We start from the raw sequence: 47142 nt of genomic DNA on the forward strand, positions 1-47142 counted from the left end.
GCTTGCGCGAGCTTTTCGACGACCCGCTTTTTTCCAGAACGCGCGACGGCATGGCCCCCACCTTTTGCGCCATGCGTCTTTACACCTCGTTCCGACAGGCCTTGACGCAGATCGAACAGACCTTGAGCGACGCCCAGCACTTCGATCCCGAGCAGTCGCAACGTCGTTTTCGCCTGGCCCTGACGGACCTGGGAGAAACGACGCTCCTGGCTCCCATCCTGCGCCACATGCGCGATCTGGCGCCCAGGGTCGAGCTGGAAGTCGTGCCACTGGAAATCGACAAGGTCGTGTCATGGTTCGACAACAAGAGTGTCGATGCCGTCATATGCAGCCGGGATATTCAGGCGCCCAGTCTGGGGCGACGGCCCATCATCGAAGAGCGTTATGTCGGCCTTCTTGGCCGACGGCATCCGCGTATCGGACAGACATTGAGCATGGAGGCATTCAGCCGTGAGGATCACGTTCAGGTCTCTCCCACGACAGGGCATGGGCTGGTCGAAGATGTCCTGAAGGAACGGGATATCACGCGCAAGGTCAGTGTCGTGGTGCCGCACTTTTCCGCCTTGCCGCGTCTTTTGGAAAGCACGTCGCTACTGGCGATATTGCCAGAGCAGATCGCTGGCCTTTTTACGCAGCAAGCGGACCTCAAGCAGGTGGAATTGCCGTTCGACATTCCCCCAGTCGAGGTCGCTCTCTACTGGTCACGCCAGGTCGACGATTCAGCGGCGCAGGAGTGGTTCAGGCGCACGCTCATCGAAGCGACAAGCCGTCATCATGACGAGACGGTCCCGCCGGAAACGCCCTAGGCGTCAGGGCGCCTCCGGAAGGATCAGAGCCTCCCTATCAGGCGTCGCAAGACGCCTTGAGGGTCATGACATTGTCGTAGGTCTGCGCGCCCGGCAGGCCCTTGCCCTGTAGATCGCTGACATAACGATTGATCGTATCCTTGAGTACCGGGCCCCAGTCCTCGTTCTCGAGCGGGTTTTCGATGGTGATGATTTCATCCCCCGCATCGAGTGCTTCCTGGCGTCCTTCCTCGATCAGTTCGTCGTAGACGCTGGCCGCCTTCATCGACCATTCCATGCCGCTGTGGTCATCGATGACTTTCTTCAGGTCATCCGGCAGGCTGGCGTAGTCGTCCTTGTTCATCGTCGCGATCAGTGCCAGATCGTACAGCGGCACTTCGGTGTGGTAGTTGACGAGCTCGTTGACCCGGAACGTCTTGGCCCCTTCCCAGTTGATACTCAAGCCATCCATCACGCCGCGCTGCAAGGCGGTGTAGATATCCGGCGCGGGCATGCCCACGGGCTGGGCGCCAAGGTCCGCCATCATGTCGCCCACCAGCGAGGTGGGACGGCGCAGCCGCATGCCTTCCAGGTCGCTGGGCGTTTCGAGAAGCTTTTCCTTAGCGTGCAGGTAACCCGGACCGGTCGTGAACATGAACAGCACGTGCGAGTCCGAATACTCCTGGTCAAGGTCGCCCTGGTCATAGAGCTTCTGCAACACGCAGGAACCTTGCCGGCTGCTGTTGGAGACCCCCGGCACCTCGACGACCTGCGTCAGAGGGAAGCGCCCCGAGGTATAACCCTGCGCCGTGGCGCCGATATCGGCGATCCCGTTGACCACGGCTTCGTAGGTAGCGTCGGACTTGGCGAGCGTCTGACCGGGGAACACCTGCACCTCCAGGCGCCCGTCCGAGGCTTCTTCCACGCTGTCGGCCCAGGCCTGGAAGATTTCCTTGTCGATCTTGGATCCCCCCGGCCAGACGTGTGCCAGACGCAGGGTTTCCGCCTGCGCCAGGCCAGGCATCACGGCCAATCCAAGGGTCAAGCCAGCGGCGTAATAGATTGTTTTCATTGTTGGTACCTCATGATGTGTTGATGGCTAGCGTTTGTGTCCTTTCATACCACTCGCGCGTTCCACTCCTGGAATCAGATGAGAAACAGACTGAGCACGGGAAATGCGATCAATAGCGCCAGGCGTACGAAATCGGCGGCGATGAAGGGCGCGACCCCCTTGAAGATCTCGCCCAACCCCACGTGGGGAGCCATGGCCTTGATGACGAAGACGTTCATTCCCACCGGCGGCGTGATCAAGCCCAGCTCGACGGTCAGTACCGTCACGATGCCGAACCAGACCGGGTCGATGCCCACGCTCTGAATGATCGGAAACACCACCGGCACGGTGATCACCAGCATGGCGATGGAGTCCATGAACATGCCGAGCACGAAGTACAGCAGCAGGATGCACAGCAGCACGACAATCGGAGTGAGATCCAGGCTGAACAGGAAATCGCTGATGGTGAAGGAGATCCGCGATACCGAGATGAAATAGCCCAGCGTCTCGGCCCCGACCAGCATGAAGAAGACGACCGAGGAAAGCGCCAGCGTTTCCTGTACCGACTGCCACAAGCCCCGAGCGCGCATGCCTTTGGCCACGGCATACAGCAAGGTGGCGAAGGCCCCGACGCTTGCCCCCTCGGTGGGCGTGAAGGCACCGAAATAGATCCCCAGGATGAGCAGCAGGAAGACACCGAAGAACGGCACCAGGCCCACCAGGGACTTGACCTTCTCACCCCAGGTGGTGGATTCGCCGGCCACGGCCAACGACGGCTTGAGTCGCATCACCACCGTGATCGCCAGCGAATAGAACAAAAGCCCCATCAGGCCGGGAATGAGCCCCGCCATGAACATGTCGCCCACCGATTGCTCGGTCAGGATGGCGTAGATAAGCAGCGCGATGCTCGGCGGAATCATGATGCCCAGCGTGCCACCGGCGGCCAGCGCCCCTGTCGCCAGGCCACGGTTGTAGCCGTAACGCTCCATTTCCGGAAGCGCGACGCGGGTCATGGTGCTCGCGGTAGCCAGGGAGGAGCCGGAAATCGCCGAAAAGATGCCGCAAGAACCGATCGCCGCGATGGCCAGGCCGCCTTTCCAGCCGCCACAGATGACGCGGGTGGAATTGAACAGCTTCCCGGCCATGCCCGAATGCGCCGCCAGCACGCCCATGAGGATGAACATGGGCACCGCGCTGAAGCTGTAATTGGACAGTACTTCCACGGGCACGGATTTGACCATCGACAGGGCCGCGCCCATGTTGATGACCTGCGAGAAACCCACCACCCCGACGATGAGCATCGTCAGCGCCACCGGCACACGCAGCATCATCAGCACCAGCAGCAAGGCCAGGCCGATGCCGCCAATCATTTCACTCCCCATGAGCGGTTTCCTCCTCTTGGCCGAAGACGCCGCTCAGTAGCACATGCAGCAGGCTACGCAAGCTGAGCAACGCACTCAGGAAGGCGGCAAAAAGATAGATGGGTCCCATGGAAATGCGCAGGTCCTGCGTGACCTCGCCATGCTCGAGCGCGCTCATGCCCGAATCGATCAGCCCCGTACAGAGAATGAACCCCATCACGACGAACCCGATCAGATAAAAGCCATGCAGGCGTGTCTTGAGCGCATCGTTCATGCGATGGGTCAGCGCTTCGACCACCACCTGGCTTTTCTCGACGCTCGCGGCCATGGCCGCGAGCAGGGAGAACAGCAACAGATAGCTGACCAGTTCCACGCTGCCGGAGACGCTCAGCGAGACCGCGCCCCCGGTCAGCCGGCCCAGATAGCGCAGTCCCACGTCGAGGATGGTGACCGACAACAATGCCAGCAGCGCCACGCCGGCAATGAGCCTGCACAGGTAACCCAGCCAGTGGCTGAGCCGAGTGAGCCCTTGCTGCATACCGTTCTCTCCTAGGCCTTATTCGGCTGAGCAGGATTTACGTGCTTCGAGGGCGGCGTAATAGACATCACGCGCTTGATCGAGGCCTCGCGACTCCAGGTCGCCGAGGTATTTATCGATGCCCGCCTTGAGTGGTTTCTGCCACGCGGAATCCTCCAGCGGATTGTCGATGACGCGGATGGTGTGCCCCGCCTCTTCGGCCTCCTTCTTGCCGGCCGCATCGATCGAGGCGAAGACCTCGCCGGCGTTGTCGGCCCACTTCATGCCAGAGTTTTCATCGATGGCCTTTTGCTGCTCGGGTGACAGGCTGTCATAGGTGCTCTGGCTCATGGTGGCCACGAAGATCAGCGTGTAGAACGGCACCTGGGTGTGGTACTCGGCCAGCTCGTTGAGCCGGAACGTCTTCATGCCTTCCCAGGGAAAGCTCAGGCCATCGAGCACACCGCGCTGCATGGAGGTGTAGATCTCCGGGGCCGGCATACCCACCGGCTCGGCGCCCATGTTGTCGAGAATATTGCCCGCCACGGCGGTGGGGCGACGCATGCGCAGGCCTTCGAGATCCGACGGTTTCTGCACGTCCGTCTCGCGGGTATGAATGTACCCTGGCCCGGTGGTGAACATGAACAGCACATGGGTATCGTCGTATTCGCTGGCGATCTGACCATCGTCGTAGAGCGTCTGGAGCACGCAGGCTCCTTCCGGCGCCGACGATGCCACGCCCGGCAGCTCCACGATCTGGCTCAGCGGAAAGCGGCCATTGGTGTAGCCCTGCGCGGTGATTCCGATATCGGCGATCCCGTTGGTGACGGCTTCGTAGGTTTCATCGGCCTGACTCAGGGTCTGCGAGGGATAATTCTCGACCTTGAGTTCACCGTTGGAGTCTTTCTCCACCTGCTCGGCCCAGGCGTCGAAGATCTGCTTGTTGATGGCGGAAGCGCCCGGCCAGAAATGCGACATGCGCAATGTCGTTTCCGCCTGCGCGGTGGAGACGGCAGCCGCCGTCAGGGAGAGGGTGAGCATGCAGGTAAGCGTACGTTTCATGGCGTTGATTCCTCTTGTTATCTCGAAGGAGGCCATGCTGGCCTCCTGATTCCACTGCCGTTCCACGACGACCGGAGCCCGGCCGGGCACGGGTTACAGGCTATTGCCCCAGCCCAGTTTCTTGGCCATCGCGAAGGCATGGTTGGCGGCCGGCACACCGGCATAGATCGCGACATGCATCAGCGCCTGGCGCAGCTGCGCTTCGCTCAGGCCGATGCGCTGCGCCGTCTTCAAGTGCAACTCCAATTCACCGTCGCGCCCAAGCGCCGCCAGCACCGCCAGGGTGATCATGCTGCGCTCGGTACGGCTCAAGTCGTCGTTGCCCCACAGCTCGCCCCAGGCCAGACGCGTGATCATGTTCTGGAAGGGCGCATCGAGCGTGGTGGCGTTCTCGCTGGCGCGCTCGACATGCGCCTCGCCCAGCACCTGCTTGCGCGTTTCCAGACCGGCCGCGTAGCTCACGCCCTCGGCCCCGGCGGGAGCGTCGCCCAGCCAGGTACGCAGTCGCTTGGCAACGGCCTCGGGAACTTCCACGCTCGGCACATGGGCGATGCTTTCGAGCACCTCGAGGCGCGCATCGCCGAACTGAGAGGCCAGCGTCTTCAAGGTATCGGGCGGCGTGGAGAGGTCCTCGCGTCCCCCGAGCAAGCGCACCGGCCCCGCGACCCCGCGCAGTTGTCCGCTGAAGTCGGTGTCGGCCAGCATCTCGCAAAGCCGCGCGTAGGACTCGCCATCGGTACGCGCAAGCTGGGTCTTCCAGCCCGTATAGGTGGCCGTATCGCCTTGCGCGAACGCCTCGGAAAACCAGCGCGGAACGATCTCGTCGGCCATGGCGGCCAGGCCTTCCTGGCGCACGCGCGAGGCCCGTGCATGCCAGTTGTCCGGAGTGCCGATGACAGCGCCGGTGTTGGTCAGCACGACATCGGCGAGACGCTCGGGACACTGGATCAGCAACTGCTGACCAACCACGCCGCCGATCGAGGTGCCCACGAAATGAAAACGCGTCACGTCCAGCGCGTCGGCCAGGGCCAGGGCGTCTTCGGCCAGCGCGCGGGGCGTGACCGCCTCGGTCAGGCCACTGCTGGCGCCATGGCCAGGCAGATCCCAGGTCACGCAGCGGAAACGGCCACGCAAGGCGGTGACCACGTCCTCCCACACGTCCTGGCTCATGCCCAGCGGGTGTGCCAACAGCACCGCCGGCAGCGCGGCTTCACCGCTATCGCGATAGGCGATCGTGCGCTCCGCCACCGTCAAGAAAGCCATGCCGTTCTCCTCAAACGCGTTCGATCAAAGTGGCCACGCCCTGGCCCACGCCGACACACATGGTGCAAAGGGCGTAACGCTTGTTCTGTACGTGCAGCTCGTGCGCCGCGGTCAGCAGCAGCCGCGCCCCGGACATGCCCAGCGGATGCCCCAGTGCGATCGCGCCGCCATTGGGATTGACGCGCGGATCGTCATCGGCCACGCCCAGTTCGCGCAGGCATGCCAGCCCCTGGGCGGCGAAGGCTTCGTTGAGCTCGATGATGTCGACCTCATCGATGCCGATACCCAGACGCTCGAGCAGCTTGCGCGTCGCCGGTACCGGGCCCATGCCCATGATGCGGGGTTCGACGCCGGCGGTGGCCATGCCCAGGATCCGCGCCATCGGGGTGAGACCATGGCGCGCGACGGCGGCGTCGCTGGCGACCAGCATCGCCGCCGCTCCGTCGTTGACGCCCGACGCATTACCCGCGGTCACGCTGCCGCCATCGCGAAACGGCGTGGGCAACTTGGCCAGCTTTTCCAGCGTGGTGCCTGCGCGCGGATGCTCGTCCCGATCGACGATCAGGGGCTCCTGCTTGCGACGCGGCACCTCGACCGGCGTGATCTCCTGCGCCAGACGCCCGGACTGCTGGGCGCGCTCGGTCTTCTGCTGCGAGCGCACGGCGAAGGCATCCTGATCCTCGCGGGACACGTGGAACTGCTCGGCCACGTTCTCGGCGGTCTCGGGCATCGACTCGACGCCGTAGTGGTTCTTCATCAGCGGGTTGACGAAACGCCAGCCGATGGTCGTGTCCTCGATCGCCTGGCTGCGCGAGAATGCCGTCTCGGCCTTGCCCATCACGAAAGGGGCGCGCGACATGGACTCCACGCCCCCCGCCAGCGCCAGCTCGAACTCGCCCGCCTTGATGGCGCGAAATGCCGTCCCCACGGCATCCATGCCCGACCCGCACAGGCGATTCAAGGTGGTGCCGGGCACGCTGGTCGGCAGCCCGGCCAGCAGCGCCGACATGCGCGCGACGTTGCGATTGTCCTCGCCGGCCTGGTTGGCGCAGCCCATGATCACTTCATCGATGGCCGCCGGATCGAGGTCCGGCGCCTGGGCCAGCACGGCCCGGAAAATCGTGGCCGCCAGGTCGTCGGGGCGGACGCTGGCCAGCGAGCCGCCGAAACGTCCCACGGCGGAACGCGTGGGGTGACACAACCAAACATCGCTCATCGAATTCTCCTCATGCCTCGCCGGCATGTTTGCGTTCGGTACGCGCCTTGAGATCCCGCAGCACTTCGAGCTCATTCGCGGAAGGCATCGGCGTGGTGTCGAGCTGCTCGGCGAAACGGATATCCCAGCCGGTCGCGTCCTGCACCTGCTCGACGGTCACGCCCGGATGCAGCGATACCACCACCAGCTCGCGGGTCTCGGGGTCGGGCTTCATCACGCACAGGTCGGTGATCACCCGAGTCGGACCACGGCCGATATTGGGCACCCCGTCACGCGCCTTGCCGTCGCGGCCAAAGCCGAGGGTAGTGATGAAATCCACCTGATCGACAAAGGTCCGCTTGGAATGCTTGAGCGTGATGAAGACTTCGCCTGCACAGGTCGCGATCTCCGGAGCCCCGCCGCCGCCGGGCAAGCGCACCTTGGGCGCCTGATAATCGCCGATCAGCGTGGTGTTGAGGTTGCAGTAGCGATCGATCTGCGCGGTGCCCAGAAAGCCCACATCGATCTTGCCGCCCTGCAACCAGTAGCGGAACATTTCCGGCACCGACACGGTGGTCAGCGCCGACTCGCAAAGTTCGCCGTCGCCGATGGAAAGCGGCAGCACGTCCGGCTTGGTCTGCAGGGTGCCGGACTCATAGATCAGTACCACGTCCGGTGCATGTGTCAGGCGCGCCAGGTTGGCGGCCTCGGACGGCAAGCCGATGCCCACGAAACACGTCATGCCGTTCTCCAGCGCCTTCGCCGCCGTCACGGTCATCATTTCCGCGGAGGTGTACTCGATACTCATTGGGCCTGCCCCCCTGCGTTGAAGACGTTCTCGTCGAGCCATGTCTGGAAGGTGTCACGGTCGCGCGCGATGGTATCCCACTCCTTGTAGAAGCGGTTGTTGCGCGGGTAGTAACCGTGGGCATAGGAGGGATAGGCGCCCTTCTCGGCCACGGCGATGGCGTCGATGGCCCAGCCGGGGATCACGCAGGCATTGGGACCGGCCTCGAGATCGTCGACGATCTCCTCGACGGTGACGATGCTCTTGCCCGCCGCCAGAATCGCCTCCTTCTGCACGCCGATGATGCCCTCCACGAGAACATTGCCCTTGCGATCGGCCTTCTGCGCATGCACCAAGGACACGTCCGGGCGTACTGAAGGCACCGCCGCGAGGCGCTCGCCGGTGAACGGGCACTCGATGAACTTGATCTGATCGTTGACGCTGGGCAGCTCGCTGCCCACATAACCGCGCAGCACCGCCAGCGGCAGGCCCGCCGCGCCGGCCTCGAAGGCACAGGCCATGGCCGCATGACTGTGCTCGAAGATCTCCACCTTGTGCGGCCAGCCTTTCTCCACCGCATCGCGCAGGCGATGCAAGGAGCCCACCCCGGGGTTGCCGCCCCACGAGAAGATCAGCTTCTTGGCGCAGCCGGCGCCGATCAATTGGTCGTAGACCAGGTCCGGCGTCATGCGAATCAGCGTCAGGTCGCGCTTGCGCTGGCGAATGACTTCATGCCCGGCGGCGAAAGGAATCAGGTGGGTGAAGCCTTCCATGGCCACGGTCGCGCCATCCTCGACGTAGCGCGCCACAGCGTCATGCAGGCTAAGAAATTCGGCCATGCGGATTGCCTCGCAAGTTGTTCGCTTAGTGAACACTGGTTTGTGATACGAACAAAATTATCGGGATTACCGCAGGGGGTCAAACGCGCGAGGTGGGCAACGGCATGCCGTCGCCCACCTCGCCAGGTGCCGAAGATCAATTCAAAAACAGGGGGTTACATCGACTCCAGGACCACCAGTGCACGCTGGACCTGCTCCTGGCTACTACCAATGTATAAACCCGGGTCGACACAACGACGTAGCCGCTGTGCCTCGACACGCCCCGCCACCGCCGGGTGGGCGAGCAATACCTCGGCATATTCGCGGCGCTCAAGGCGCGACGTCTCGGCGGCCTCCCTGGCGATGCGCTGCGCCTCGTCAGCCCCCAGGATGTCACCCAGCAGGCGCGCCGCGGGCTCGGCCATGATCGCGCCGCCCATCAGCGTCAGGTTGCGGCGCATCGTCTCGGCATGCACCTCCAGGCCTTCCCAGAGTTCGGCCAGGGATACCAGGGCCCCCTCCATCAGCAGGACCGCATCCAGCATCGGCGCCCACTCGGCATGCCACTCCCCGAGCCCACGCTCGAGGGGTTGCGCGCCGGCATGGCTGAGCGTCGCGGCCTGACCATGAATCTGACGAGCCGCCGCCCGCAGTCGGGCGCAGATCACCGGGTTGCGCTTGTGCGGCATCGACGACGAGCCCCCCGCGCCGGGGACCGCCGGCTCGCTGACCTCGGCCACCTCGGACTGGGTCAGCAGGGAGACATCCAGGGCGACTTTCTCGACCCCCACCGCCACCGCATCGACGGCACCGGACAAGGCCAGGATCGGCTGGCGATTGGTATGCCAGGGCAGCAACGGCGACGCCAGCCCAAGCCGCTCGGCCACGCGATCCATCACCTCCAGCCCCTGGGCATCCAGTCCCGAGTGAACGCCCACCGCGCCACCGAATTGCAGATAGAGCCCGGTCTCGGTCACGTCTCTCAGTCGTCGTTCGGCCTGCGCCAGGTTCTCCGCCCATTGCGCGACCTTGACCCCGAAGGTGATCGGCAACGCCTGCTGCATCAGCGTACGCCCGACCATGGGCGTGCCGGCGTGTCGACGCATGAGCGCACAACCGGCCTTGCGACTACGTTTCATGAGAGCGAGGCATGCCTCGAGGCGCGGCTTGAGCAGCAACATCAAGGCGGTGTCGAGAATATCCTGGCTGGTCGCGCCACGGTGGAAATGTGCCTTGAGCTCGTCGGGCAGGGCCGCCTTGGCCTGCTTGACGAAGGGAATCGCCGCATTGCCGCCCAGCACGGTACCGTGCGCCATCGCGTCCATGTCGAAGACATGCTCCGCGAGCACTCGCTCGATCTCGGCCGCGACTCCGCCCGGCAGGATGCCCAGTCTCTCCTGCTCGGTGGCCAGCGCGACCTCGACGGTACACATGGCAGCGACCAGATCCTGGGCTTGCGTCGCTGCGCGCCCCTCGTCACTCATGAAAGGATGGCGAAGCAGGGTGTCGTACATACGAATCTCCAACGGCGATTTATCGAACAAATGTTCGCATTTCGAACTTTTATGATAGATTGCCCCTACGTACCCCACAATCGACAACGAGGCAATACGCGACATGGCATCACAAGACGGAGCGCTTACCCCGGATGACAGGGATTTCGTGGCCGCATTGGCAAGCGGCCTTGAGGTCATCATGGCCTTCGATCAAGCCAACCCTCGCATGACCTTGAGCGAAGTGGCCGCGAAGACCCAGATGAATCGAGCCAAGGCCCGGCGCTTTTTATTGACGCTGCATGCGCTGGGGTACGTACGCAAGCAGGAGCGATATTTCGAACTGTCGCCCAAGGCTCTCCAGTTGGGATATGCCTTTCTCTCGGCGAACAATTACCACAACGCCATCCAAAAGTATCTGGAAGACGTCACGCTGGAAACGGGCGAGTCCTCGTCTCTCGGTGTGCTCGATGGCAAGGACGTGATCTACGTGGCGCGCTCCGCCGCCAAGCATCGCCTGATGGCCATCACCCTGGCAGTGGGCACCCGCCTGCCCACGATCTACACCTCGATGGGCAGAATGCTGCTGAGCACATTGGATATCGAAGAGCGTCGACGCATCCTTTCAGAAAGCGATCTCGTCGCGCATACCTCACACAGCATCACCGATATTCATCAGCTCGAAGAGGCAATCGATACGGCAGGAAAGCAGGGATATTGCATCGTCGACCAGGAGCTGGACTCCGGCTTGCGGTCGCTTGCCGTCCCCATTTTCAGCGGAGGCGGGCGCTTGATCGGTGCGATGAACGTCTCGACCAACTCCGCTCGGGTCCCCCTCGAACGGCTCACCGACCACATCCTTCCCTGCCTTCAGCAAAAGGCCCTGGAAATTAAAGAAACATTGATTTAATCGCCGAAAACACTGCCACAACCAAAGTATAAGCGTGTAAAAACCGCTTCAATACAAAGCGTTACCTTCTCTCCACCAATTGCACGGCCCTTCCGCATTGACAGGAAGGGCTTTTTTTTTCAGCTTTCATGTACGCAAGACGAATCAAGGTTCGTATTGCGAACAAAACATAACGAATAAATCATTAGCCGGGGAATAAAGATGGCAATCAAGCAAGCATGGCTGGCCTCTCTCGCCCTCTCTCTTTCACGGGCCAATTCAGCGGGAGGTCATTAAAACGTCATCAGAAAAATGCATGGGGAGGCGATGAAAAATTAATTTTCCCCACGCCTGAGAACCGCATACTCGTTCATGCGCAAACCGCTCATAACTTCCTACAAAGGGCAGCTCACAAATGCGATCCGAAATAACAAAATTCAAGATGACCAAACTCGCGCTCTGCGTGTCACTCGTGTCAGGCATGGCGGCCGTGACGACCGCTCCCGCTCACGCCTTTGACGTCGTCGAAGCAGGACAACCCATTGTCACCGGCGAACCTAGCCGTGTAGGCCCGCCGTGGAATCATCGGTCGACCATCAACATCCCGGGCACCGAGACCGACATCGCTTTCGGTGGCTACGTCAAGCTCGATATGCTCTACGATTTCGACTATGACCTCGGCAAGGCCACCGATCCCTATGCGATCATGGACCCGTCGAATCGTACTGATGGGCGTAGCGATTTCACCGCCTATGAGTCGCGGCTCAACTTCCGTACGCACACCATGACCGATTACGGTCGTTTGACGACCTATTTCGAAGGGCATTTCATCCCCGATGGGAAATTCAATCTGCGTCATGCCTACGGCGAACTCAACGGCTTCCTCGCCGGGCGTACCTGGACGAACTTCATGAGTTTCGTGGGCGGGACGCGCACCCTGGCATTGGGTGATCCCAAGGGCTATGCCTTCGAGCGCCAGGCGCAGTTGCGCTATACCCAGCCGGTGGGCGCGGGCAACCTGTCATTCGCCGTGGAGGACCCGGATACGGTGATCGCGCGTGACGACGCCGGCGTCGCCGACGGTGAGAGCCAGTTGCCCGATTTGACGGTACGCTACGAATACAAGCGCCTGTTCGCTCTTTCCGGGGTGGCACGCAAGCTCTCCACCAACAACATCACCAATACCGTGGATGACGAGACCACCGGCTACGGGGTGCAGGCACAGTTCAACCTGCCCTTTACCCCCATGACGAGCCTGCGTGGTAGTGCCGCCTACGGCGAAGGCATCGGCAATTACATGGGCAACCCCGGCAATACCGGGCACCGCAATGCTCCCGATGTCTACGTCAATGACGACAACGAACTCGAGGCCGTCGAGACGCGTGCCTTCGGTGTTTCCCTGAACCATAACTGGACCGATGACTGGTTCAGCTCCGTCGGCTTTTCCCGGCTCGATCAGGACATGCCCGAAAACTACGGCAGCCAGTTCGAGACCATCGACTACGCCTTTGCCAACGTCATCTGGGATGTCACCCAGCGCCTTACCGTGGGTCTCGAGTATCAGAATGCCGAGGTCGAGCAGATCAACGGCAATTCCGATGACGCAAGCCGCCTGCAGGCAAGCGCCATCTTCCAGTTCTAGTGATACGGCAATGATCGATCGTGATTTCGGCTGGCGTTTCGCCAGCCTTTTTCATTTCAGGAGAGGGGAAAGACAATAGAAAGCAGAAGGTTTACACCATGTGATGGGAGAGCTTATCGAGAATCCGCATGGTAGGAAGGCAGGAAGAAAACGAAGCTTCCGGGGCACGCTCCTCAATGATAGCCGTCACGAACTCGGCATCCTGGGCGTGAAATCCAGGTGTCGACAGCGGCACGACATTTCCCTCGTGGTCCTTGAGTTCGTCACGATACGCCAGCAAGGTATTTTCCTCGCCAATGTAGCGATAAAACCCGCCAAAGGGACCGTGATTGTTGAAGGAAAGCGCCAGCGTGGCCAGCGTACCGTCGGTCGCCCGCAGGCCGATGTTCATGTCCATGGCGATGCCAAGTTCCGAATGCAGTGGCCCTTGACTTCCCCACCCGCTGAGCTCGTCATCGTCCAGCAACCAGGCGAAGAGATCCACGCTATGGCAGGCATGGTGCCATAACAGATGATCCGTCCAGCCGCGCGGTTCGCCTTGCATGTTGAGGTTTTCGCGACGCAGGAAATACGTCTCGCTCACCAGATGCTGAAGATGGAACTCCCCCGCCCGAAGACGGCGCTTCATTTCGCGATGCGGTGCATTGAAGCGACGTGTGTGGGCTACCATGGCGACGGTGCTTGCCTCGCGGGCTCGCGCCGTCATGCGCTCGGCATCCGCCAGGTTCAGGCTCATGGGAATTTCGCAGAGGACATGTTTACCGGCATCGATCGCCTGCTCTGCCTGGCGGGCATGCAACGGGCTCGGCGTCGCCAGGATCACGGCATCGACTCCGGATGCCTCCAGTGCATGCGCATAATCGGTGAAGACACGTTCAATGCCCCAGGTCTCGGCAAAGCGACGCGTATTGTGCTCATCGCCACCGGCGACGGCCACGACACGGGCGGCGGGAACATGGCCCAGGGCCTGCATGTGAATCGCGGCAATGGCCCCTTCACCGACCATCAGGATGCGTACAGGGGATTTCATCGTCACGTCTCGACCGTTTCATCCATTTCGATTGGAGAGTGGTGACACAACGGTCGCGTGGAGGCAAGGCGGAAACGTCACGACACCGACGAATCCGGCAGGATCACGCGCGCATCCCCAGGCGGCTCGGCATACAGGCACTCGGCGAGTTCCGTATAACGCTCGCGCACCAGCCGCTGATTGACAGAGCCCTTGTCGGTCAGCTCGCCACGGTCGACGGACAGCGGCCGATCCAGCAGCAACAGGCGCTCCAGGCGCATGGAGCTCGACTGCCCCTGGCGATGCGTCGCCAGACGCTGGGCGAACCATTGATGCAGGGTGTCGTCGTGCGCCAATTCGCCCAGCGATGACGGTGCCGCATCGCCCAGGTGCTGCCGGCATGCCGGCACGTTCAGCACCACGAAACCGGCCAGGGCATCACGCCCCTCGCCGACCACCACCACGTCCTGCACCAGTGGAGCGAAGTGCTCGATGAGACGCAGACGCAGAATGCCGACATTGACCCAGGTGCCCGTCACGAGCTTGAAGTTCTCGCTCAACCGACCGTCGAAGATCAGCCCCCGCTCGGGGCGGTCGGGATCGACGAAACGCATCGCGTCCCCGGTGCAATAGTAGCCTTCGTCGTCGAACGCCTCGGCGCTGCGCGTCTCATCACGCCAGTAGCCCGGCGTGACATTGAGCCCCTTGAGACGGGCCTCCCACTTGTCGTCCGTGGCCACCAGCTTGAGCGACATGCCCGGCACGGGCCGACCGATCAGCCCCGGCGTGTCGCTGGCCTCCTCGGTGCAGAACGCCAGGCACGCCTCGGTGGAGCCCAGGCCCGTCAGCATGGGCACGGGATGCCCGAGCGAACGCTCGCCGAAGGCATCCAGCGCATCGCGTACATGCACCGGCAGCACGGCGCCGCCGAAGTGCATCATCTCGAGGTCGCGGAAGAAAGACGTGCGCAATGCGTCATCGTCGCGCAGATGCTCGACCAGGGCCTCGAACCCCTTGGGCACGTTGCAATAGAAGGTCGGCGATATCTCGCGCAGGTTGGCCACCGTGCGCCGTACCCCCTCGGCGGTGGGATTGCCGTCGTCGATGTACAGCGAACCGCCGTTGTGGATGGTCATGCCCAGGATCGTGTTACCGCCGAAGGTATGGTGCCAGGGCAACCAGTCCACCAGCACGGGCTTGCGCCGCGACAAGAACGCCAGGCGTTGCGCGAGCATGGCCTGATTGCTGCACAGCATGCGGTGCGTGTTGATCACCGCCTTGGGCATCCCCGTCGACCCCGACGTAAACAGCAGCTTGGCGATGCTATCCGCTGTCACGCCGGCATGGGCGTCGTCGACCGCGCCGCTCGCCGGCGTTTCCGCCAGTGCCTCCAGCGCCAGTGCCCGCTGGCTCGGACGTACCGCCACGCAGGCCGTGCCGGGCTCGCAAACCGCCGCCAGTGCCGTCTCGAAACGCGCCTCGTCGTCGACGAAGATCATCCCCGGCGTCACCAGGTCAACGACGTGACGCAACTTGGCGAAGTCCTCCGACAACAGCGCATACGAGGGCGATACCGGTACATAGGGGATGCCCACGTGCATCGCGGCGCAGGCCAGCAACGCATGATCGATGCCATTGCCCGAGAGCACCATCAGCGGTCGCTCGACCGACAGGCCATGGTCCAGCAGGGCCTGTGCCAGACGCGCCACGCGCGGCATCGCCTCACCGAAGGTCAGCGTCCGCCAGGCACGATGCGTCCCCTCGCGCTCGGCCAGGAACGTGCGCGACGGCGTCTCGCTGGCCCAGTGCACGAGGCGCTGGGTCACGCAACGGGGATACTCCGAGACCTCGCCACCGAAGAGCCAATGCGTCTGCGGGGACGCATCGTTCACGGAACGTGACTCGTCTGGCCGGTTGCCGGAAGGGGACGACATGAAAGGGGCTCCATTAGTCTGTGATGTCTCTTGTTATTGAGCGATTCGTTCTTTCATCAACGACGCAATGGATATAGTTATAATGGGTAACTATTTTTTTGACTAGATACGCTACATGAGACTTTAGATGCACAAGAAGGCCAAACTCCCCGCGATGTTGCCTATCCTTGGCGATATCGGAAACAATGCACCCACCAGATGATTCTCATATTAACTATACCGCCGGATAAGGAAGCTTCATGACGACATCCAAGAAACCCACTTCCCCGGAGCGACCTTCTCTCGAGGAAGCCTACCCCACCACCGTCGAAGGGCTGGTGCTCGAGGAACGTCTCGGCTATGCACTACGACGCGCCCAGCTCAAGGTTTTCAAGCACTTCGACGAGGCCATGCGCGAGCACGACATCCGCCCGGCGCAGTTCTCGTCGTTGGTCGTCATCGAGGGCTATCCGGGCGTGACGCAATCCAGCCTGGCCCAGACGCTGAGCATCGACCCCCCGCGAGTCGTTAGTCTGATCAACAGTCTCGAGGAGCGCGGCCTGGCGATGCGAGTGCGCTGCAAGCGCGACCGTCGCTCGCACGGCATCTTCCTGACCAAGACCGGCGAAGCGCTGGTAGGGCGCCTGAAAGACTTGGCCGAACAAAGCGATTTGGAGGCGACTCAATCACTTAGTGAAATAGAGCGGCGTCAGTTACTGACCTTGCTGCGCAAGGTCTATGCATCGGAAGAAGGTGGCGACTAATCCTTTAGGCGCAATTCCCGGCAAATTGCGACGGCATGACTTGCACACCGGCTCACGGACAATTAATTATACAAAGCAACTAAAAAGCCATTCGTCATCTCGCGCCCTGGCCGACCCACACAACCTATAAAAGACATCATCATGAGCAGCCTAGCGACGACTTCCCACGCCAGTATTACCTGCCTGCGCCGCAGTCTCGAGACCACCTGCCGGCTCGCCGCCATCGTCGGCGGCCTGATCGTCGCGATGCTGTCGCTGATGACCGTGGCCAGCATCGCCGGGCGCTGGGTCTCCAGCCTGCCGTTGATCAGCGACATGGCGATGTTCGGCTGGATCGGTCCCGTCACGGGCGATTACGAAATGGTCGAGATGGGGACCGCCATCGCGGTGTTCCTGTTCCTGCCCTACTGTCATCTGCGCGGCGGCCACGTCACGGTGGACCTTCTGGTCATGCGCGCGCCGCGAAGCGTGCAGCGTCTCCTGGCCTTCGTCGCGGAAGTGCTGTTTCTGGTCGTGGCGGGCGTGATGACCTGGCGTCTTTACCACGGCCTGCTCGACAAGCAGCGCTACATGGAGACCAGCATGCTGCTGGACATCCCACTGTGGTGGGGATACGTCGGCGGCATCCTCGGTTTCGCCCTGCTGACACTGGTCTGCCTCTATCGCGCCTGCATGTCGGTGTCGCGCGATACTCAGCATCACACACCGGCTCAGGGAGACGCATGATGTCACCGATCACACTGGGCACGGGCGGTTTCGTTCTGCTGCTGATCATGATGGCGGCCAGGATCCCCATCGGGCTGTCGATGCTGGTCGTCGGCGCCGCCGGTTCGATGTTGATCACTGGACCGATGGGCATTCTGAATGGCTTGAAGACGCTCCCCTACGAGCATTTCTCGAGCCATACGCTGTCGATCATTCCTCTCTTCCTGCTGATGGGCCAGTTCGCCGCGCGAGCCGGACTCTCGCGGGCCATGTTCCAGGCCGCCAACGACTGGCTGGGCCATCGGCGCGGCGGGCTCGCCATGTCGACGATCGGCGCCTGCGGTGCCTTCGGTGCCATCTGCGGGTCGTCGCTGGCCACCGCCGCCACCATGACGCAAGTGGCACTGCCGGAAATGGAGCGCCAGGGCTATCGCGGGAGCCTGGCCACCGGCGCGCTCGCGGCGGGCGGCACGCTGGGCATTCTGATTCCTCCCTCGGTGGTACTGGTCATCTACGCCATCCTGGCGGAACAGAATATCAACGAGATGTTCGCCGCCGCCCTGGTACCGGGCCTGTTCGCGGCCTTCAGCTACATGCTGGCGATTTCCCTGTACGTGCGCTTCTTTCCCGCCAGCGCGCCGAACAAGGACAAGGCATCGCGCGGCGAACGCTGGCGCTCGCTGTGGGAAGTCTGGCCCGGCGCGGCGATCTTCATCATCGTGATCGGCGGCATCTACACCGGCATCTTCACGCCGACCGAGGCCGCCGCCGTCGGCGCGGCGGCCACCGGGGTCCTGGCGATCACCCGGGGCGGACTGCGCTGGAACGGTCTGCGCGACTGCCTGCTCGAGACGGCCGTCACCTCGGCGATGATCTTCTTCATCGTTCTCGGGGCCAGCGTGTTCAACAGCTTTCTTGCCCTGACCCAGTTGCCGCAAATCACGGCCGGCTGGATCGTGGGCCTGGAGATCAGCCCCTGGGTCGTGCTGGCCGGCATCCTGCTGTGCTACCTGATCCTCGGCTGCTTCATGGACAGCCTGTCGATGATTCTGCTGACGGTGCCCATCTTCCTGCCTATCGTCACGGGCATGGACTTCGGCATGCCCGCCGCAGACGTGGCGATCTGGTTCGGCATCCTGGCTCTGGTGGTGGTCGAGGTCGGCATGATCACGCCACCCGTGGGGCTGAATATCTTCATCATTCACTCCATGGCGCCCCACGTGCCGCTGACCGAGACCTTCAAGGGCATCCTGCCGTTCCTGGCCGCCGACGTCATCCGCATCGTGATGCTGGTGGCCTTCCCGGCCATTACGCTCGGCTTCGTCTACCTGCTTTATTGATGACCGATGCCACGATGACCGACGCTACCGACCGAGGTGACTCATCATGACCCGTGATCCGCTGCCGCCCCCGCCGACATCGACCTTCATCGCGCGCCTGGCGATTCACGTCGACCCGCCCCTGGAGCTCGGCGAGGATGCCCGGGGCAAGCGACGCTTCATCGCCATCACCGGTGGCCGGGTCAGCGGGGAGCGGCTCGACGGCGTGGTACTGCCCGGGGGCGGCGACTGGCAGACCGTACGCCCCGACGGCGTCGCCGACCTGCATGCGCGCTATTTCCTGGAAACCGACTCGGGCGATCGCATCGAAGTCGAGAATGTCGGGTTCCGGCACGGCCCGGCGGATGTCATGCAACGCCTGCAGCGCGGGGAGCCGGTCGCGCCCGAGTCCTATTACTTTCTCACCACGCCGCGTTTCTTCACCACCAGCCCGGCCTACGCCTGGCTGATGCGCACGATCTTTCTGGGCAAGGCCGAACGCACGCGCGACAGCGTGCTCATCGACCTCTACGCGGTGGGCTGACGCCACCGCCACATGGACAACCGCGACACATCGCACGACGACAACAACCACAACGAGGAACACGCCATGAGTCATCACGCCACGCTTGCTTGCCGCCGCTTCCTGCTGGCCGCCGCCGCAGCGCTACCGCTCGCCTGGGGCGCCGGCCAGGCCCATGCCCAGGAGGCCGAGTACACCCTGCGACTGCACCACTTCTTCCCGGCGTCGGCCCCCGTGCATCAGGAATACTTCCTGCCCTGGAAGGAGGCCATCGAGAAAGAGTCCGACGGGCGCCTGGCGGTCGAGCTCTACCCCTCCATGCAGCTCGGTGGCACACCGCCCTCGCTCTACGACCAGGCCAAGGATGGCCAGGTGGACATCATCTGGACCGTGCTGGGCTACAATTCCGGCCGCTTCCCCCGGGCCGAGGTCTTCGACCTGCCCTTCCTGCCGACCTCGGGCGCCGCGACCAGCCAGGCCGCGCACGAATACGCCATGACGCACATGCAGGACGAACTCGAGGGCGTTTACCCCATCGCCGTGCACACCCACAGCCCGGGAGCGCTGCATACCAAGGAGACGCGCATCGAAGCGCTCGAGGACATCGAGGGCCTCAAGATGCGCGGCCCCAGCCGGCTGGTGAACCGTTATCTCGCCAAGCTCGGCGCCGAGCCCATCGGCATGCCGGTGGCGCAGGCCCTGGAAGCGCTGTCACGCGGGGTTCTCGACGGCACGGTGATTCCCTTCGAGGCCATCACCGCCATGGGGCTGGCCGACATCACCACCGAACACACCATCTTCAGCGGTGACAGAGCGCTGTACACCACGATGATGATCGTGGCCATGGATCAGGATAAGTACGACGCCCTGCCCGAAGACCTGCAGGCCATCATCGATGCTCACGCCGGCGGCCGCGAGGCATACCGGATCGGTCAGATCATGGATCAGGCGGACCATCGCCAGATTCTGGCCATTCAGAGCGGCGAGCAACCGGGCACGATCACCCGCCTGGGCAGCGAGGAAACCGCGCGCTGGCAGGCAGTCGGTCAGGAGGTCGTCGACGAGTGGATCGCCGAGGCCGAGGAGAAGGGGCTCGACGGGCAGATGCTGTACGACGATGCCACACGACTCGTCGAGCGCTATACACGTTGAGGAGGATGCCAGGTCCGGCGCCCGCGTCGCCTGGCACGCTCACTCAGTCGGTATCCACCAGTCCCGCACCCAGTGACTTGAGGGAGGATTTGAGATGACGCTGAAACGCTCCCCGCTGCGCCTCGCTCAGGCTCTCCAGCATGTGGCCCTCGAGCGCCATGACCGTGCGATCGCACTCGGCCAGCGTGCGTCGTCCGGCCTCGGTCATGCGGATCTGGATGATGCGTCCATGGTGCGGGTCGGGGCGACGCTCGACGAGCCCCTTGGTCTCCATGGCCTTGACCATCTCGTTGGCCGCCTGCGGCGACACCAGCGACTTCTCGGCCAGTTGCGAATTGGACTGGGGGCTGCGTCGTGCCAGCACGGAAAGCGCCGTGTACTGCTGCATGGTCACGCCCAGAGGCTGCACGGCCTCGCTGATATGGCGGCGCAGGGCGCGGTCGAGCCGGCCGATCAAATACGCGACGCGCACCGCCTCGGGGGCGTCGTCGGCGTCGCCGTGCCGCGACTCGGCGGAGGCCTGTGATTCCACTTTGGTCATAAGCGTTTCCTCTTTGCAAACGCAGGATAGCGCACTATGATTGGCAGGGTAAATATCAACTTACTTGATACTATTTTGACAGGAAATTGACATGAGCGATTACACGAACCGCTGGCAAACCGTGAAGGTCGACGTCGAGGACGGCATCGCCTGGGTCACCCTGAACCGGCCCGAGAAGCGCAACGCCATGAGTCCCACGCTCAACCGTGAAATGATCGATGTGCTCGAGACCATCGAGCTCGACCAGGACGCCCATGTGCTCGTGCTGACCGGCGAGGGCGAGTCCTTCTCCGCCGGCATGGACCTCAAGGAGTACTTCCGCGAGATCGACGCCAGCCCCGAAATCGTTCAGCTCAAGGTACGCCGCGACGCCTCCACCTGGCAGTGGAAACTGCTGCGTCACTACGCCAAGCCGACCATCGCCATGGTCAACGGCTGGTGCTTCGGCGGCGCCTTCTCGCCGCTGGTCGCCTGCGACCTGGCCATCGCCGCCGACGAGTCGGTGTTCGGGCTGTCCGAAATCAACTGGGGCATCCCCCCGGGCAACCTGGTCAGCAAGGCCATGGCCGACACCGTGGGACATCGCCAGGCGCTGTACTACATCATGACCGGGGAAACCTTCACCGGCCCGCAGGCCGCCGACATGGGGCTGGTCAACCAGAGCGTGCCCCGCGCCGAGCTGCGCGAGACCACCCACAAGCTGGCCGCCACCCTGCGCGACAAGAACCCCGTCGTCCTGCGCGCCGCCAAGACCGGCTTCAAGATGTGCCGCGAGCTGACCTGGGAACAGAACGAGGAATACCTCTACGCCAAGCTCGACCAGGCCCAGCAGCTCGACCCCGAGCACGGTCGCGAGCAAGGTCTCAAGCAGTTCCTCGACGACAAGAGCATCAAGCCGGGCCTGGAAAGCTATCGTCGCTGAACGGCCCGCGACCCCGGGCGTGCGTCGGACGGCGGACGCCCACCTCACAACAATCACATAGTTAAGCACGGGGGTACGATATGGATCTCAGCCTATTGATCGGCGGTGACACCCACGCCGCCCAGCAAGACGCGACCTTCACGCGGCACAATCCGCTCAGCGGCGAGGCCGTGACCCGGGCCGCGGCGGCCTCAGCCGGCGATGCCCGCGCCGCTGCCGAGGCCGCTTCCCGGGCCTTTTCCGCCTGGTCGGCGACCGGCCCCGGCGAGCGCCGCGCCAAGCTGCTCGCCGCCGCCGACGCCATGGAGGCGCGCCAGGCCGACTTCATCGCGCGCATGGTCGATGAAACCGGCGCCACGCCGGGCTGGGCCGGGTTCAACGTCATGGTGGCCGCCAACATGCTGCGCGAGGCCGCCTCGCTGACCACCCAGGTCGGCGGCGACGTGATCCCCTCCAACGTGCCCGACAGCCTGGCCATGGGCGTGCGCGCTCCCTGTGGCGTGGTGGTCGGCATCGCCCCCTGGAACGCCCCCATCATCCTCGGCACGCGGGCCATCGCCACGCCGCTGGCATGCGGCAACACGGTGATCCTCAAGGCCTCGGAGCAATGTCCCGCCACCCATCACCTGATCGGCGAAGTACTCGTCGAGGCGGGCCTGGGCGACGGCATCGTCAATGTCGTGACCAACGCGCCCCCTCAGGCCGCCGAGGTGGTCGAGGCGTTGATCGAGCATCCCGCCGTGCGGCGCATCAACTTCACCGGCTCCACCCAGGTGGGCCGCATCATCGCCGAGAAAGCCGCGCATCATCTCAAGCCGGTATTGCTGGAACTGGGCGGCAAGGCACCGTTCGTGGTCCTCGAGGACGCCGATCTGGATGCCGCCGTGGAAGCCGCCGCCTTCGGGGCCTTCTTCAACCAGGGCCAGATCTGCATGTCCACCGAGCGCCTGATCGTCGTCGACGCCGTGGCCGACGCCTTCGTCGAGAAGCTGGCCCGCAAGGCCGAGACGCTGCGCGCCGGCGATCCTCGCGACGAGGGCAACGCCCTGGGCACGCTGATCACCCGCGAGGCCGGCGAAAAGCTCAACGCGCTGCTCGATGACGCCCAGCAGCACGGTGCGCGACTGGCCTGCGGCGGCAAGGCCGAGGGCGTGATCATGCAGCCCACCGTGGTCGATGGCGTCACCTCGTCGATGCGCCTGTACGGCGAGGAATCGTTCGGCCCGGTGGTGGCGATGATGCGCGTCAAGGACGAAGAAGACGCCCTGCGCGTCGCCAACGACAGCGAATACGGCCTCTCCGCGGCGGTCTTCAGCCGCGACACGGCACGTGCCATGCGCGTCGCGCAACGTATCGAGTCGGGCATCTGCCACATCAACGCCCCCACCGTGCACGACGAACCGCAGATGCCGTTCGGCGGCGTCAAATCCAGCGGTTACGGGCGCTTCGGCGGCAAGGCCGGTATCGAGGAATTCACCGAACTGCGCTGGATGACCATGCAGCTTGGCCCCCGGCACTATCCGATCTAACAGTCACACCGCTGGCCCCTCTGACGGCCAGGACCCTGGACATCGCGTCATGGCACGCCACCTTTCCATGGAGCTCAAGATGATGACAACAAAACATACGCTCGCCGGCCTCGCGCTTCTCGGCGGTATCACCCTGGCCGGCACCGGCCAGGCTCAAGACACCGTGACGTTGCGCCTGCACCATTTCGCCGCCCCGACCACCCCGGTGCAGACGCAATACCTGGAACCCTGGGCAGAGCGCATCGAGGAACAGTCCGATGGCGCCATTCAGGTCGAGATCTTCCCGGCCATGCAGTTGGGCGGCTCGGCCTCGTCACTCTACGACCAGGCCAAGGACGGCGTGGTGGATATCGCCTGGACGCTGTTGAGCTACACGCCCAACCGCTTCCCCGAGTCCGAAGCGTTCGACCAGCCCTTTTTGCCGACCACGGGCGAAGCCACCAGCATGGCGGCCCATGAGTTCGCCATGGATCACATGCAGGACGACTTCGAGGGCGTGCACCCCATCGCCGTGTTCGCCCATTCGCCCGGCAAGATTCACACCAAGGATGTCAGCGTGCACGACATCGGCGATATCGACGGCCTCGCCATCCGCGCCCCCTCGAAGACCATGAACCGCTATTTCGCCCAGCTCGGCGCCAAGACCGTGGGCATGCCCATGCCGCAGATCCCCGAAGCGATCTCGCGCGGTGTGATCGACGGCCTGACGCTGCCGTTCGAGAGCGCCTCCGCCCTTGGCGTGCTCGACGTGGCGCAGAACCATACCTTCTTCGACGGCTCCCACGGGCTGTATACGGCCATGATGGTGCTGGCGATGAACCAGTCGACGTACGATGACCTGTCGCCCGAGCTGCAAAAGGTCATCGACGACAACGCCGGCCTTCAGGAAGCGCAGCGCATCGGACAGGTCATGGATACAGCGGAGCAAGCCGCCATCGACGACATCGCTGCACGCGGCGAGGGGCAGATGATCCACATCGCCGAAGCGGACCAGTCGGCATGGCGCGAGGCCGCCGAGACCACCATCCAGCAGTGGATCGACGACATGGACGGCGCCGGCTTCGACGGCCAGGCCCTTTACGACGACGCCAGCCGCCTCGTCGAGAAATACACCCAGCAGACGCAGTAGCCTCTCCCTCTCCGGCTGCGCGCCGTGAGCGCCCGGGACTTTCCCGGGCGCTCTTTTCTTTACGCCGGGCCCGAGACGCCCGGCGCACACGCGACCGGCGTCCCCAGGGCCGGCGTTTCCAAGACCGGTGTCTTCACGACCAAAGTCTAGCGCGTCTCGATTGTCGCTCAACGCGGGGCTACCTATGATGGGAACGGTTCCATCACAGGTAGCCTCATGACCCGATCGCCCACTCCCACCATCCTCGAAGTCGCCCGTGAAGCCGGGGTCTCGAAGACCAGCGTGTCGCGCTACCTGGGCGGCGAACGCGACCGTCTTTCGCCCTCCATGCAGACGCGCATCGCCACGGCGATCACGTCATTGGGCTATCGCCCCAACTGGATGGCGCGCGGCTTGAAGGGTGGGCAGTCGCGCTTGCTGGGCATGCTGGTGGCCGACATTCGCAACCCCTTTTCGACGGCGGTGCTGCACGGCGCCGAGCAGGCATGTCGCGCCCACGGCTTGTCGCTGCTGGTATGCAATACCGACAACGACGCCGTGCTCGAACGCCGTCATCTCGACATGCTGGCTGCCTACCGGGTCGAAGGCATGATCATCAATGCCGCCGGCGACCCCGGCCCGGCATTGCGCCGTTTCGCCGACCCGCGCACGCCGGTCGTCCTGCTCGACCGCCAGGTGAGCGACCTCGATGCGGACATCGTGGGGCTGGACAACGCCCTGGCCATCGACCAGGCCTTCGCGCACCTGCACGCACAGGGATACCGCCGCTTGCTGTACGTCAGCGAGCCGGTGACCGAGGCCAGCTCACGCCAGGCACGTCTGGCCCGGGTCGAGGCCTGCCTCGCGCGGCACCCCGAGTGGCGCGGCGAGACGCTCGGCGTGGCGCTGGAGGCGCCCGGCGATGCCCTGGCGACGAAGCTGCGCCGCTTCGTGGACAGCCGCGACCCTGCGCCAGGGGCGATACTCTGCGCCAATGGCCAGGTCACGCTGGCGGTCGCGCAGTGGCTGCGCGAGGCCGGCGTCACGCTCGGCCCCGTCGGCCTGATGGGCATCGACGAACTGGACTGGTGCGCACTGGTCGGCCCCGGCATCACCACGCTCGCCCAGCCCACGGCCACGCTCGGGGCCAGCGCCGTGGACTGCCTCGTCACGCGCTTTTCCCCGGAAGGCCGACAACGTCCGCCACGGCGCCTCGATTACGCCGGCACCTTGATTCCACGCGGCTCGACCCGTCGCGATTCGGCGGCCGCACCCACGACTGATTTCAGGAGCCTGTCATGCCCCTCTCTCCGGACATTCTGACCTTCGGCGAGGCGATGTCGCTGTTCATTGCCGAGACGCCCGGCGATCTGGCCGAGGTCGAACGCTTCCAGCGCCGTATCGCCGGCGCCGACACCAACGTCGCCATCGGCCTGGCGCGCCTGGCGTTTCAGGTCGCCTGGATCAGCCGTGTCGGCGATGACAGCTTCGGCCGTTTCATCCGCCGCACCCTCGAAGGCGAAGGCCTCGACTGCCGCCATCTGCGCACCGACCCCGACCACCCTACCGGGCTGGTATTCAAGGAACGCGCCGAACACGGCGAGGACCCCAAGGTCGAGTACCTTCGTCGTGGCAGCGCCGCCAGTCACCTGGGCCTCGACGACGTGCGCGACCTGACGTTCCAGGGCGTGCGCCACCTGCATGCCACCGGCCTGCCGCCGGCCTTGTCGCCGAGCACGCGCGAGCTCGCCTTTCACATGCTCGAGCAGGCGCGCCGGGCGGGACTCACCATTACCTTCGACCCCAATCTGCGCCCCACGCTGTGGGACAGCGAGACCGACATGCGCGACACCCTCAATGCGCTGGCCGCCCGCGCCGACTGGGTCTTGCCGGGGCTCGCCGAGGGACAGCGCCTGACCGGGCTCGACAGTCCCCACGACATCGCCGGCCATTACCTGGACCAGGGCGCCACGGGGGTCATCATCAAGCTCGGCCCCGAAGGCAGCTACGTGCGCACGCAGCAGGACGCGGGCACGGTCAGCGGGGTCAGCGTTGCCCGCGTCGTCGACACCGTGGGCGCCGGCGATGGCTTCGCGGTAGGCGTGATCAGCGCACTGCTCGATGGCTTCTCGCCGCGCCATGCCGCGCATCGCGGCAACCTGATCGGCGCCGAGCAAGTCCAGGTCGTCGGCGACATGGAAGGTCTGCCCGATCGTGCCCGCCTGCGCGACCTCGAAGCCGCTCACCCCTTGGCGTGACGGCACATTCCCGCTTCATCCATGACCAGGAGCCACGCATGACCAAACGCATCGTTGCCTTTCGGCGGCTCAAGCCGCATCACCTCGAGCAGTTGCGCAACCACTTCCACGTCGATTACTTCGATACGCTGGAGGGCCCCGACGATCCAGCATTTCGCGAAGCGCTGCGCAACGCCCACGGCCTGCTGGGCGCCAGCCTGCCGATCACGCCCGAGCTGCTCGACGACGCGCCCCACCTGGAGGCCATTTCGAGCATCTCGGTGGGGGTCGACAACTACCCGGTGGAGGAGCTCACCCGGCGCAACATCCTGCTCTGCCACACGCCGGACGTGCTCACCGAAACCACCGCGGACACCGGCTTCCTGCTGATCATGGCCAGCGCCCGCCGCGCGGTGGAACTGGCCAACATGGTCAAGCAAGGTCAATGGACGAGCGGTATCGGCGAGTCCCACTTCGGCACCGACGTCCACGGCAAGACGCTGGGCATGGTCGGCTTCGGGCGCATCGGGCAGGCCATCGCGCGGCGCGGCGCCCTGGGGTTCGGCATGTCGGTGCTCTACACCCACGCCTCGCGCAAGCCGGCGCTGGAAGCGGAACTGGGTGCGACGCACTGCGAGTTCGAGACCCTGCTCGAGCAGGCCGATTTCGTCTGCGTCAACGTTCCCCTCACCGCCGAGACCACCGGCCTGATGGACGCCGCCGTCTTCAAGCGCATGAAGTCCTCGGCGATTCTGATCAATATCGCGCGCGGCAAGGTGGTCGACGAGGAAGCCCTGATCGAGGCGCTCTCCAGCGGCGAGATCCACGCCGCCGGGCTCGATGTCTTCGCTCAGGAACCGCTGCCCGGCGACTCGCCGCTCACCCGGATGGACAACGTCGTGACCCTGCCGCACATCGGCTCGGCGACGCATGAAACGCGCGAGGCCATGGCCCAGCGCGCCATCGACAACGTCATCGCCGCCCTCGAGGGCCGCCGTCCCCCCAGTCCCTACAACGACGTCACACCGCGCGGCTGACGTCTTTCCCGTCCGCCCACGCCACAGCGTGGGCGTTTCAGATCCATTGCGCTGTGCCTCTACGACTCTGGTCGTAGTTGGACCAAAGGCGAATGGGGCCGAGACGGCGACTCTTCTAGGCTGACCTCAGATTTGGATCAATCCAAAAACGAGGCACGCCAGCATGGCCGAATCCCCCGAGACCCCGTCGTCCCCACGCGAGAGCGCGCGTCACAGCGTCACGCTGCAGGACATCGCCGCGCATGCCGGCGTGTCGCGGTCGACGGTCTCGCTGGTACTGCGTGGCAGCTCCCTGGTGGCGGACACCACCCGCACACGTGTGCAGGCTTCCATCAAGGCCCTCGGCTACGTCTACAACCGTGGCGCAGCAGCGCTGCGCGCCAGCCGCACCTTCACCCTCGGCGTGGTGGTCTACGACATCGCCAACCCGTTCTTCGGCGCCATGGTGGCGGGCATCGACTCGGTGCTGCACCGCGAGAACTATGTCTCGTTCCTGGCCAACAGCGAAGACTCTCCCCAGCGTCAGCAGCGCTTCCTGGAACGCATGCGCGAACAGCGCGTGGATGGCTTGCTGCTCTGCCCCGCCGAGGGCACCGATCCCGCGCTGGTCTCCCGGCTCGCCGACTGGAACCTGCCCTGCGTGCAGGTGCTGCGCCATGTCGGCGAGCCCCCGTTCGATTACGCGGGCACCGATTTCGAACTCGGGGTGCGCCAGGCCGTGGACCATCTCGTGACATGCGGCCACCGGCGGATCGTCTTCCTGGGCGGCGACGCCGAGCATTCCGCCACGCAGGCCCGCCACCGGGGCTACCACGAGGCCATGCGGGCCCACGGTCTCGACGATGTGCACCGCGTGATACGCGGCCCGGTCACGCGGCGCGCCGGCTTCGACGCCGTGCAGCGCCTGATGCAGGAAAGCCCGCGTCCCACGGCGGTGATTTGCCACAACGACCTGATGGCCCTGGGGGCCATGCTGGGCTTGCAGCGCCTGGGCCTGACGCCCGGCCAGGACTGCGCGGTCATCGGCACCGACGACATCGAGGAAGCGGCCTTGAGCCTGCCGGCGCTGAGCAGCGTCGCCACCCATCCCTATGCCATCGGCGAGGAGGCGGCGCGTCTCGCCATGCGACGCATCGCCGACCCCGACGGTACCCGCGAGCAGGTGATCCTGACCCCACGCCTGCACGTCCGCGACTCGTGCGGTCCCTGCACCGCCGACGCGACACCACCGCGACGATGCACCGACGTCGTCGACATCTGACACCATCCCTGCGCCAGCCGCCACCGGCGGACACAACAATCAACGAGGTGACATCATGACTCAGAACTGGATCGATCCAAACGCATCCCGCCGCCCCTTCGCCAAGCGCGCGCTCGGCGCTGTCGCGCTGACGCTCGGCATGACGCTGGCCGGCGGCGCCCAGGCCGTGGACCTGCGCTTCGGCCATGGCGGCACCGAGGACACCGCCTATCAGCTCGGGGCCGAACGCTTCAAGGAACTGGTCGAAGACAAGACCGACGGCGATGTCTCCGTCACCATCCTCGGCAACTCCGTGCTCGGCCACGAAACCGAGATGTTCGAACAGCAGATGGCCGGCGCGCTGGACATGTCGATCATCAACCCCGGCTTGATCACGGATTTCTCGCAGACCGCCAACGTGTTCTCGATTCCGTTCATGTATCGCGACGAGGCCCACTGGCGCCACGTGCTCGATGGCGAGGTCGGGCGCGACATCGCGGATCGCATCGAGGACGACACCGGCGTCAAGGTGCTGGCCTTCTTCGGTGGCGGCAAGCGTCAGATCGTCAGCACGCGGCCGCTGGAAAGCCTCGACGACCTGGAAGGCATGAAGCTGCGCACCAACCCGACCGAGCCGTTGATCGCCGCCTGGAAAGCCCTGGGCACCGAGCCCACCGTCATGGCCTGGAAAGAGATCTACACCGGGCTGCAGCTGGGCGCCATCGACGGCCTGCTCAACGAGGCCGAGTGGATTCATCGCATGCGCTTCCACGAAGTGGCCCCGCACATCGGGCTCTCCGAGCATGACATCACCGTGCGCCTGCTGACCCTCTCGCAAATGACCTGGGATCGCCTCGACGACGCCCAGCGCGAGGCGGTCATGGCCGCCGCCCAGGAAGCCGCGAGCTATGCCCGCAAGGTGCAGCTCGAACAGGACGCCGAAGCACTCGAGACGCTCGAGGAGGAAGGCGCCACGCTCTACCCGATGGATCGCGAGCGCATGAAGGAGATCGTCGCCGAGCCGCTGCAGAAAGTGATCGACGACATGGGCCTCACCGAGCTGCATGACCGGATCGTCAACGTCGAGTAATCTCCCGGCCGGGATGGATGCCCCATCCCGGCCCTTGTCGCCGAGGGTTTCGCCATGCCCACCCTGCTCGCCGGACTCGCCCGGCTCAATCGAGCGCTCGAGCGTCTGCTCGGCGCTGTCCTGTTGCTGCTGCTGGCGGCCTTCATCGTGTTCATCGTCTATCAGATCGTCAGCCGCAACCTCCCCATGCTGCCGCGTCTGTACTGGACCGAGGAGTTCAGTCGCTTCGCCTTTCAGTGGATGATCATGCTGGGCACCGCCATCGGCGTGCTGCATGCCGATCACTTCGTCCTCGAAGCCTTTCCCCGCGGCTCCCGGCTCGACCGGGCGACGCGCCTGATCCGTGATCTGGCCTGCCTGGCGGTCGGCGTCGTGTTCGTCTATTACGGCAAGGACTTCGCGCTCTCCGGGCTTCGCCGCAGCGCCACGGCCTCCAGGCTGCCGATGATCGCGGTGTACGTCACGTTCAGCGTGTGCGGCGTCCTGATCATCCTGTTCGCCGCGCAACGGCTCCTGCATGCGGCCCTGCATGGCCAGTCGGCCATGGAGCAGACGCTGGACACGCCCTCCGAACTCGACGAGGCCCTGGCCGATACCGCCGAGACGCCCCCCGATTCGCTCAGCGCCTCCGAGCATCGCACCGGCGGCAAGGAGTCTTCCCGATGATGCCGATGGACTGGATGTTCCTGCTGCCCTGGCTGTTGTTCGCCGTGCTGGGGATCCTGATCGTTGCCGGCGTGCCGATCGCCATGTCGCTGGTGCTCACCTCCTTCGCGGTGATCATGCTCGACCCGCGCCTGACGCCCTGGATCATGTTTCAGCGCATGTACAACGGCATGGACTCGTTCGTGCTGCTGGCCGTGCCCCTGTTCCTGCTCGCCGGCAACCTCATGAACGCCGCGCGCATCACCGACCGGCTGATCACGCTGTGTCTGCATCTGGTGGGGCATTTCAAGGGCGCCCTGGCCCACGTCAACGTCATGGTCAGCATGCTGTTCGCCGGCGTCTCCGGCTCCTCGACGGCGGACAGCGCCGGCGTCGGCACGGTGCTGATCCCGGCCATGAAACGGGAAGGCTACCCCGCGCATTTCGCGGTGGCGGTCACGGCCGCGTCGTCGGTCATGGGCATCGTCATCCCGCCGTCGATCAACATGATCGTGTGGGGCGCGTTGACCAACACTTCGATCGCCGGCCTGTTCCTGGGCGGCATCCTGCCCGGGGTGATGATCGGCATCGCGCAGCTCTTGCTCAACCTGGGCTACGTGCGCCGCTACCAGGTGCCCGTGCGCCAGCGGGCCTCGCTCGCGCAGTTGATGCACTCGGGCAAGGACGGCCTGCTCGCGGCGGGCATTCCGGTGCTGATCATCGGCGGCATCACGCTGGGCATCGTCACCCCCACCGAAGCGGCGGTGATGGCGGTGCTGTATGCCCTGGCGCTGGGCTTTCTCGTCTACCGCGAGCTGACGTTCAAGAGCGTCATGGCGGCCTCCACCTCCACCGTGCGCCTGTGTTCGCTGTCCCTGTTCAGCCTGGTCGGCGCGGCCATCTTCGGCTATCTGATCAGCTTCTATCAGATTCCGCCGTCGCTGATGAAAGGGGTCAACATCACCGACCCGACCACGCTGCTCATCGTCATGGCCATCGTCATGCTGCTGATCGGCACCTTCATGGACTCGCTGCCCGCGATGGCGATTCTCGCGCCGATCTTCCAGCCGCTGGCCATGCAGGCGGGCGTGCACCCGGTCCAGTTCGGCGTCATCAGCGTCATGGCCCTGGGGCTCGGCCTGATCACGCCGCCCTACGGTCTGTGCCTGATGATCTCGGCCAAGATCGGCGGCATTCCGCTGCTCAAGGCACTCGGCACGACGCTGCTGTACCTGGCGGTGATGCTGGTCGTGATCGCGCTGCTGATCGTCTACCCGCAGCTCATCCTGATGATCCCGCGGGCGCTGGTGCCGGACTTCGTATAGCCGGGACGGCTCGCCCCGCGCTCCCCGGCCTTGCCATTGCGGCCGGGGAGCACTACAGTTCCCGTTAGAGTTTCAAAACGCCGTTCGCAAACTCGCCATCGCGCTCAAGCCTGGGCGTGGCATGCCGATATTTGAGAAACTGTGCGGTTTCATCCATCACGCCCTCGAGGCTCCACCATCATGTCTCATTCGCTGTGCCTGCTGTTCGACTGCGATGGCACCCTGGTCGATAGCGAACCCCTGCTTGCCGACGTCATGGCCGACGTACTGACCCGTGTCGGACTGCCTTTCGCCGCCCCCCAGTACATGGCAGAGTTTCGCGGCGTACGATTCGCCAACATCGTCGCGGAACTCGAGCGTCGCTACGGCGCCCTGGACGACGCCACGCGCGACATGGCCGAGAGCGAGATGCGACGCAACATGCAGGCACGCATGAGTCGCGAACTGCAGCCCATTTCCGGGATCCGCGAGGCGCTGGAGCGCCTTGGGGCGTATCCCCGCTGCGTGGCTTCCAACGGCCCCGAGCACAAGATACGCCGCGCCCTCGACAGCACCGGTCTGCGCCCCTATTTCGAGGATCGCCTCTACAGCGGCTATACCATCGAGAGCTGGAAACCCGAGCCGGGGCTGTTCCTGCATGCCGCCCGTGACATGGGCTTCGCCCCCGAGCACTGCGTGGTGATCGACGATGCCGAGGTCGGCGTCGCCGCCGGCCTGGCCGCCGGGATGCGCACGATTCACATCAACCGCTTCCCCGAGCGCGAGACCACGCCGTCCGGCGCCATCGCCCTGCACCACATGCGCGACCTGCCCGACGTGGTGGCACGCCTGGCCCAGCTGGAAACCCTGCCACACTGATTTCCTGCCGGGGACGCGCGACGCCTGGTTCGTGCATCGCGGCTCGGCGCGTTATCATTCGCGTATCGTGCCAAGCCGACGCCAGGGAGATACGCATGGCATCGTTACAGGATCAATTGCGCGGGCTGGTGTACTCCACCGAACACGGCGAGACCTGCCCCGAGTGCCGCGCCCCGCTCAGCGAGTGCCGCTGCGCCGACACGGCGGAGGAAGACCGCCTGGCGCGCCTCGACGGCATCGTCCGTCTGCGCCGCGAAACCAAGGGCCGCAAGGGCAAGGGCGTCACCCTCGTCGAGGGAGTGCCGCTCAAGAGCGAAGAGCTCAAGACATTGGCCAAGGCACTCAAGAAACGCTGCGGCACCGGCGGTGCACTCAAGGAAGGCATCATCGAAATTCAGGGCGATCACCGCGACGCACTCAAGGCGGAACTGGAAGCGCGCGGCTATCGCGTCAAACTCGCGGGCGGTTGAGCCCACGCCAACGGCGTTCCCCAGGAGAGATTCCCATGCCCCTGTCCCGTCTATCGCACCGCCTCCGCACGGCCCTGTGCGGCGCATTTCTGGCCGGGCTGGTCGGTTGCGCCAGCGGCCCCGATTTCCAGACGCTCGACGCTCGTGTCGTCTTCGACACGCCACCGACCCTGTCGCCGGCAGCCACGCTCGAGGTGGCCCTGAAAGACAGCGCCGACGACACGACGCTGGCGGAAAGTCGCTACCCCCGGATCGATACCGAAGCCACCGAGGTGGCACTGCGTTACGACGCCAGCGCCATCGACGCGGCGCATCGCTATACGTTGCAGGCCGAGGTTCGCGACCAGGGGCGCATCACGTATCTCAACCGCGACGCGGTCGAGGTCCTGGACGGCGACACCGGCACCACGCCGACCATTACCCTGGTGCCGGCCTCGCGCCGCTGACGACACGGCATCCCGCGCGGCACGCACTCACCGGCGGAGCGTCGAGACCGGGCCGGCGCTCTGCGTGGCGCGCGGCGGCGTCTGCGGGGAGCGGGACGCCGTCACCTCGCGCACCGCCGCTTCCAGGGTCTCGCCCACCGGCGCCTCCAGCTTGAGCGAGAACAACGCATCGGCACGAGTGCGCCCCATGTTGACGCACGCCAGCGGCTTGCCCAGTTCGGCCGCCCGCTTCGCGAAACGATAGCCCGAATAGACCATCAGCGACGAGCCCACCACCAGCATGGCGTCGGCCTGTTCGAGCGCCGCGAACGCCGCGTCCACGCGTGGACGCGGCACGTTGTCGCCGAAAAACACCACATCGGGCTTGAAGATGCCGTCGCCGCAGCGCGCGCAGGACAGCAGCGAGAAATCGGCGAAGTTGCGACTTTCCAGATCGGCATCCCCATCCGGGCCGACCTGCGCCTCGAGCGTCGTCCAGTGGGGATTGAGGCGCGCCAGTTCGGCGTGCAAGGCATGTCGCATGCGAGTCGCGCCGCACCCCATGCACCGCACCACGTCGGCCTGGCCGTGCAGGTCGATGACGCGGCGCGAGCCTGCGCGCTGATGCAGCCCGTCGACATTCTGCGTGACCAGCCGCTCGAGGCGACCGGCCCGTTCGAGTTCGGCCAGTGCGTAATGCCCACGCCCGGGCCGCGCCTCGCTGAGCGCCTGAAACCCGACCAGGCTGCGTGCCCAGTAACGACGGCGCGCCAGGTCGCTTTGCATGAACGCCTGGTGGGTCATCGGGGGCGAGCGCTTCCAATCGCCGCGCTCATCGCGGTAGTCGGGAATGCCGCAATCGGTGCTCATTCCCGCCCCGGTCAGCACGAACAGGCGCGGGTGCCGTGCGAGAAACGCCGCCAGCGGCGACGGTGACGTGTCGACCATCGTGACCTCCCAGAACCAGAACCGCTACCCTATGATAGAACGCGTGCCGCCTGCGGGCACAGGGCCGTATCGCCGCCGCCCGCCAAGCTGGCTAGAATGGGCGTTCGTACACCGCCCCCGACCCGGATGACCGCTATGGCCTGGCTGGAATACGTACTGCCGCTCATCTTTCTCGCCCCCCTCGGCGCCACGGCGCTGGTGGTGCTGGCATTGCGTCACCTGGAAGACGGCGCGCTGACCTCGCCCTACGACGGCCATACCCTGCGCGAGCCGGCGCAATCGTTGCGCAACCGCCTCGACCGGGCCTATGCGGCGCTGTTCCTCGACGGCGCGCTCGGCCCCATCGTCACCTTGGCGCCCCTGGTCTATGGCATGGGACGCATGCTGTTCGCCAATCGGCACAGTTGGCTGGAGTGGGCCCTGTATGGCCTGCTCACCACCCTGCTGGCATTGATCCTGTGCTTTCGCCTGATCCGCGACGTGCAGCGCATTCGGCGCCTCAAGCTGGGGCTGGCCTGCGAGCTGGCGGTTGGCCAGGAACTGGAGCGCCTGATCCGCCCCGAGGCCCATCCGTATTTCGTGTTCCACGACGTACCCACCGACAGCACCACCATCGACCATGTCGTGGTCACGCCGCACGGCATCTTCGCGGTCCAGGTCAGCGCGCGCACACCACCGCTGGACATCAAGGGCGAGCCGCGCACCACGGTCGTCGTCGCCGGCCAGCGGCTGCGCTTCCCCGGATGGCGCGAACGTCAGTCGCTGGCCCATGCGCGGCTGGCGGCGGCGTGGTGCCGCCAATGGCTGGCCCACCGCTCGCTGGGAAACGTCGCCGTACAGGGTGTCCTGGTGCTGCCCGGCTGGAACGTGGAGATCGACAAGCCACCCGGCGAGATCATGGTGGTCGACGGCCGAGGCCTCGCCGCCCTGCTCGACGACACCTCGCTGCAGCCCATGGATGACGCCACTCACCAGCGCGTGGTGCAGGCCCTGGATCGGCGTGTGAAAGGCGTCACGTCAGGAGATCAAGCCCCCTGACTAGGGCGCCGTTTCGCCAACGATGAGATGCGTAGTCAGGCAGTGAGACTCCATGGCGGTACGACCGAGTACCATGGAAGCCGCCAAACGCCCCTTGGCGACACTATCTTGACGTACGGTGGTCAGACGCGGCGCGCGATATTGCCCCTCGGCGATGCCATCGAAGCCGGTCATGCGTAGATCTTCAGGGATGCGCAGACCGCGCTGCTCTGCCAGCGTCAGCACGGTCAGGGCGATGCGATCGGACATGCAAAGCAGCAGATCCGGGCGTTCGCCGTCGGGCAGGTCGAGAATCTCGGCAATGACCGGCGAGCAGACGTCATGGGTATTCTCTTCGATGTTCCACATGGGCACGTCGGCCGGTACGAAGTCGTGCTCGGCCAGTGCCTCGTAAAAGCCGTTCAGGCGTGCACGCGTGATGGTCTGTGACTCGCTGAACAGCGGCTGGTCGATGATACGCCCGTTGCAGGGCTCGGCGGTCGAGCGCAGGTTGATGATCGCAGGGCGACGCGGCCGCCGACGCAAGGCATGGCGCGCTATGTTCAGACAGGCCGCATGGTTGTCGATGTGCACCGAGGCATGCCCGGCGATATCGAAATCCACGGCCATCAATGGCCGCTGTTGCGACAACTGCTCATGCATCTGCGGGTCGGGCAGCAGCCCGTATACGATGAAGCCATCGGCCATGCTGGCCGACTCCAGCCGCATTCCCTGACGGCTCGGCAGCAGCAACAAGGTATGACCATGCTCGTCGAGCACCTCCGAGACCCCGGCCAAGAACTCGCTGGCCACGGCGTCGTTGAGGCTATAGGTCAGACTATCGGCCAGGACCACCGCAATGATTTTCGAGCGCCCGGTGCGCAAGCTGCGGCCTCGGGCATCGGGGCCGACATAGCCTACATCACGCGCCTCGCTGAGAATCCGGTCGCGCAGCGCGGGCGATAGCTGATCCGGCCGATTGAAGGCGTTGGAAACCGTGGCAGTGGAAACCTCGAGGCGAGCAGCCAGGTCCTTGAGAGTAATGCGACGGTGCGAAGGAGTCACGGCGAGTCTCGTTGCTAGCGAACGCAGGCAGCATACCTGCCTGCTCCGACACTCTCTAGCATGAAAGGCGACTCAGCCGGACAAGGCAACCGAATGCCGGCATCCTCAAGCGGCGTCACGCGTGCGCATCAGTGGCAATGCGCGCCCGTCACCATCGAACAGGTGCACATTGTCGAGTGACGGCATCAAGGCGGCATATTGGCCGATGTCCCAGCGACTGGGTGCCTCACTGCGATGAATCAGCAGCTCGTTGCCCTGACCGGCATCAAGATAGACATAGACCTCGTTACCCAGATATTCAACGTTGACGATTTCGAACGCATTGTCGCCACGCGCTTCCCCCAGGCACAGATGTTCGGGACGAATGCCGAGCGTCAACGTGGCGTTTGCCGCAAGGTCCGCAGCATTCTGTGGCAGATTCAGCTCGCCGATGCCCGATACGCTGACGCGACATCCCTTGGCATGGCTCTCGCGCAAGGCGGCGGGCAGGAAGTTCATCGTCGGAGAGCCGATGAACCCCGCGACGAAGCGCGTTGCGGGACGCTGGTAAAGCTCCTGGGGACTACCAACCTGTTCGATTCGCCCGCCGTTCAAGACCACGATCTGGTCGGCAAGCGTCATCGCCTCGACCTGATCATGAGTGACATAAATCACCGTTGAGCCCAGACGGTGATGCAAGCGCGCAATCTCGTTGCGCATTTGCACGCGCAGCGAGGCGTCGAGGTTGGACAGCGGTTCGTCGAACAGCAGGATGCGCGGCTCGCGAGCCATCGCCCTTCCCATCGCCACACGCTGACGCTGTCCACCGGAAAGCGCCTTGGGCTTACGATCAAGCAGTTCCTCGAGCTGCAAGATGCGCGCAGTCTCGTGAACCCGGTCGCGTACCGCCTGCTTCGTCGTTTTGGCCAACTTGAGCCCAAAAGCCATGTTTTCAAACACCGTCATGTGCGGATACAAGGCATAGGACTGGAAGACCATGCCGACTCCCCTCTCGCGAGGTGGCAAGTCGTTGACCAGCGTCTCGCCAATTTTCAGCTCGCCATCGCTGATCGACTCCAGCCCGGCGACCAGCCGCAGCAGAGTGGACTTGCCACAGCCGGAGGGGCCGACGAAGACCACGAACTCGCCATCACCAATCGTGAGGTCGACATCCTTGATGATATGCGTATCGCCAAACGACTTGTTGAGCTTGTTGAGCGTAAGGCTTGCCATGGAAAGTTCTCCTGGCCGGCGCCAACAAGGCGCCAGCGGCATGTATCGTCCAAAGAAATTCAGTCAAGGCGCAGATAGGCCGCCTGATAGGCCGGCAGGGTCAAGCGGTCGTTTTCCACGTGCGCCGTGAACCCGGGAGCGTCCAGCAGGTGCCCTGGCTCGGGCAGGCAACACGCCTGCGCCTGGTCAGTCAGGTTGAACACGCACACAAGGCGTTCCTGAGCATGCTCACGAACGAAGCCAAGCAGGGCATCGCCGACATCGAGCAATCTCAGGTCACCGTCGAACAGCGCCGGGTGGTCGTGACGAAACGCGATCAGCGCCCGCACGCTGTTGAGCATGGAATCGAGACTCGCCTGCTGACGCGACACAGCACGCTGCAGGTGGCGGGCATCCACCGGCAACCAAGGCTCGACACGCGAAAAACCGCCATGAATACCGTCATGCCAGGGCATCGGCGTCCGGCAGCCGTCACGTCCCTTGAAGTCAGGCCAAAGGACCTTGCCGTAGGGGTCCTGAATACGCTCGAAAGGCACTTCGGCCTCGGGCAGACCGAGTTCCTCACCTTGATAAAGGCAAACGCTGCCGCGCAATGACAAGAGCATGGCCAACGTGACCTTGGGATACGCCTCGGCGTCTTCCTCGGCTCCCCAGCGCGTGGCGCTTCTCATCACATCGTGGTTGGACAGTGCCCAGCAAGGCCAGGCATCGCCCGCCAGTCGCTGGAAGCGTTCAATCACCTCATGAATGTAGGCCGGGGAGCGCGGTGCATTAAGCAGATCGAAGGTGTAGGCCATGTGCAGCTTGTCACCATTGGCGGTGTACTCCGCCATGCGCTCGAGTGGACTATCTTCGCTGATCTCACCGACCGTCGCCGTGCCCGGAAACTCATCCATCAACGCGCGTAATCGTTTGAGGAAGTCGAGGTTTTCGGGGCGGCTTATGTCATGGACATGGCGTTGCCACGTGTAAGGGTTGGCCTCCGGAGCACCCAGCGTCTTTGTATCGCCGGGCTCGATAGCCGGGTTGTCGCGCAGTTCGGCATCATGGAAATAGAAGTTGACGGTATCCAGGCGAAAGCCATCGACTCCAAGTTCCAGCCAAAAACGCATGTTGTCGAGCTGAGCGTCACGCACGGCCGGATTATGAAAATTAAGATCCGGCTGCTCGATCAGGAAATTATGCAGGTAATACTGACGACGTCGCGAGTCGAATGTCCACGCCGAACCGCCAAAGATAGACAGCCAGTTGTTGGGCGGCGTGCCGTCGGGCTTGGGGTCGGCCCATACGTACCAATCGGCACGAGCATTTTGTCGGTCGCGACGACTTTCCTGAAACCAGGGATGCTGGTCCGACGTATGGCTGATCACTTGATCGATGATCACCTTGAGCCCCAGGGCATGGGCGTGACTGAGCAGTGACTTGAAGTCGTCCAGGGTGCCGAACATGGGGTCGACGTCGCGATAATCGCTGATGTCGTAGCCAAAATCCGCCATCGGCGATGTAAAGAAAGGCGACAGCCAGATGCCGTCGACACCGAGCGACGCCACGTAATCGAGCTTTTCGATGATGCCCGGCAGGTCGCCGATACCGTCGCCGTTGCTGTCCAGAAAGCTGCGCGGATAGATTTGATAGATGACACCACCGCGCCACCAGAAAGTGTTGTCCTTCATCTTGGATTCCTTGATAAAGAGAGTGGAATCAGGTGCGAAAACGCAGCGAGCGATGACCAGACAAGGCAAAAGGAGGCGAAAACGCGGAGTTTACACGGCAGTAAATGAGCATTTTGAGCCTCCTTTTAACGCGGTATGGTCAAACGCAGCCAGTTTTCGCGCCTGATTCAGCCCTTGACGGCACCGGCGGTGAGACCCGAGACGATGCGTCGCTGAAAAATCATCACCAGAATGACCAACGGCACCGTGACAGTGACAGAAGCCGCCATGATCGGCCCCCACGGCAACTCATGCTGGCTGCCCCCGGAAATCAGCGCGATTGCCACTGGCACGGTGCGCTCCTCATTGGTGAGCGTGAACGTGAGCGCGAAGAGGAACTCGTTCCAGGCAGCGATGAAAGCCAACAGCCCCGTCGTCGCCATCGCCGGCCACATCAATGGCAGGAACACCTTGGTGATGGTGACCCAAGGGGTGGCGCCGTCCATGATCGCCGCCTCCTCCAGTTCCTGCGGCAACTGGCGCATGAAGGTGGTCAATACCCAGACGGTGAACGGCAGGGTGAAGATGGTGTAACTCAGGATCAGCCCGCCCGGACTGTTGTAGAGATTCAGCGTACGGATCACCTCGAACAGCCCCGAGAGCACCGCGACCTGAGGGAACATCGACACGCCGAGCACGATCATCATCACCGTGGTGCGGCCGCGAAAGCGCACCCGACCCAAGGCGTAGGCGGCGGTAATGCCCAGCAGCAGGGCAATGGCCACCACGCTGACGGCAACGACGATCGAGTTGATGATCGCCTGGACGAAACTGCCCTGGGTAAAGATGGTGACGTAGTTACTGAAATCCACGCTGCTCAGCCAATACTCGACCTGGAACAACGCACTGGAAGGTTTGAGTGAGGTGATCACCGCGTAGTAAAAGGGAAAGACGGCATAAATCAGCAACACCGCGATCAACGACCAAAACCCGATACGCTTGGCAAGAGACTTGGCGAGTCTGGTATTCATTCATCACCTCCCAGCTGACGACGCCCCAGATAGAGATAAATCACGGTGGCCAAGGCGATGATCAAAAACAGCAAGGTCGAGGCAGCACTGCCATAGCCCACATCCTGAAATTCCACCAGTTGCTGACGTGCGTATATCGACATCGTCATGGTGCTGGTGGAATTGGAAGTCAGTACGTAAATCACGTCGAACACGCGCAGTGCATCCAGCAGGCGGAAGATCACTGCCACCAGCAACGCAGGTGTGATCAAGGGTAATGTCACCCGAAAGAACACCTTGACCGGGTGGATACCATCGACCTCGGCAGCTTCGTAGCAATCCCGAGGCAGCATTTGCAGTGCCGCCAGTACCAGCAGGGCAACGAAGGGAATCGTCTTCCACACATCGACGATGATCACCGCCCACATCGACAGATCGGCGTCGGCAGTCCAGGCCAGGGGGGCGTCGATCAGGCCCAGGGACATCAGCAGATGATTGATGATGCCGAACTGATCGTTGAGCATCCACGCCCACATCTTGGCCGACACGATGGTGGGAATCGCCCAGGGGATGAGCACGGCAGCACGCACCAGCATGCGTCCCTTGAACTCGGCATTGAGGACCAAGGCGACGATGATGCCGAAGACCGTCTCCAGCGACACTGACACGACACTAAAGAACAGCGTGTTCCAGACCGACTGCCACCAGGCGGAATCGGTCAGCAGGCCGTACCAGGCTCCCTGGTAATATCCCAGATAGTTCTCGAAGCCTATGAAGTTGGCTCCCCCCGTATCCGCCAGCGAGGCGTCGGTGAAACTGAAGTAGAACGTACGCAACAGCGGCCAGCCGGCAACCATTGCCAGGGTGACGAGCATTGGCACCAGGAACAGCCAGGCAGCTCGCACGCGCTGACGACGCACCTTGGTGCCCTGTCGGCGGCCCCGGCGCGTTGCCGCCGGGGGATGGGTTGCAACAGAATTGCTAGCGGTCATGGCAGGCCTCGGGTTACCAGCGGCGGCGCTTCATGCGCTCGAGCTTGTCCTGCAGTTGCGATACCGCCCGGGCACCGTTCATGTTGCCGGCAAGCACGTCGTGGGCAGCGTTGAAGAAGGCATTGCTGACGCGGCCGTATTTGTTGCCGGTCGGTGCCGAAGGCCGTGCCACGGCATTGGTGAAGGTATCGTAGAGCTTGCCGAAGAAAGGCACGGCGGCGAGGACTTCCTTATCCTGGTAAAGCGACTTGATGGTCGGGTTGTAGGAACCCTCGAGGGCACGACGTTTCTGCTCGGCTTCGGACGTCAAGAACTTGACCAGATCGACAGCCAGCTCGGGATGCTTGCTGTATTTGGATACTGCCAGGTTCCAGCCCCCCAGGGTCGCGGCACTGCTTCCTTTGGGGCCATGCGGCAACGTGGTGACACCGACCTTGCCGCGCACGTCGCTATTCTCGCTCTGCACCAGCGACCAAGCGTAAGGCCAGTTACGCATGAAGACTGCGTTGCCGGACTGGAAGACGCCGCGGGCCTGTTCTTCGGTGTAATTGAGCACGCCTTGGGGCGAGATATGGCCGACCCACTCGGCAGCCTGATCCAGAGCAGCCGCGGCACGCGGATTGTCGATGGTGATCTCGCCCTGTTCGTCGACGATACTGCCCCCGCCATGGCTGGCGACCCACTCCAGGGCATTGCAGGTCAGCCCCTCATAGGCACGCCCTTGGAAGACATAGCCCCACATCTCCTCATTGTCGGCCTGGCGTTCAGCCTGCTGGATGGCCTCGGCGGTCTCGGTCATCTGCTGCCAGGTCTCGGGCACCTCTCGATCGTACTTATCGAGCAGATCCTTGCGGTAATAGAGAACCCCGGCATCGGTAAACCAGGGCATCGCCACCAACCGCCCATCGACGGTATTGTTGTCGACGATCGTCTGGAAATTGCCATCGGCAATATCCTTGCCGCCTATCTCACGCAAATCGATCAGGTGGTTGGCGAGCAGGCCAGGCCAGACCACATCGATCTGCATAATATCGATATCCCCCGATTGTGCAGACAGGATTTGCTGATAGAGCGAGAGACGTTCGGTGGATGAATTGGGCGTCGAGACAACAGCGACGCTGTGACCGGTCTGCTCTTCCCAGGCGGAGACGCCTTCCTTGCAGAGAGTCAGCTCAGCTCCCACCGCGCCACAGGAAATGGTCAAGTCCGCGGCATGGGCCTGGCCGACGGTGGCGCCGGCCAGGGCGGCAAGAAGAGTCAATCGACGAATCATGGCGCTTACCTCCGGGGGGTTGTTGTTATCCAGGAAGACCGTGCTGGCAAAGCCACGGTAATAAGTCTGTGTTGTCACAACCGATTCTTAAACGATTAAGTCAAAGGCCACACTAGCCCTCGCCCATTCCGCCCACAACCTAGACTTTGGTGTAAAAAAACGCGTCAACCAGTCTTGGATAGACATTAGTCGAAATGGCACGACAAGGACTTTGTAGACTCGATCTTAAACGTTTAAGTTTACACCCCGTTAACGACGTCAACCCGCGTTACGAGATCACTCCACAACAACCACAACGGGAGTCAAGTCCATGCCCCTTCCAGGAACCATGATGCGCAAGCCGCTGGTCATCGCCATAGCCTTTGCTTCACTGGGCGTGACCGTCAGTGCCCATGCCGATATCTCGAATGAAGCACTCGAAGCACGACTGGCGGCGCTGGAGAGTCGTGTCGCGGCGGCGGAACAACGCGCGGCCGCCGCCGAGCAACGTGCCAAGCGCGCCAGGGCGACGCTGAAAGCACTCGAGGATACCGGCCTCGAACAACGCCTCGCCGATGTCGAAGCGCATGCAGAAGGCGATCTGGGCCTATCGCTCGATGCCTATGCCCGCTCCGGCCTGCTGCTCGACAGTCACGGCAAGAGCGCACCGGGTGGCCCCTTCCTGACGCCGGCAGGTAGCACCGGCGGTGCCGTGGGCCGTCTCGGCAACGAACCGGACACTTATGTCGAGACCACGCTCAATTACAAACAGCGCTTCGACAATGGCGCTCGTTCGCATTACCGCATGATGCTGGCGGACAGCGTCACCACCAGCAACGACTGGACCGCCGAGGAATCGAATCTCAACGTTCGTCAGGCGTATGTCCAATTCAGCGAATTGCCGAGCTTCACCGGCGCCTTCGAAGACGCCAAGATCTGGGCCGGCAAACGCTTCGACCGAGACAACTTCGACATCCACTGGCTCGACAGTGACATCATCTTTCTCGCCGGTACCGGCGCAGGGGTATATGACATTCGCCTCAACGATGACTGGACCAGCAACGTGTCGCTCTACGGGCGCAGTTTCAGCGACTTTCCCATCGTCAGCCGCGAGAATCCCGACCTCACCGGCAGTACCGACAACCTTGTCTTCACGCTCAACAACCACATCGGCGACTGGCAGTGGATGGTCAACGGCCTCTCGGCCAACGACAACGACCGACGTGATACCGGAAACGATGCCAGCGCGGCGGACACCGGTTTCCACACCATGCTGGCCTACCACGGAAACAGCTTCTTTGGCCTCGGCGAAGGCAGCTTCAAGGCGGCGGCCCTCCACGGACAAGGACTCGGCGCCGAGGTCAAGTCACTGGGCGCCGACGGCGACCTGCTCGATGAGGCCCGGACCTCGCGGCTGGCGGTCTATGGCACGACCTACGTGGCGCCCGACTGGCGGTTGGCTCCAGCCATGCTCGCCCAGCACAGCACGGACCGTTACGCCCGTGGCGACAGCTATGAATGGATGACCCTCAATGCCCGCCTGGCCAATGAACTGACCGACAACTTCGAGATGCAATACGAGGCCAGCTACCAATGGATGGACCTCGATCCCAAAGGCTACCAGGGCAACAATGCCGTCGATGGCGACTATGCCAAATTGACTGTGGCTCCCACGTTCAAGCCCCAGGTTGGCGGCTTCTGGCAGCGTCCGGAGATTCGCCTGTTCGCCTCCTGGAGCGACTGGGACGAAGCACTCAACGGCTTCACCAATGGCGACGCCTTGGGCGATGACAGCTTCACTGGCAGCGAATGGACCTTCGGGACACAGATGGAAGTCTGGTTCTGACATATACCGCTGCATGCGCCCCCACTGCCACCGCATGCAAGACGGGGGCGCTCGCCGCGACGTCACACGGCCGAATCCGACGCTAAGCTGGCGCCGCGGCAAGCTGACGCAATTCCCACAGGACTGCGTTCTTGAGCGTCGGCAAGGCGTCACCGCCAAGCCCGCTGATCACCATCAGCCGATGCCCCCCTCGACGATTCGGTGAATATCCCAGCCACAGGGGCAGGGCCACGGCGCGCGCCGGCGTTCCGCGCAGCGTCACTTGCCAGTGCCGCCGCGCCACCATGCGCTCCCAGAACCAGAGCCTCGACACGACATCCGCCGAAGGCGGCAGGGAAGCGGCAAGCCGCAGCTCGGCCTCGGCTCCCTCGTGTTCCGGGGCTGCCGGCAATGCATGCGGCCAGAGCAGCGCCCGCCGCGCCCGGGCATGGCACAACAGCCAACCGGCAGGGGCATCGTCCGGCGCGCCCAGGGCATGCGCCCAGAGCGTGAGCGTCGCCGCCTCGAAGGTCTCGGCGCGCAGGCGACGCAGGCGCGTCTCGGCCTGCAGGGCATCGAGTCGCCGAGGCAGTCTCAGGGGAAGCGCCTCAGGCATTGGCCCACCCCTGCAACAGTGCCAGACCCGCCAGCAACAGACAGAACCATGCCACCAGCCCGATACAGCGGCGACGTGTCAGGCGTGCCGCCGGCGTGATCGACCGGGCACGGGCGGCGCGCGTCGCCAGCAGCGCCTGCATATCCGGGGCGGTTTCCTCGATGACCACGTCGCGCAATTGCGCCGCGCTCGGGGCAGGCGCCGTCAGACCGACGACATACCCCACGCCGAGCGACACCACCACTCCCACCAGATTGTTGTAAAGCCAGGAGATATCGAAGAGGCTTTCGACGCCCCACACCGAGACCATGCCCAGCACCAGGCCGCTCAGCGCACCGCGGGCATTGGTGCGATGGCTGAGCATGGCCAGCAGGAAGGTGCCCAGCAGGGCGCCGTAGAACCAGGACCCGATACGATTGACCGCCTCGATCACCGGCCCCAGGTTACCGGCGAAGAACGCGAAGACCGTCGCATACAGGCCCCAGAAGACCGTCGCCCAGCGCGAGGCCTTGAGATAATGCGCCTCGCTGGCGTCGGGCCTGACATATCGCGTATAGAAATCGCGCACGCTCACCGCCGACAGCGAATTGAGCGCCGAGTCGAGACTCGACATCGCCGCCGCGAAGACACCGGCAATCACCAGGCCGGCCAGACCCGGCGGAAAGGCGCTGACCACATAGCGCGGGAACAGCTCGTTGAGGTTGTCCGGCGCGGCAAGGCCGTGCTGGTCGTAGTAGGTCGCCAACATCACCCCGATGAACAAGAACAGCAACATCTGCGGCACCAGCAGGTACCCGCCGATCAACAGTGAGCGCTGCCCCTGCTGCACATCGGGGCTGGTCAGGACCCGCTGAATCTGGCTCTGGTCGGTGCCGAAATACGCGATATGCAGGAAGATGCCGCCGAACAGGCCGGCCCACAGCGAATAAGTCACCCCGGGGTCCAGCGACAGGTCCAGGGTGTCGAACATCCCCTGTGCCGCACCGAAGGCAAAGACATCGCTCCAGCCACCGGGCAGACTCGCCACCATCAATCCCATGCTGACCAGGGCGCCCAGCCACAGCACGAACATCTGGATCACGTCGGTCCAGATCACTGCACTGATACCGCCCAGCACCGTGTAGCTCACCGCCAGCACCGCCATGACCACGATGGTCAGGTTGACGCTCCAGCCGGTCACCACCGAGAGCACCAGTGCCGGCGCATAAAGCACCACGCCGGTCGCCAGGCCGCGTGCCACCAGGAACAGGCCTGCGCTCACGCTGCGCGTGGCCGGCCCGAAGCGACGCTCGAGAAGCTCGTAGATGCTGTAGATGCCCGCGCGATGAAACACGGGCACCAGCAGAAAGATCAGCACCGCCATCGCCAGCGGCACGTTGAGGAACGTCACCAGCCGCTCCAGGCCGCCCTCGAACCCCCAGCCGGGAGCGCCGATGAAGGTGATCGCGCTGGCCTGGGTCGCCATCACCGACAGCCCGATCGCCCAGCCGGGAATTCGCCGACCGCCCAGGAAATAATCCTGGGTACTCTGCTGGCTCCGCCCGAAACGCGCGCCTATCAGCGCCACGAGCAGGATGTACACCACCAAGACGACGCTATCCAGCCAGGTAAACTCGCTCACGACCCGCCCCTTTGTGATCCACCTGGCTATCCAAATTAGCAGGCTTCTTTCCAGGCTGCCGATCGGCACGCCATGGGTGCCGTCCGGTCCCGAATCGCATCAAGTGACCACGGAGGCCAAACGTCCGTATTTGTCGGGTCCCGTGTGATTAACCACCCGTTTGGTAAATAACTCAGGCCGCTTGGCCTGCCATTCCTTCATCGCCGTGATCGGCGATTGATGATGCAGCGCTTTCTGCGGGATATGGTGATTGTACA

The 47142-nt window shown here is 63.9% G+C and carries 44 protein-coding genes (1 of these 44 running past the window's edge); 23 read left to right on the forward strand and 21 right to left on the reverse strand.

The window, feature by feature from the left end:
* Positions 1-806: the 3' portion of a LysR family transcriptional regulator gene (locus tag ABGX75_RS14405; protein WP_110060854.1), read on the forward strand. Its footprint begins 121 nt before the window's first position; the window shows 806 of its 927 coding nt (coding positions 122-927); the start codon falls outside the window, past its left edge; it ends in the stop codon at positions 804-806.
* Positions 807-843: 37 nt separating this feature from the next.
* Here the strand turns inward: ABGX75_RS14405 and ABGX75_RS14410 are convergent, their stop codons facing one another.
* The 9 genes from ABGX75_RS14410 to ABGX75_RS14450 form a co-directional block, all read right to left on the reverse strand.
* A complete protein-coding gene (locus tag ABGX75_RS14410) occupies positions 844-1857 on the reverse strand; it encodes a TRAP transporter substrate-binding protein (protein WP_110060855.1) in 1014 nt (337 codons plus the stop codon).
* Between the two features lie 74 nt (positions 1858-1931).
* Positions 1932-3218, reverse strand: coding sequence for a TRAP transporter large permease (locus ABGX75_RS14415; RefSeq protein WP_347411061.1), 1287 nt, complete (start codon positions 3216-3218; stop codon positions 1932-1934).
* Positions 3208-3735: a TRAP transporter small permease subunit gene (locus ABGX75_RS14420; RefSeq protein WP_347411062.1), complete on the reverse strand. Its 528-nt coding sequence runs from the start codon at positions 3733-3735 to the stop codon at positions 3208-3210. The genes ABGX75_RS14415 and ABGX75_RS14420 overlap by 11 nt, the downstream gene beginning before the upstream one ends.
* 18 nt (positions 3736-3753) lie before the next feature.
* On the reverse strand, positions 3754-4776 hold the full coding sequence (locus ABGX75_RS14425) for a TRAP transporter substrate-binding protein (RefSeq protein WP_110060856.1): 1023 nt from the start codon (positions 4774-4776) through the stop codon (positions 3754-3756).
* Between the two features lie 93 nt (positions 4777-4869).
* Positions 4870-6039 carry an alpha/beta fold hydrolase gene (locus ABGX75_RS14430; RefSeq protein WP_347411063.1) on the reverse strand — a complete coding sequence of 390 codons (1170 nt, stop codon included), beginning with the start codon at positions 6037-6039 and terminating at the stop codon, positions 4870-4872.
* Positions 6040-6049: 10 nt separating this feature from the next.
* Positions 6050-7255, reverse strand: a complete 1206-nt coding sequence (gene pcaF, locus ABGX75_RS14435; protein ID WP_179152576.1) for a 3-oxoadipyl-CoA thiolase — start codon at positions 7253-7255, stop codon at positions 6050-6052.
* A gap of 10 nt (positions 7256-7265) precedes the next feature.
* The gene (locus ABGX75_RS14440; protein WP_347411080.1) at positions 7266-8036 is read right to left on the reverse strand and encodes a CoA-transferase subunit beta; all 771 of its coding nucleotides are present in this window, start codon (positions 8034-8036) and stop codon (positions 7266-7268) included.
* Between the two features lie 2 nt (positions 8037-8038).
* The gene (locus ABGX75_RS14445; protein WP_035414865.1) at positions 8039-8860 is read right to left on the reverse strand and encodes a CoA transferase subunit A; all 822 of its coding nucleotides are present in this window, start codon (positions 8858-8860) and stop codon (positions 8039-8041) included.
* 155 nt (positions 8861-9015) lie between these two features.
* Positions 9016-10353, reverse strand: a complete 1338-nt coding sequence (locus ABGX75_RS14450; protein ID WP_347411064.1) for an adenylosuccinate lyase family protein — start codon at positions 10351-10353, stop codon at positions 9016-9018.
* Between the two features lie 103 nt (positions 10354-10456).
* Here ABGX75_RS14450 and ABGX75_RS14455 point away from each other — a divergent pair, with 103 nt between their 5' ends.
* Together ABGX75_RS14455 and ABGX75_RS14460 are read left to right on the forward strand one after the other, a co-directional pair.
* On the forward strand, positions 10457-11242 hold the full coding sequence (locus ABGX75_RS14455) for an IclR family transcriptional regulator C-terminal domain-containing protein (protein WP_347411065.1): 786 nt from the start codon (positions 10457-10459) through the stop codon (positions 11240-11242).
* 460 nt (positions 11243-11702) lie between these two features.
* Positions 11703-12863 carry a DcaP family trimeric outer membrane transporter gene (locus ABGX75_RS14460; RefSeq protein WP_179152563.1) on the forward strand — a complete coding sequence of 387 codons (1161 nt, stop codon included), beginning with the start codon at positions 11703-11705 and terminating at the stop codon, positions 12861-12863.
* Between the two features lie 91 nt (positions 12864-12954).
* Here ABGX75_RS14460 and ABGX75_RS14465 read toward each other — a convergent pair whose 3' ends face one another.
* Both ABGX75_RS14465 and ABGX75_RS14470 read right to left on the reverse strand, forming a co-directional pair.
* Complete coding sequence (locus tag ABGX75_RS14465; protein ID WP_179152562.1) at positions 12955-13893, reverse strand: Gfo/Idh/MocA family oxidoreductase; 939 nt, start codon at positions 13891-13893, stop codon at positions 12955-12957.
* Positions 13894-13970: 77 nt separating this feature from the next.
* On the reverse strand, positions 13971-15764 hold the full coding sequence (locus ABGX75_RS14470) for a feruloyl-CoA synthase (RefSeq protein WP_347411066.1): 1794 nt from the start codon (positions 15762-15764) through the stop codon (positions 13971-13973).
* 281 nt (positions 15765-16045) lie between these two features.
* On the opposite strand from ABGX75_RS14470, the gene ABGX75_RS14475 reads away from it, so the two are divergent.
* The 5 genes from ABGX75_RS14475 (at position 16046) to ABGX75_RS14495 (ending at position 20248) form a co-directional block, all read left to right on the forward strand.
* Positions 16046-16549: a MarR family winged helix-turn-helix transcriptional regulator gene (locus ABGX75_RS14475; protein ID WP_347411067.1), complete on the forward strand. Its 504-nt coding sequence runs from the start codon at positions 16046-16048 to the stop codon at positions 16547-16549.
* A 141-nt stretch (positions 16550-16690) separates the two neighbouring features.
* Complete coding sequence (locus ABGX75_RS14480) at positions 16691-17275, forward strand: TRAP transporter small permease (RefSeq protein WP_347411068.1); 585 nt, start codon at positions 16691-16693, stop codon at positions 17273-17275.
* Positions 17275-18594 carry a TRAP transporter large permease gene (locus ABGX75_RS14485; protein ID WP_043557876.1) on the forward strand — a complete coding sequence of 440 codons (1320 nt, stop codon included), beginning with the start codon at positions 17275-17277 and terminating at the stop codon, positions 18592-18594. Before ABGX75_RS14480 ends, ABGX75_RS14485 begins: the two co-directional genes overlap by 1 nt.
* A 46-nt stretch (positions 18595-18640) precedes the next feature.
* Complete coding sequence (locus ABGX75_RS14490; RefSeq protein WP_347411069.1) at positions 18641-19117, forward strand: DUF3237 domain-containing protein; 477 nt, start codon at positions 18641-18643, stop codon at positions 19115-19117.
* 66 nt (positions 19118-19183) lie between these two features.
* Positions 19184-20248: a TRAP transporter substrate-binding protein gene (locus tag ABGX75_RS14495; RefSeq protein ID WP_179152559.1), complete on the forward strand. Its 1065-nt coding sequence runs from the start codon at positions 19184-19186 to the stop codon at positions 20246-20248.
* A 43-nt stretch (positions 20249-20291) separates the two neighbouring features.
* Here the strand turns inward: ABGX75_RS14495 and ABGX75_RS14500 are convergent, their stop codons facing one another.
* On the reverse strand, positions 20292-20789 hold the full coding sequence (locus ABGX75_RS14500; RefSeq protein ID WP_347411070.1) for a MarR family transcriptional regulator: 498 nt from the start codon (positions 20787-20789) through the stop codon (positions 20292-20294).
* 91 nt (positions 20790-20880) lie between these two features.
* Here ABGX75_RS14500 and ABGX75_RS14505 point away from each other — a divergent pair, with 91 nt between their 5' ends.
* The 13 genes from ABGX75_RS14505 (at position 20881) to ABGX75_RS14565 (ending at position 33696) form a co-directional block, all read left to right on the forward strand.
* Positions 20881-21711: a p-hydroxycinnamoyl CoA hydratase/lyase gene (locus ABGX75_RS14505; protein WP_347411071.1), complete on the forward strand. Its 831-nt coding sequence runs from the start codon at positions 20881-20883 to the stop codon at positions 21709-21711.
* An 80-nt stretch (positions 21712-21791) separates the two neighbouring features.
* Positions 21792-23240, forward strand: a complete 1449-nt coding sequence (locus tag ABGX75_RS14510) for an aldehyde dehydrogenase (protein WP_347411072.1) — start codon at positions 21792-21794, stop codon at positions 23238-23240.
* A gap of 49 nt (positions 23241-23289) precedes the next feature.
* Entirely contained in the window at positions 23290-24369 is a 1080-nt protein-coding gene (locus tag ABGX75_RS14515) for a TRAP transporter substrate-binding protein (RefSeq protein WP_347411073.1), read from the forward strand.
* Positions 24370-24585: 216 nt separating this feature from the next.
* On the forward strand, positions 24586-25671 hold the full coding sequence (locus ABGX75_RS14520) for a LacI family DNA-binding transcriptional regulator (RefSeq protein WP_347411074.1): 1086 nt from the start codon (positions 24586-24588) through the stop codon (positions 25669-25671).
* Positions 25647-26606, forward strand: a complete 960-nt coding sequence (locus tag ABGX75_RS14525; protein ID WP_347411075.1) for a sugar kinase — start codon at positions 25647-25649, stop codon at positions 26604-26606. Before ABGX75_RS14520 ends, ABGX75_RS14525 begins: the two co-directional genes overlap by 25 nt.
* Positions 26607-26644: 38 nt before the next feature.
* On the forward strand, positions 26645-27622 hold the full coding sequence (locus tag ABGX75_RS14530; RefSeq protein ID WP_110060871.1) for a D-glycerate dehydrogenase: 978 nt from the start codon (positions 26645-26647) through the stop codon (positions 27620-27622).
* 163 nt (positions 27623-27785) lie between these two features.
* A complete protein-coding gene (locus ABGX75_RS14535) occupies positions 27786-28883 on the forward strand; it encodes a LacI family DNA-binding transcriptional regulator (protein ID WP_347411076.1) in 1098 nt (365 codons plus the stop codon).
* Between the two features lie 55 nt (positions 28884-28938).
* Positions 28939-29952, forward strand: a complete 1014-nt coding sequence (locus ABGX75_RS14540; protein WP_011505580.1) for a TRAP transporter substrate-binding protein — start codon at positions 28939-28941, stop codon at positions 29950-29952.
* Positions 29953-30006: 54 nt separating this feature from the next.
* Entirely contained in the window at positions 30007-30618 is a 612-nt protein-coding gene (locus ABGX75_RS14545) for a TRAP transporter small permease subunit (RefSeq protein WP_347411077.1), read from the forward strand.
* The gene (locus ABGX75_RS14550; protein ID WP_011505578.1) at positions 30615-31922 is read left to right on the forward strand and encodes a TRAP transporter large permease; all 1308 of its coding nucleotides are present in this window, start codon (positions 30615-30617) and stop codon (positions 31920-31922) included. Before ABGX75_RS14545 ends, ABGX75_RS14550 begins: the two co-directional genes overlap by 4 nt.
* A 180-nt stretch (positions 31923-32102) precedes the next feature.
* On the forward strand, positions 32103-32780 hold the full coding sequence (locus ABGX75_RS14555) for an HAD-IA family hydrolase (RefSeq protein ID WP_011505577.1): 678 nt from the start codon (positions 32103-32105) through the stop codon (positions 32778-32780).
* 95 nt (positions 32781-32875) lie between these two features.
* Positions 32876-33250, forward strand: a complete 375-nt coding sequence (locus ABGX75_RS14560) for a translation initiation factor Sui1 (protein WP_035414880.1) — start codon at positions 32876-32878, stop codon at positions 33248-33250.
* Positions 33251-33285: 35 nt separating this feature from the next.
* Positions 33286-33696, forward strand: a complete 411-nt coding sequence (locus ABGX75_RS14565; RefSeq protein ID WP_287125058.1) for a YbaY family lipoprotein — start codon at positions 33286-33288, stop codon at positions 33694-33696.
* A 27-nt stretch (positions 33697-33723) separates the two neighbouring features.
* Here ABGX75_RS14565 and ABGX75_RS14570 read toward each other — a convergent pair whose 3' ends face one another.
* Entirely contained in the window at positions 33724-34623 is a 900-nt protein-coding gene (locus ABGX75_RS14570; protein WP_347411078.1) for an NAD-dependent protein deacetylase, read from the reverse strand.
* A gap of 135 nt (positions 34624-34758) precedes the next feature.
* Between ABGX75_RS14570 and ABGX75_RS14575 the strand changes: the two genes are divergently transcribed.
* Positions 34759-35661, forward strand: a complete 903-nt coding sequence (locus ABGX75_RS14575; protein WP_256985244.1) for a nuclease-related domain-containing protein — start codon at positions 34759-34761, stop codon at positions 35659-35661.
* Here ABGX75_RS14575 and ABGX75_RS14580 read toward each other — a convergent pair whose 3' ends face one another.
* The 6 genes from ABGX75_RS14580 to ABGX75_RS14605 form a co-directional block, all read right to left on the reverse strand.
* A complete protein-coding gene (locus ABGX75_RS14580) occupies positions 35662-36705 on the reverse strand; it encodes a LacI family DNA-binding transcriptional regulator (protein WP_287125055.1) in 1044 nt (347 codons plus the stop codon).
* Positions 36706-36810: 105 nt separating this feature from the next.
* Positions 36811-37917, reverse strand: coding sequence for a sn-glycerol-3-phosphate ABC transporter ATP-binding protein UgpC (gene ugpC, locus ABGX75_RS14585; protein ID WP_347411081.1), 1107 nt, complete (start codon positions 37915-37917; stop codon positions 36811-36813).
* 59 nt (positions 37918-37976) lie between these two features.
* Entirely contained in the window at positions 37977-39590 is a 1614-nt protein-coding gene (locus tag ABGX75_RS14590; protein ID WP_011505571.1) for an alpha-glucosidase family protein, read from the reverse strand.
* Positions 39591-39757: 167 nt separating this feature from the next.
* On the reverse strand, positions 39758-40600 hold the full coding sequence (locus ABGX75_RS14595; protein ID WP_179152549.1) for a carbohydrate ABC transporter permease: 843 nt from the start codon (positions 40598-40600) through the stop codon (positions 39758-39760).
* Positions 40597-41571, reverse strand: coding sequence for a sugar ABC transporter permease (locus ABGX75_RS14600; protein WP_347411079.1), 975 nt, complete (start codon positions 41569-41571; stop codon positions 40597-40599). Before ABGX75_RS14600 ends, ABGX75_RS14595 begins: the two co-directional genes overlap by 4 nt.
* Positions 41572-41584: 13 nt before the next feature.
* Positions 41585-42844, reverse strand: a complete 1260-nt coding sequence (locus ABGX75_RS14605; protein WP_347411082.1) for an ABC transporter substrate-binding protein — start codon at positions 42842-42844, stop codon at positions 41585-41587.
* A 310-nt stretch (positions 42845-43154) separates the two neighbouring features.
* Here ABGX75_RS14605 and ABGX75_RS14610 point away from each other — a divergent pair, with 310 nt between their 5' ends.
* Positions 43155-44669: a carbohydrate porin gene (locus tag ABGX75_RS14610; protein WP_301968598.1), complete on the forward strand. Its 1515-nt coding sequence runs from the start codon at positions 43155-43157 to the stop codon at positions 44667-44669.
* Positions 44670-44751: 82 nt separating this feature from the next.
* Here ABGX75_RS14610 and ABGX75_RS14615 read toward each other — a convergent pair whose 3' ends face one another.
* Both ABGX75_RS14615 and ABGX75_RS14620 read right to left on the reverse strand, forming a co-directional pair.
* Positions 44752-45264, reverse strand: a complete 513-nt coding sequence (locus ABGX75_RS14615) for a hypothetical protein (protein WP_287124376.1) — start codon at positions 45262-45264, stop codon at positions 44752-44754.
* Positions 45257-46885: a sodium:solute symporter gene (locus ABGX75_RS14620; RefSeq protein WP_011505565.1), complete on the reverse strand. Its 1629-nt coding sequence runs from the start codon at positions 46883-46885 to the stop codon at positions 45257-45259. Before ABGX75_RS14620 ends, ABGX75_RS14615 begins: the two co-directional genes overlap by 8 nt.
* Positions 46886-47142 lie beyond the last annotated feature (257 nt).

It is taken from the genome of Chromohalobacter sp. (assembly GCF_039830575.1).
Classification (GTDB): domain Bacteria; phylum Pseudomonadota; class Gammaproteobacteria; order Pseudomonadales; family Halomonadaceae; genus Chromohalobacter; species Chromohalobacter israelensis.

Coding starts and splice junctions, on each gene's coding strand:
- ABGX75_RS14495 (WP_179152559.1), top strand. CDS start 19,184: ATGAGTCATCACGCCACGCTTGCTTGCCGCCGCTTCCTGCTGGCCGCC.
- ABGX75_RS14410 (WP_110060855.1), bottom strand. CDS start 1,857: ATGAAAACAATCTATTACGCCGCTGGCTTGACCCTTGGATTGGCCGTG.
- ABGX75_RS14600 (WP_347411079.1), bottom strand. CDS start 41,571: ATGACCGCTAGCAATTCTGTTGCAACCCATCCCCCGGCGGCAACGCGC.
- ABGX75_RS14610 (WP_301968598.1), top strand. CDS start 43,155: ATGCCCCTTCCAGGAACCATGATGCGCAAGCCGCTGGTCATCGCCATA.
- ABGX75_RS14445 (WP_035414865.1), bottom strand. CDS start 8,860: ATGGCCGAATTTCTTAGCCTGCATGACGCTGTGGCGCGCTACGTCGAG.
- ABGX75_RS14425 (WP_110060856.1), bottom strand. CDS start 4,776: ATGAAACGTACGCTTACCTGCATGCTCACCCTCTCCCTGACGGCGGCT.
- ABGX75_RS14505 (WP_347411071.1), top strand. CDS start 20,881: ATGAGCGATTACACGAACCGCTGGCAAACCGTGAAGGTCGACGTCGAG.
- ABGX75_RS14515 (WP_347411073.1), top strand. CDS start 23,290: ATGGCACGCCACCTTTCCATGGAGCTCAAGATGATGACAACAAAACAT.
- ABGX75_RS14560 (WP_035414880.1), top strand. CDS start 32,876: ATGGCATCGTTACAGGATCAATTGCGCGGGCTGGTGTACTCCACCGAA.
- ABGX75_RS14590 (WP_011505571.1), bottom strand. CDS start 39,590: ATGAAGGACAACACTTTCTGGTGGCGCGGTGGTGTCATCTATCAAATC.
- ABGX75_RS14415 (WP_347411061.1), bottom strand. CDS start 3,218: ATGGGGAGTGAAATGATTGGCGGCATCGGCCTGGCCTTGCTGCTGGTG.
- ABGX75_RS14480 (WP_347411068.1), top strand. CDS start 16,691: ATGAGCAGCCTAGCGACGACTTCCCACGCCAGTATTACCTGCCTGCGC.
- ABGX75_RS14475 (WP_347411067.1), top strand. CDS start 16,046: ATGACGACATCCAAGAAACCCACTTCCCCGGAGCGACCTTCTCTCGAG.
- ABGX75_RS14520 (WP_347411074.1), top strand. CDS start 24,586: ATGACCCGATCGCCCACTCCCACCATCCTCGAAGTCGCCCGTGAAGCC.
- ABGX75_RS14615 (WP_287124376.1), bottom strand. CDS start 45,264: ATGCCTGAGGCGCTTCCCCTGAGACTGCCTCGGCGACTCGATGCCCTG.
- ABGX75_RS14450 (WP_347411064.1), bottom strand. CDS start 10,353: ATGTACGACACCCTGCTTCGCCATCCTTTCATGAGTGACGAGGGGCGC.
- pcaF (WP_179152576.1), bottom strand. CDS start 7,255: ATGAGCGATGTTTGGTTGTGTCACCCCACGCGTTCCGCCGTGGGACGT.
- ABGX75_RS14455 (WP_347411065.1), top strand. CDS start 10,457: ATGGCATCACAAGACGGAGCGCTTACCCCGGATGACAGGGATTTCGTG.
- ABGX75_RS14530 (WP_110060871.1), top strand. CDS start 26,645: ATGACCAAACGCATCGTTGCCTTTCGGCGGCTCAAGCCGCATCACCTC.
- ABGX75_RS14570 (WP_347411078.1), bottom strand. CDS start 34,623: ATGGTCGACACGTCACCGTCGCCGCTGGCGGCGTTTCTCGCACGGCAC.
- ABGX75_RS14605 (WP_347411082.1), bottom strand. CDS start 42,844: ATGATTCGTCGATTGACTCTTCTTGCCGCCCTGGCCGGCGCCACCGTC.
- ABGX75_RS14485 (WP_043557876.1), top strand. CDS start 17,275: ATGTCACCGATCACACTGGGCACGGGCGGTTTCGTTCTGCTGCTGATC.
- ABGX75_RS14420 (WP_347411062.1), bottom strand. CDS start 3,735: ATGCAGCAAGGGCTCACTCGGCTCAGCCACTGGCTGGGTTACCTGTGC.
- ABGX75_RS14550 (WP_011505578.1), top strand. CDS start 30,615: ATGATGCCGATGGACTGGATGTTCCTGCTGCCCTGGCTGTTGTTCGCC.
- ugpC (WP_347411081.1), bottom strand. CDS start 37,917: ATGGCAAGCCTTACGCTCAACAAGCTCAACAAGTCGTTTGGCGATACG.
- ABGX75_RS14465 (WP_179152562.1), bottom strand. CDS start 13,893: ATGAAATCCCCTGTACGCATCCTGATGGTCGGTGAAGGGGCCATTGCC.
- ABGX75_RS14545 (WP_347411077.1), top strand. CDS start 30,007: ATGCCCACCCTGCTCGCCGGACTCGCCCGGCTCAATCGAGCGCTCGAG.
- ABGX75_RS14575 (WP_256985244.1), top strand. CDS start 34,759: ATGGCCTGGCTGGAATACGTACTGCCGCTCATCTTTCTCGCCCCCCTC.
- ABGX75_RS14430 (WP_347411063.1), bottom strand. CDS start 6,039: ATGGCTTTCTTGACGGTGGCGGAGCGCACGATCGCCTATCGCGATAGC.
- ABGX75_RS14500 (WP_347411070.1), bottom strand. CDS start 20,789: ATGACCAAAGTGGAATCACAGGCCTCCGCCGAGTCGCGGCACGGCGAC.
- ABGX75_RS14595 (WP_179152549.1), bottom strand. CDS start 40,600: ATGAATACCAGACTCGCCAAGTCTCTTGCCAAGCGTATCGGGTTTTGG.
- ABGX75_RS14460 (WP_179152563.1), top strand. CDS start 11,703: ATGGCGGCCGTGACGACCGCTCCCGCTCACGCCTTTGACGTCGTCGAA.
- ABGX75_RS14490 (WP_347411069.1), top strand. CDS start 18,641: ATGACCCGTGATCCGCTGCCGCCCCCGCCGACATCGACCTTCATCGCG.
- ABGX75_RS14535 (WP_347411076.1), top strand. CDS start 27,786: ATGGCCGAATCCCCCGAGACCCCGTCGTCCCCACGCGAGAGCGCGCGT.
- ABGX75_RS14555 (WP_011505577.1), top strand. CDS start 32,103: ATGTCTCATTCGCTGTGCCTGCTGTTCGACTGCGATGGCACCCTGGTC.
- ABGX75_RS14565 (WP_287125058.1), top strand. CDS start 33,286: ATGCCCCTGTCCCGTCTATCGCACCGCCTCCGCACGGCCCTGTGCGGC.
- ABGX75_RS14540 (WP_011505580.1), top strand. CDS start 28,939: ATGACTCAGAACTGGATCGATCCAAACGCATCCCGCCGCCCCTTCGCC.
- ABGX75_RS14510 (WP_347411072.1), top strand. CDS start 21,792: ATGGATCTCAGCCTATTGATCGGCGGTGACACCCACGCCGCCCAGCAA.
- ABGX75_RS14525 (WP_347411075.1), top strand. CDS start 25,647: ATGCCCCTCTCTCCGGACATTCTGACCTTCGGCGAGGCGATGTCGCTG.